The organism is Amycolatopsis sp. NPDC001319 (assembly GCF_042896185.1).
Classification (GTDB): Bacteria; Actinomycetota; Actinomycetes; order Mycobacteriales; family Pseudonocardiaceae; genus Amycolatopsis.
On the sequence record NZ_JBIAWY010000001.1, the window covers coordinates 777,045 to 833,563 of the forward strand.

Below are 56,519 nucleotides of genomic sequence, written 5' to 3' on the forward strand. Positions count from 1 at the left end.
CAGCCCAGCCCAGCCCAGCCCAGCCCAGCCCAGCCCAGCCCAGCCCAGCCCAGCCCAGCCCAGCCCAGCCCAGCCCAGCCCAGCCCAGCCCAGCCGTGCCTGCCGTGCCTGCCGTGCCCCAGCCGTGGCGAGTCCGACCGAAGGTCTGCCCGTGCGGCGAGCGCCGACTGCTATCTCCGCGAGCCGTCAAAGCGCCTCGCCGCGTTGCGTGCATCCCGGCAGCGTGTCACCCTGCGGGGCATCGAGGCGCCCCCACGCCACGCGCCACCGTTCACCGAAACCCCGGCGCTCACACCCCGTCGCGGCTGTTCACCCGCTGAGAGCGGCGGTTTGTCGGGTTTTCGCGGAGCGCGACTTTCCCCGCGTCAACAGCGACGCAGCGTGACTTTTCACCCCTTCGAGTGGCGGTGTAATCGCCCGACCGGGACTTTCTACTGAAGTCTGTCGTCACGCAGTGAGAAAATTGCAAAAACTTCTGCACGTGCATTTACCGCTGCATGAGCGCGTGCTAGCGTCCCAGTCACAGGTAGATGCACGTGCAGATTCCTGAGCTTTTCACCGTCCCGGAAGGTGGGGATCATGGCTGAGCGGTTCGAGAACGGCATTCCGGCCGACCGTCTGACCGGCGCCCAGTGGCGCAAGGCGAGCTACAGCGGCGCTGTGGGCAACTGTGTGGAGGTCGCTCCGCTGGCTTCCGGCGAGATCGCGATGCGCAACTCCCGCTTCCCGACCGGCCCGGCGCTCGTGTACACCCGCGCGGAGATGGCCGCGTTCCTCGCCGGCGCGAAGGACGGCGAATTCGACGATGTCCTCGGCTGACGCGCTGGAGACCGTCGAGATCGGTCTCCAGGAGCTCATCGGCCGCGGCTACCAGTTCGTGCACCAGACGGACGCGAACGGCGAGTTCGAAGCCGTCGTCGGCGTCCGGGTGCACGACAACGTGGTGGACGTCGTCCGGCTCAATGCCGAGGACGACGCGATCGCCACGCGCGTGCCGGGCACGGAGGACAACGTCTTCGAGCCCGAGAGGTGGCTGTGGCGCCGCCGCGGTGAGGTGGCCGAGGTGCTGACCGAGGTCCTCGCGCTCCCCGACGAGGAAACCAAGGCGCTCGCCCCCGCCAAGGGGTGCTGGGTGCCCGGGCGCGGCGGCACTTCGAAGTGGCTCGCGGCCCGCTGAAAAACCCTTGATCTTCAGGCCCCGTGCGAGGTGGACAGCCACGTCGTGCGGGGCCTGGTTCATGCTCAGGGCCGAGAACCAAGATCCACAACGCGAGCACCGCTCTCTCAAACGCCGTGGTGAAGTGGGGAGAACCACGTCGCGCACGGCGTGACCCGCCTTAACACCCCTTACACTTGGACTTGGCCCGCCCACGTCTTCCTGGGAGCACCTCGGTGGTTTCCGACCCCTCCGCCAGTCCTGACCAGCCCGACCCGGAACCCCGCGAGGAGTGTGGCGTCTTCGGCGTCTGGGCTCCCGGGGAAGAGGTCGCGAAGCTGACCTACTACGGCCTGTACGCGCTGCAGCACCGCGGGCAGGAGGCGGCCGGCATCTCGGTCTCCGACGGCTCGCAGATCGTGGTCTTCAAGGACCTCGGCCTGGTCAGCCAGGTGTTCGACGAGCAGGTGCTGCAGTCGCTGCAGGGCCACATCGCCGTCGGGCACTGCCGCTACTCCACGACCGGCGCCACGATCTGGGAGAACGCGCAGCCGATCTTCCGCACCACCGCCACCGGCAGCGGCCTGTCGTTCGCGCACAACGGCAACCTCGTCAACACCGCCGAGCTGCGCGACCGCACGAAGGCCGCCGGTCTCAAGCCGCACGCGGGCCTCACCGGCTCGTCCAGCGACTCCGACCTCGTCTGCGGCCTGCTCGCCGCCAACGCGGCCGACAAGGGCATCGAGGCCGCGGCCATGGAGCTGCTGCCGACGCTCAAGGGCGCGTTCTGCCTGGTCTTCGCCGACGAGAACACCCTCTACGCCGCCCGCGACCCCCACGGCGTGCACCCGCTGGTGCTCGGCCGCCTGGAGCGCGGCTGGGTCGTGGCGAGCGAGACGGCCGCGCTGGACATCTGCGGCGCGTCGTTCGTGCGCGAGGTCGAGCCGGGTGAGCTCATCGCCATCGACGCCGAAGGCCTGCGCTCGTCGCGCTTCGCGAACCCGGAGCCCAAGGGCTGCGTGTTCGAGTACGTCTACCTCGCCCGCCCCGACACCACGATCGCCGGCCGCAGCGTGCACGCCACGCGTGTGGAGATCGGCCGACGGCTCGCCGGCGAGCATCCGGCCGACGCCGACCTGGTCATGCCCGTACCGGAGTCCGGCACGCCGGCCGCGATCGGCTACGCGCAGGGCTCGGGCATCCCCTACGGCACCGGCCTGGTGAAAAACGCCTACGTCGGGCGCACGTTCATCCAGCCGTCGCAGACGATCCGCCAGCTGGGCATCCGGCTGAAGCTCAACCCGCTGCGCGACGTGATCCGCGGCAAGCGCCTGGTCGTGGTCGACGACTCGATCGTGCGCGGCAACACCCAGCGCGCGCTCGTGCGCATGCTGCGCGAGGCCGGCGCGCTCGAGGTCCACGTGCGGATCGCCTCGCCGCCCGTGCGCTGGCCGTGCTTCTACGGCATCGACTTCGCCTCGCGCGCCGAGCTCGTGGCCAACGGTGTCGACCTCGACGGCATCCGCCGCTCGATCGGAGCCGACTCGCTGGGCTACATCTCGCTCGACGGCCTGGTCGCGGCCTCGGAGCAGCCGAAGTCGCGCCTGTGCACCGCGTGCTTCTCCGGCGAATACCCCATCGACCTGCCGGACGACGCGTTGATCGGCAAGCACCTGCTGGAAAGCATGGATTCGGTCAATGGCAAAGCGACTCCGGTCAGCCCGGCCGGGTACGGTGCCGAAGACGCCGTCCGGCGTCCCTAGTCCGAATTGTCCAGTAGGGAGTCCGCTTCCGTGAGCGAGTCCACGAGCGCCACGTACGCAGCCGCCGGCGTCAGCATCGAAGCCGGTGACCAGGCCGTCGAGCTGCTCAAGCCCCACGCCGAGCGCGCCACCCGCCCGGAGGTGCGCGGCGGGGTCGGCGGGTTCGCGGGGCTGTTCTCGCTCAAGCTCGACAAGTGGAAAGAGCCGGTGCTCGCGTCGTCCACCGACGGCGTGGGCACCAAGATCGCGGTCGCGCAGGCGCTCGACAAGCACGACACCGTGGGCATCGACCTGGTGGCCATGGTCGTCGACGACCTGGTCGTGACGGGCGCCGAGCCGCTGTTCCTGCAGGACTACATCGCGGTCGGCAAGGTCGTCCCGGAGAAGATCGCGGCGCTCGTCGGCGGCATCGCCGAGGGCTGCGTGCAGGCCGGCTGCGCCCTGCTCGGCGGCGAGACGGCCGAGCACCCGGGCCTGATGGGCGAGCACGACTACGACATCTCGGCCACGGGCGTCGGCGTGGTCGAGGCGTCCGCGCTGCTCACGCCCGAGAAGGTGCGCCCGGGCGACGTCGTGCTGGCCATGGGCTCCTCCGGTCTGCACTCCAACGGCTACTCGCTGGCCCGCCACGTGCTGCTCGACATCGCGCGCATGCCGCTCGACGGCCACGTCGAGGAGTTCGGCCGCACGCTCGGCGAGGAGCTGCTGGAGCCGACGAAGATCTACGCCAAGGACTGCCTGGCGCTGGCCGCCGAGACCGAGGTGCGCACCTTCGCGCACATCACCGGCGGTGGCCTCGAGGCGAACCTCGCGCGTGTGATGCCGCGCGGGCTGGTTGCGCGGCTGGAGCGGGGCACGTGGACGCCGGCGTCGGTGTTCGCGCTGATCGGGCAGCGCGGCAAGGTCGAGCGCGCCGAGCTGGAGAAGACGTTCAACATGGGCATCGGCATGGTCGCGATCGTGTCGGCCGAGGACGTCGACCGGGCGCTGGCCGTGCTGACCGCGCGCCACGTGCCGGCGTGGATCCTCGGCGACGTGCAGCCGGCCGACGACCCCGACGGCCCGCGCGCCGTGCTCTCGGGCGACCACCCGCGGTTCTAGAAACGCGGTTGTCGCGGCTGGGAGACTGGACAGCGTGGCAGTGGCAGAGGACGTGGTGGTCGGCTCCCGGTTCGTGATCCCGGCGGCCGAGTTGAGCGAGCGCTTCTCCCGGTCGTCCGGACCGGGTGGGCAGGGCGTGAACACCACCGACTCGCGCGTGGAGCTTTCGTTCGACGTCGCGCGGTCGGCGGCGATCCCGGAGCCGTTGCGCGAGCGGATCGTGGCGCGGCTGGCGGGTCGCCTTGTCGACGGCGTGCTCACCATCGCCGCCAGCGAGCAGCGTTCGCAGCTGCAGAACCGCGACGCCGCGCGTGAACGCCTCGCCGACCTGCTGCTCAAGGCCTCCGCGCCGCCGCCGGCCAAGCGGCGTCCCACCAAACCCTCCCGGGGTTCGAAGGAACGCCGCCTGGCCGCGAAGAAACGCCGCAGCGACGTGAAACGCGGCCGCGGCGGCCGGTTCGACGACTAGCTCACCGAGAGGTGCACGCACTCGCCGGCCGGCTCGTAGCCGACGCGGCGGTACACCGTGGCGATGCCAAGGTCGCCGGGGGTGAGAAATGCTGTGGGGCCACCTCGCTCGTGGACCAGGCGGGTCAGGTACGCCGTGATCGCCGACGCGATGCCGCGGCCGCGGTAGGCCTCGGCGACGGCGATGCCGGCGATCTCGGCCGCACCGTCCACGATGTCCAGCGCGAACCCGCCGCCGATCACCGCACCGGTCGCGGTGTCCTCGGCGCGCACGGCGCGGTCGCCGAACGAGCGGGTGCTCGCCAGCTCCGCGTCGGACACCTCAGGCGACGCGCCGAAGGCGACGTTCTGCGCCGAACGCAGGCTGCGCACGTCGGCGTCCGTCTCCGGAACGCGGAGCAGGATCCCGGCGGGTGCCGGGCGGTCCACGAAGCCGTCCGGGGTGCAGGTCATGAGCGGCACGCGCCGCTCGAGCGAATACCCCTGCGCGACGAGGAGTTCCTCCAGGCCGGGCGCGGCTTCGGTGAAGAACTCCAGCCGGGGCTGCCGGCCGCGGCGCGCGTACGCCTCGGTCAGCGCGGTGATCTCTTCGGGTGACGGCGCGGCGCCGTCGTCGGGGATCGCGTAGTTGAGCATCGGGTTGTCGCCGGTGCGGGAGAAGGTCGCCAGGAACGGGCCGATCCGTTCGACGTCACGGCCTCGGGGTGCGGTGGCGCGGACATACGCCTGAAGGGCGGACATGCTGGGTGAACCCTTTCGGGGTCGAAGGAGACCCACGCGCGCTGCCGAAGCGGGCAGGGCATGGGAAGGACGGCTGACGGGCTCGCGTCAGGCCTGACCTCGGCCGTCGCGAGCAGCGGCGGCAAACATAGGCGTTCCTTCGTCCGAAGATCCGAGAGCTTTCAGTGTCCCAGCGGGCGCAAGCGATTTAGCACGGTTCGGCCGGCTCAGCGCCGTTCCGGGTGCCCGATCCCGGCGTAGCGCGTGTCCCACACCGACCGCGGCACGCGCAGGCGGACGGGCGCGTTGCAGACGGTCCGCCGCACCTGCTGCGGGATCGCGACCACGGGCACCACGTCGAAGTAGCGCCAGCCGCGGCGGGTCAGGGCGGCGCCCAGCGTGGCGCCGATGGTGTTGAGCAGCACGTCGTCGGTCGAGGTCACGCGGCCGCTCTGAATGAGGAACTGCGTGGCCTCCACCAGCACGGACGCGCTCAGGGCGGTGAGCGCGATCCGGCTGAGCGACCGCAGCCGGCGCAGGCGCAGCGGCACGAGCGCGCCCAGCGGGCTCAGGAGGAGCAGATTGCCGACGACCTGCCAGAGCGATCCGTCGTCGGACAGCGCGGCGGAGAGGTCGGCGCCGGGCACCAGGTCGAGGGTGCTCCCCGAAGCGGTGCCGACGGGCATGATGACCAGGCAGAGCACGAGCGCGCCGAGCGTCACCGCCGTCACGTCGACGGCCGCGGTCGCCGACGCGTGGCCGAGGCTGATGTCGCTGCTTCTTCGCCGCCTCCGCGCGGCGAGCAAGGGCCAGCAAAGCAGCGCGTATGGCAACGCGATGGCCGTGATCGGGATGATCCCCCAGAAAGCGCGCAGCAAGGCACCCATGCGCTTCCCTTCTCGAACCCCTATGAACTGCTTCTTCCCGCCCTCCCAAGATCAACCTTCGCATTGCCGGTTCGAGTCGGCATGCTCAGCGGGCCGCACTATTCGGTGATCTTTCCGGTGGCGCGAAACGGCTTCCCGTGGTTCGGTCGAGGCGCGGACCGTCCATAGTGGATGCTGTGGACAACCCTGTGGAAGGATTGCGCCGACTTGGCGGAAAGCCTTGGTTCACAACGGAAACCAAGGGTTTGAGCCTGTGTACTACCCGGCGAGCTCGCGCGCCTTCTCGATGAGCGCGGACAGGTGCAGGCCACGGTGGACGTCGCACGGGTGCGTGGTCGTGCCACTCGCGACCATGGCCGCGAAGTCGTCCAGCAGAGCCGTGTAGGCCTCCCCGGCGGTGCCTGGTTTGCGGCCGAGTGTCCGGTAGCCGTGCTCGCCGTAGACCGCGACCTCGACCACGGTCGGCTGAACCGGGAGCCGCAGCGACAGCGTCGCGGTGCTCGTCGCGCCGCCCTCGTGGGCGAACATCAGCTGCCACAGGTCGTCGGGGCCGCGGTGGGCCGCGAGCACGTCGGTGATGCGGCCGAGGGCGGCGTCGAGCAGGTCGAACGCGTGCGGGCCGATGTCGGCGAGCGCGCCGCCGGACGCGTCGAGCCGCCACGCCGACGTCGAGTACTGCCCGCCGAGCAGTGCGCCCGAAAGCCAGCGCGCGCCACCGCCGCGCCAGCCGCCCGAGGCAGCGAGGCCGTCGAGCCATTCGCGCGTCTGCTGGGAGAACCGCAGCGTGAGCATCACGAGCGACGCGACGCCGGCCTTGTCCACGGCGTCGGCCAGCCGCTGCGCGCTCGCCAGGTCGGCGGCGATGGGCTTCTCGAGGATCAGGTGCTTGCCGGCCTCGGCCGCGCGCGTCGCGATCTCCGCCTGCACGGCGGGCGGCACGGCGAAGGCTAGGGCGTCGACCAGGGAGAACAGCTCGTCGAGGTCGTCGGTGCCGACCGCGTCGTGGGCCTCGGCCAGCGGGCGGGCGCTGGTGACGCGGCGCGCCCACACGGCGGTGAGCTCGGTGCCGGGGTGTTCGGCCAGTCCCGGCGCGTGCACCGTGGTCGCCCAGGGACCGGTTCCGACGAGGCCGATGCGCAGCTGTCCGACGTCCACGCCCGGAAGTGTAGGTGTGTCCGGCGCCGCTTCCGGCGGGTACCTCCGGTGGGTTAACGTCGGTCAGCTGTACACCACGATCGGGGGAAGCCGGTGGGAATCCGGCGCTGACCCGCAACCGTGAGCGGCCGCCCGCGCGGCCGTGAGCCGGATCGCCCGCCGTGGTCCGACTCGATGCGAGGTTCATCAACGATGCGGTTGTTCCCTGCAGTCCGGCTCCTGGCCGTGGCCGCGCTCCTGGTCACCGCCGGCCTGTCCGGCGCGAGTCCCGCCACCGCGACCGTGCCCGGGAAGGGCACCGCGGGCTACTGTCCCGACGCCACCGGCGTGACGGTGGTGGTCGACTTCCAGGACCTCGGTGGCGACACCCTGATCCGCTGCGCGCCCGGGCCGCAGGCCGACGGGGTGGCGGCCATGCAGAACGCGGGCCTCGACATCGCGGGCGTCGGCAAGTACGGCCTGGCGCTGATCTGCAAGATCGAGGGCAAACCGGTCGACCAGTCGTGCTCGGGGATGCCGCCGGAGAGCGCGTCGTGGAGCTTCTGGACGGCGACCGACGGCGGCAAGTGGGCTTCGAGCCAGGTCGGGGTGCAGGGCTGGAAGCCGCCGGCGGGGAGCTTCGAGGGCTGGTCGTTCGCGCACAACAAGTCCTTCCAGGACTACCCGCCGCCGCGGGTGGCGCCGGTGCGGAAGGCCAACGCGGCGGTGCCCGCGGCCGCGTCGACGGAATCCGGCGGCAGCGGCTTCCCGTGGAGCCTGGTGATCGGGCTCGTCGTGATCGTGGTGCTGGTCGTCGCCGGAGTGGTCGTCGGGCTGCGGCGCAGGCGTGCTGCCCGGTAACGCGCGGGCTCTGCACCCGGGTGCGTGGTGGGTGTGGGCGCTCGCGCTCGCCGTCGCCGCGAGCCGCACCACCAACCCGTTGCTGCTCGCGCTGGTGATCGCCGTGGCCGGGTTCGTGGTGGTGAACCGCCGGGGCGACGCGCCGTGGGCGCTGGCTTTTCGCGTGTACGCGCTGGTCGCGGCCGTGATCGTGGTGTCGCGCGTGCTGTTCCGCATCCTCATCGGCGGCGAGGACGGCGGCCACGTGCTGTTCACGCTGCCGACGATCCCATTGCCCGCCGCGGCCGCCGGGATCGAGCTGCTGGGGCCCACTTCGGCCGAGGAGCTGCTCGGCGGCTTCTACGACGGCCTGCGGCTGGCCACGATCGTGCTCTGCGTGGGCGCCGCCAACGCGCTGGCCAACCCGAAACGCCTGCTCAAGGCCGTGCCCGGTGCGTTGGCCGAGGTGAGCACGGCGGTCACGGTGGCGCTTTCGGTGGCCCCGCAGCTGGTGGAGAGCGTGCAGCGGGTGCGGCGCGCGCGCCGGCTGCGCGCGGCGCGTGGACGGGGGCTGAGGTTCGTGAAGGGGGTTTTCGTGCCGGTGCTGGCGGACGCGCTGGACCGCTCGCTCCTGCTCGCGGCGGCCATGGACTCGCGCGGCTACGGCCGGCGCGGGTACCTCGCACCGCGCGTGCGGGTGCTGATCGCCGCTTGCGTGCTCGCCGGACTGGTCGGGGTCGCCGTCGGGGTGTACGGGGTGCTGGACGGGTCGTCGAGCTGGCTCGGCGTGCCGATGCTGGTGGCGGGGCTGGCCGTGGCGTCCGCCGGGTTCGTGCTGGGCGGGCGGCGCATCCAGCGGACGGCGTACCGGCCCGATCCGTGGCGGCTGCCGGAGACGTTGGTGGTGCTGTGCGGCGTCGCGTCGGCGGGGCTGCTGCTGGCTGCTTCGCCGGCTTCGTTGGCCACGTCGGTCAGCCCGCCGGCTTGGCCCACCTTGCCGTTGGTGCCGACGTTGGCCGTGCTGATCGGGGTGCTGCCGGCGTGGCTCGCGCCGCGGCCGCAGTCCGTTGTGGAGGTGGCGCGGTGATCGAGTTCTCGCAGGTCACGGTCACTTACGACGGCGCTTCCGCGCCCGTGCTGCACGGCGTCGACCTCGTGGTGGAGGAAGGCGAACTGTGCCTGGTGGCCGGGCGAACCGGGGTCGGCAAGTCGACTTTTCTCGGTGCCATCAACGGGCTCGTGCCCCACTTCACCGGCGGCACGTTGGCCGGACGGGTGCTCGTCGCCGGTCTGGACACCGCGACGCACCCACCGCGTGAGCTGGCGTCCGTCGTCGGCGTCGTGGGGCAGGACCCGCTCGCGGGGTTCGTCACGGACACTGTGGAGGAAGAGCTCGCGTACGCGATGGAGCAGCTGGCCGTGGCGCCCGACGTGATGCGCAAGCGCGTGGAGGAGACGCTCGACCTGCTGGGCATCGCCGAGCTGCGCGACCGTCCACTTCGGACGCTTTCCGGCGGGCAGCAGCAGCGCGTGGCGATCGGGTCGGTGCTCACCGCGCACCCGGGCGTGCTCGTGCTGGACGAACCGACGTCGGCGCTCGACCCGACCGCCGCCGAGGAGGTGCTGGCCGCGATCACGCGGCTGGTGCATGACCTCGGCACCACGGTCGTCGTCGCGGAGCACCGGATGGAGCGTGTGGCGCAGTACGCCGACCGGCTGCTCTACCTCCCGGGCGACGGTTCCGTGCGGTCCGGACCACCGGGGGAGGTGTTCGCGGACGCCGACGTCGCGCCGCCGATCGTGGAGCTCGGCCGGTTCGCGGGCTGGTCGCCGCTGCCGCTCTCGGTGCGGGACGCGCGGCGGCGGGCGGGACCGTTGCGAGAACGGCTCTCGACGGCGGCCCGCCCCGCCGCGGCCCGCGTGCCTACGGAGGCCGTGCTCACCGCGCGGGGGGTGCAGGTGCGCTACGGAGGCGTAGTGGCCGTGCGCGGGGTGGACCTGCGGCTGGGCCGAGGTGAGGTCGTCGCGTTGATGGGGCGCAACGGGTCCGGCAAGTCTTCGCTGCTCTGGGCGCTGCAGGGCAGCGGGCCGCGCTCGGGCGGGACCGTCGACGTGCTGGGTGTGGACCCGGCTGCGGCGCGGCCCCGGGCGGCCCGGTCGCGTGTCGGCTTGGTGCCGCAGACCCCGTCCGACCTGCTGTACCTCGACTCCGTGGCCGCAGAGTGCCGGCAGGCGGACACCGAGTCGGGCGCCGCCGCGGGCACGGCCCGGGCGTTGCTGGACCGGCTGGTTCCGGGCGTCTCGCCGGAGGCGAACCCCCGTGACCTGTCCGAAGGCCAGCGGCTCGCGCTCGTGCTGGCCGTGCAGCTGGCCGCCGCGCCGCCGGTTGTCCTGCTCGACGAGCCGACCCGCGGCCTGGACTACCCGGCGAAGCGCCACTTCGCGGCCGTGCTGGCTTCGCTGGCTTCTTCGGGCGTCGCGGTGCTGCTGGCCACGCACGACGTCGAGTTCGTCGCCGTGGCCGCCCACCGCGTGGCGGTCCTGGCCGACGGCGAGGTGGTGGCCGACGGCCCGACCGCCGACGTCGTGGTGTCGTCGCCGGCCTTCGCGCCGCAGGTGGCGAAGGTCCTGGCGCCGCAGGAGTGGCTGACGGTCGCCGAGGTCGAGCAGGCGCTGCGGTGACGGACTTCCTCGGCCCGGCCGTCCGGATCCGGCTGCGAACCGTTTTCGTGCTCGCGGTCGCCGTGGTCCTCGGCCTGGCGATGTTCTGCTGGCCGCTCTTCGTGTCGACGCCACCATCGGGTCGCACGGCCGACGCGCCGTTCGTCTTCATGGCGACGCTGCCGGTGCTGATCCTGATCGTGCTCGCCGAACTGTCGAGAGGTGGCCTCGACGCGAAGGCCCTGGCCCTGCTCGGCGTCCTGTCCGCCGTCGACGCCGCGCTGCGCCCCCTCGGCGCCGGCACGGGCGGCATCGAGCTGGTGTTCTTCCTGCTGGTGCTCGCCGGCCGCGTCTTCGGCCCCGGCTTCGGCTTCGTGCTCGGCGCGACCTCGCTCTTCGCGTCCGCCCTGCTCACGGGCGGCGTCGGGCCGTGGCTGCCGTTCCAGATGCTCGCGTCTTCCCTGGTCGGCCTGGGAGCGGGCCTGCTGCCACGCGCTGTGCGCGGCCGCTGGGAGATCGCGCTGCTCGCTGCGTACGGCGTGGTGGCCGCGTACTTCTACGGGCTCGCGATGAGCATGTTCACCTGGCCGTTCCTCGCGGGCGCCTCCTCCCTGGACTTCGTCCCGGGCGCACCCTTGGGCGCCAACCTGCACCGCTTCCTGGTCTTCACGGTCCTCACGTCCACCCTCGGCTGGGACACGGGCCGGGCACTCACGAACCTGGTCGCGATCCTGGTCCTAGGGCCCGCCATCCTGACCCTCCTCCGCCGCGCGGCTCGACGGGCTTCGTTCAGGCCTTGATCGGGTCGAAGGTCACGACGGCGTCGCAAATGGACGACTCGCTCCACGCCCGTGTGACCGGCGGGACCGTTCGCGGCGCACTGGTCGATCGACCGGACCGCTCGTGACGAACTCGTGGCCGAGGGGCCCGCTCACGTGGTGGGTTGCGGTCCGAACGGTCCACTCGCGCCTGCGCGCGGGGTGAAACGAGACCGCTCGTCGGCCCGCCCGACGGACCGCTCGCACTGCCGTGCAGCGGCCTAGCGGCGCGGTGAACCTGCCGGCAAACAGGCGATCAGCGATCAGTATATGTAAAAGCCCCGCCCGGACTTCTTCCCCATCAGCCCCGCGTCGACCATGCGCAGGAGGAGCGGAGGGGCCGCGTAGAGGGGTTCCTTGAACTCGTCGTACATCGAGTCCGCGATGGCCTTCACGGTGTCGAGGCCGATGAGGTCCGACAGGCGCAGCGGGCCCATCGGGTGGGCCGTCCCGAGTTCCATGCCGCGGTCGATGTCTTCGGCGGTGGCGAAGCCGGATTCGACCATGCGGATCGCGGAGAGCAGGTAGGGCACCAGCAGCGAGTTGACGATGAAGCCGGCGCGGTCCTGGGCGCGGATCACCGTCTTGCCCAGGGCTCCGGCGTGTTCCTCGGCGCGGCGGGCGGTGTCGTCGGCCGTGAGAAGCGACGGGACCAGCTCGACGAGCGGCAGCACGGGCACCGGGTTGAAGAAGTGGATGCCCACGACCTGCTGCGGGCGGCTCGTGGCCATGGCGATCTTGACGATCGGGATGGACGACGTGTTGGACGCGAAGATCGCGTCGGGGCGGGAGACGAGCTTGTCGAGCTGGGCGAAGACGTCGGTCTTGGCCTGTTCCTGCTCCAGGATGGCCTCGATGACCAGGTCGCGGTCCGCGAGGTCGGCCAGGTCCGTCGTGAAGCGAAGGCGCCCCAACGCCGCGGCGGCGTCGTCAGCCGAGAGCTTGCCGTTCTTCACGCCGCGCTGCAGCGACTTCTCGATGCGCGCCTTGCCGGCGTCGAGGGCAGCCTGGCTGACCTCGGTGATCACCACGTCGAAACCCGACTTGGCGTGCACCTCGGCGATGCCCGAGCCCATCTGCCCGGCACCCACCACGCCGACTCGCTGAATGTCTGTCACCGGCTAGCTCCTTCGTCACGCAGGCACAGAAAATGGGCAGCACGCGACGCGCGAGGGTGGTGCCGGGCAGTGCCCGGACTCCACCCTCGCGTATCGCGTCTGCTCAACGCCGGTATTCGTCGTACCCGTCGTCGTACGGGTCCTCGTACCGGTTGTCGTCCTCGTGCCCGTTGTTGGCCGAGGAATCACTCGACAGCTCGCGCTGCAAAGCATCGAAATCGGTGTCGTGGGAGCTGTACTTGAGCTCGCGCGCCACCTTCGTCTGCTTGGCCTTAGCCCGGCCGCGCCCCATGGCTCGACCCCCTCGCACAGGGGCGGGGCGGCCGGGGGAATCGGCGGCCCCGCATCGTCTCGACAGTTCTTTCCTGGTCACACCGTACCGTGTCCCGGGGGTTCGATGCGACGTGGCACGGTGTGCCGGTGGCGACAGTGTCCGCCGGACGCCGGTTACCGGCCTGTCGGTGGGGATCGGCGCAGGTGGGCGTGCCACGATGCTCAGGTGCTCCGTCCCTTCGTGGCGTATCTGAGGGTGTACGAACCCCTGCTCGCGCTCGGCGACCCGCCCGACGACCGGCTGCGTGAAGCCGTCGCCGCGGCGAAGCTGCGCCGGGCCGCGATCGGCGAACGCGAGCAGTCCGTGTGGCTCAAGTCACAGGCTGCCGCGCCCGCCCGGTTGCTGCCCGCGGAGCTCGCCGACGGGCGGCCCGCGCCGAGCCTGCTCACCGACGTCCTCGTGCTCGACCCGGCGGAGGTCCCGGCCGGTCACCCCGGCGAAGGCCCGTTCGTGTGCCCGCTCGAACTGCGCGCCCGCGCGGCCGCCGCGCTGGTGACCTTCCTCGGCGACGCGACCCCGGCGTTGAAGAACGCCGTGCTCGACGCCGGCGGCGTCTCGGCCGACCGCGCCCGCTCGCGCACCAAGGCGGCGATGGCCGACCTGACCACGGCCGCCGCCCACACCCTCACCACCACCTGGACCGTGCCGCTGCCGTGGTTCGTCCTCGTCGACCCCGACGAGCGCAAGCTCGTTCTCGGCTCCGGCCAGGACGATCCGGCGCGCGAGCTCTCCTGGCGCACGTCGATGTCCGACGCGCTGACCCGCGCGGCCGAGGCCGGCGAGCTGATCGAGGCCGCGTTCGGCGACTCCGGTCCGGGCCGCGTCCTGTCGCAGACGCAACAGTGGCTGGAGAGCTTCGACCCCGACTCCGTGGTGGAGCTGGACTACGGCGGCCTCGTGCAGCTGTTCGCCGACGCGATCCTCGAGTCCGACACCACGGCCGAGGAGGTCCACGACATCCTCGAAGCCCTGCGCACCGGCAACGTCGAGGAGCTGGCCGAGCTGTTCTCCGAGCTGCGCGAGTTCTGGGGCGACCTCGCGGCTAGGGAGCGCTCCAACTGACCCGCAGCCGGCCCACGGGCCGGCCACCACCGAGCACCGGCGGGTTCGCGAGGACTTCGAGGTCGGAGACGTCCACGCCCAGGTGCGCGAGCACCGCCACGGCCAGCGGCCCGCAGCCGCGCTTCGCGCCGTCGGACATCTTCAGCGCCACCGCCGTGCCGTCGGCCAGCGCGAAGGCCAGCACGCCCTCGGCGCCGATCTTCGACAGCAGCCCCGGCACCCCGCCCATCAGCGCGGTGTCCTCCCGGTCCGTGCCGGCGACCAGCCACGGGTGCGCGCGCATGGCGTCGGCCACGCGCCGCTCGTCCGAACCGGAAGGCGCCTGCACCAACCGGCCGAACGCACGGGCCAGGCCCGTGAGCGAGTAGGCGAACAGCGGCGCGCCGCAGCCGTCGACGCCGGTCGTGGCGATCGGTTCCCCGGTCAGCTCCACCACGGTGTCGGCCAGGGCCTTCTGCAACGGGTGACCGGGCTGCTCGTAACCGTCGGTCGGCCAGCCCGCGGCGACGCACGTGGCGAGCATCCCGGCGTGCTTGCCGGAGCAGTTCATCGTGACGCGCAACGGCTCGGTCGCCGCGTGCATCGTCGGCTCGTGCAGCGGGTACGCGGGCGGGCAGGCGAGCGCCGACTCGTCGAGACCGGCCGCCGCGAGCATCGCCGCGACGCGCTCGACGTGGCCGGATTCGCCGGAGTGGGAGCCGCAGGCCAGCGCGAGGTCGGCGCTGTCGTAGTCCAGGCCGGAGCGCAGCATGCCGACGCCCTGCAGGGGTTTGGTCGACGACCGCGGGAAGACGGGGCCAGTCACGTCGCCCACGGAGTGGATCACGCTGCCGTCCGGCGCCGTGATCACCAGCGAACCGCGGTGCACGCTTTCCACGAGGCCGGACCGCTCGACCTCGACGAGAACCGGTTCCGTCACTCTTCGGTGCGTCCCAGCTCGGAGTCGAGCAGCTCGTCGACGGTCGCGGAGCCGCGCTGGTAGCGGCCGGCGATCTCGGCGTTGAGCGTGTCCATCACGCCTTGCACCTGGCGCCGGAACGTGGACACCGAAGACTCCTCGGTGGCGTAGGTGTCGAGCGCGGCGGCGAGTTTGTCGTCGGAGAGCGTGCCGACGTCGGTGAGGTCCGTGTCGCCGATCAGCGCCTCGGCGTGGCGGCGGTGCTCGCCGGCGCGCGAGGGTTCGAGCTGCTGGTGGCGCCCGGAACCGGTGGCGGGGCCGAGCGCGTTGTCGGCGAGGATCGTGGCGAGCTGGTCGACGATGCTGTTGACGCCACCGGACGACCGGCGCTGCTGTTCCGCGCGCACGATGTCGATCCGCGCGTGCAGCAGCCGGCGCAGGTACGAGAGGTCGGTCTCCTCCTGCGCGGCCTCGTCACGGCGTTCGCGCAGCACCGGCAGCGGCAGGTCGCCGAGTCCGGTGAGGTATCCCGGGGCGAGGACGCGGTCGATCCGCCGTCGCCCACCGGGACGCACTTCGATCACGGGCACATCCTGCTCTAGATTCCCCGACAATGCTACCGCCGGGTTCAGTTCAGCCCCGCAACCGTTGCGCGGCCTCCCGACCAGGTGCGGCGTGCTCGCCCGGCACGGAGTCGGGGTCCACGATGGCCTGAACGGTGCGGTCAGTGGGGTTTTCAGAGTCGTCCTGTTTGTCGTCTTTCCCCAGGCCGGCGAGCAGTTCCGCGCCCGCCGGCACGGAGCGTTTGACCAAGGCCAGCGCGATCGGGCCGAGCTCGTGGTGCTGCACGACGGTGCCCACGCGGCCCACCACACGTTCGCCGAGGCGCACCGGGTCACCCGTTTCGGGCGTGATCTCGGGTGAACCGTCGAGGTGCAGCAGCGCCAGGTAGCGCGGCGGGCGCCCGACGTTGTGCACCTTCGCGACGGTTTCCTGGCCGCGGTAGCAGCCCTTCGCCACGTGGGCGGCGCTGCCGATCCAGCCGACCTCGTGCGGAATGGTGCGGTCGTCGGTGTCCACGGCGACGCGCGGGTGCCGCGACTCCACGCGCAGCGCGTCGAACGTCCAGCTGCCGGCCGGGCGCGCACCCGCGTCGGTGAGGCCCTGCCACCACGTCGCGAGCTCTTCGCGCGGCACCAGAAGGTCCACACTGGACCGAGACGGCCACGGCATGCGGCGGGCGAAACCACCGCCGGGCAACGCCGACACGGCATACGGCTCGGCGCCGACCGCCACCCCCACGGCCGTGAGCACGCGTTCGGCCTCCGGCCCGAGCACGGTGAGGACGGCGAGTTCCGTTGTGGCGTCGCGGATCTCGACCTTCGACCAGAACTTCATCGCCTCGAGGTATTCACGCAACGTCTGCTTGCCGCCCTTGGGCAGCGCGCTCGTGGCGACGGGGCCCGGGTCGCTGTCGAGCCAGACGGTGCCGTCGAGGTGCGCCAGCACGAAGTGCGTGTCGATGTGGCCCTGACTGTCGAGCACGAGGGCTTCGGTGCCTGATCCCTCGGGTAGCTCCGTCACGTGCTGGGAGATCACGAGGTGCAGCCAGCTCAAGCGTTCTTCGCCTGAAACAGCCAGGACTTCGCGGTGCGAGCGGTCGATCACGACCACACCGCGCGCGGCGGTGCGCTGCTCGGCGAACGGATCGCCCCAGTGCCACGGAACTCCCGCCTCGGGGTGTCCGTCGGGCGCGGCGATCGCGCGGGGGGCTTCGAGCAACGGCGAGCGGTAGGCCATAACCACAAGACTATGTGAGTACGGTGAGGGAATGCGCGTCCTCGCCTTCCTCGACGGAAACCTGGCCGACCCCGACGCCGCCCACCTTCGCGTGGACGACCTCGGTTTGCTGCGCGGAGACGGGGTGTTCGAGACCATCCTCGTGGCTGATAAAAAACCGCGAGAAATGCGTCCGCACCTCGACCGGCTCGCCCGTTCCGCGGCGATGCTGGAGCTGCCGGCGCCCGACCTCGCCGCGTTCGAGACGGCCGCCCGCGCCGTGATCGACAACTGGGCCGGTGGCCGGGAAATCGCGTTGAAACTCGTGTACACGCGGGGTGTCGACGGGGATCCGGCCGGCACGCCGACCGCGTTCGCGATCGGCATGGAGATCGACGAGAAGGTGCGCCGCGCCCGAGCCGAGGGCGTCGCCGCGGTGACGCTGGAGCGCGGCTTCGGACCCGACGTCGCCGAGCGCGCGCCGTGGCTGTTGCTGGGCGCGAAGACCGTCTCGTACGCCGTGAACATGGCCGCCCTGCGCGAGGCCGGGCGTCGCGGTGCTCAGGATGTGATCTTCACCGCTGCCGACGGTTCCGTGCTGGAAGGCCCCACGTCCACGGTCGTGCTGGCGCGCGAACGCACGCTCTACACGCCGCCGTCCACCGTCGGGATCCTGCCGGGCACCACGCAGGCGGCCCTGTTCCGCGGTGCGGAGAAGGCCGGCTGGACGGTGAAGGTGGAGCCGTTCTCGGCCGCCGACCTGGCGACGGCCGACGGGGTGTTCCTCGCGTCGTCGGTCCGGCTCGTCACCCGCGTCCACACGCTGGACGGCAATGCGCTGCCCGACTCGGCGGAGCTGCACCGCGAACTGGTGGCGGCCTACGAAGGCGAGTACTGAGCCGGCGCCGCACTGATCACCACGGCGGACGCGCGTACGCCTTCGGCCTCGTAGGCGGCGATCTTGTGGTGCCCGTCCAGGATCAATGGCCGGGCGCCGGACAGCACGACGGCCACGGGACGGTGGCCGGTCCGGATCGCCGTGCGGTAGTAGGCGACGCGCGCCTCGTCGTCGGGCGGCCAGGTCGCGGTGGGCACGAGCGGCTCGTCGGACTCGAGGCGGGCGGGGCCGTCGACCTGGTAACAGCCGTCGACGAGCAGGGCCAGCAGGTCACGCAGGGTCTCCGCCAGCGGACGCCGCAGCTGGCCCGTGGCCAGCGCGATGCGCAACGACTGCGGCAGCTCCACCCGAGCGCCACCGCTCGGTTCCAGGACCCTGTTCAGTTCCAGGACACCTGTCCCACCCGTGACCGTTACCCGTTCCACGCCCATCAAGACGAGCGGAACCGCACGGAGGTTCCAGGGCGTGCCCGCGCGAGTGCGCCGAGTGACCCGCGTCTCACCGCGGTGGCCACAACGGGCGATCGGGCCCGATCGCGACCCCTGCATCCAGTTCCGCGATCGGGCACGGGTCAGGGGCTGGCTCGGTGAGTTCGTCGCCGACGTGGCAGCCCGCCGAGGCGCCGGCGTCTCGCTGCTCCTCACGGTGAGCCGCTCGGCCTGACCGGGTCAAGACGAGCGGAACCGCACGGAGGTTCCCGGGCGTGCCTGCGCGAGTGCGCCGAGGGAACCGCGTCTCACGACGGCGGCCACCGGGTAGCCGCCGGTCGTGGGGTGGTCCGCGAGGAAGACGACGGGCCGGCCGCTCGGCGGGACCTGGATCGCGCCCGTCAGGAGGCCTTCGCTGGGCAGTTCGGCGGTGTTCGCGCGGTGCAGCGGTGGGCCGTCGAGACGCAGGCCGACACGGTTGGACTCGGGCGTCACGGTCCACCAGGCGCCGAGGCCCTCGGCGAGGTCGGTGAACCAGTCGTCGCGCGGGCCGAGGACCACGGGCACCACGAGCCGTTCGGGGGTCGCCGGAGCGACCACGACGTCGGCTCCCGCCGGCACTCCGGTGACCGGGCCGAGCGGCAGCGAGACGTCGTCTTCCAGCGGTTCCGGCCCGATGCCCGAGAGGACGTCGCGCGAACGGCTGCCCAGTATCGGCTCGACGGCGATCCCGCCCGAAACCGCCAGGTAGCTGCGCAAACCGGCCGTCGGGCGGCCGAGCGCAAGCGTTTGCCCCTCCCGTAGCGAGACGGCCGAGTGGGAACCGACGGGCCGGTCGTCCACCTGAACCGGCACGAGGGGTCCCGTCACGGCGACGGTGCACGGCGCCGTCGCCCGCACGGTCAGCCCACCCAGCAACGCCTCGATCCCGGCGGCGTCCTCGGGGTTGCCGACCAGGCGGTTGCCCAGGCGCAGGGCGTCGGCGTCGAGCGCGCCGGACGGCGGCACGCCGAGGTGCGCGTAACCGGGCCGGCCGAGGTCCTGCACCAGCGCGAGCGGTCCCGTGTGGACGATCTCCAGCGCGCGCATCACACGCTCCGGAAGCGCACGCGGTCGCCGGGCGCGAACAGCGCCGGCCGCGCGGCGGTGGGGTCGAACAGAGTCGCGTCGGTGTGCCCGAGCAGCCGCCAGCCGCCGGGGGACTCGCGCGGGTAGACGCCGGTGAACTCCCCGCCGATGCCCACGGACCCGGCGGGGACCTTCGTGCGCGGGGACTCGAGCCGGGGCTGCTGCAACGCGTCCGGCAGTCCGGTCAGGTAGCCGAACCCGGGCGCGAAGCCGGTGAACGCCACGGTGTACTCGGCGTCGGTGTGCAGCTTGACGACGTCGGCCTCCGACACCCCGGCCTCGCGCGCCACGAGTGCCAGGTCTTCGCCGTCGTAGTGAACGTCCAGCGTGACCTCGCGCGGCGACCCGGCGGGTGGATGCGTGAGATCGGCGCCGTCGAGCAGGTCCCGCACTGCCTTGAGGACGGACGACCCGGGCTCGGCCACCACGAGCAGGCTGCGCGCCCCGGGCACGAGCTCCGCGATCCCGTCGATCCCGGCGGCCTCGACCGTGGCGCGGGCGGCCGTCATCTGCGCGAGCGAGTCGCAGTCGAGCAGGGCGGCGTGCTCGCCGCAGGGCCGCCAGAGCATGGACAGAGCCTACTGTCCCGATCGTTGCCAATCCGACCACAGACACGGCCGAATGGCTTCGTAGCAACGGTTACGTGCCGCGTGGGCGTCGGCCTGCTGTTGGCCGGATTGGTAAGGGCCCTGCTCAGCCGACGACGCGGTGCAGCAGCGCCGACGCATGCGGCTGCATCTCCTGGCCCATCATGGCGCGCTCCTCGACGTAGCCGAGGCTGCCTTCGATGAGGCCGTAGAGCCGCTGCGCCGCGGTGACGTCCTTGGCCGTGGCCGTGCGGATCACCGCGTCGGTGCCGAGCTCCCACGACGTCTGGTTGCGCGGCTTGCCGTAGTAGAGCTCCACGATGCCGGAGCTGTGCGTGAGCAGCAGCTCGATCGTGTCGTCCTCCTGCGGCCGCCAGAACCCGCTCTCGCGGGCGGCGGGGTGGATGACGTTGCCCTCGTCGTCGAGCAGCCACGCGCGCGCCTCGTGCGTGAGGAACGGGCGGCCGTCGTGCGCGATGGTGAGCTGCTGCGCGAACTTGACCGGGCCGTCGATGGTCGGGTAGTCGACCTCGCCCTCACCGCGCCAGACACCGACCATCGGCAGCAGCGCGAGGCACGCGTCGTTCAGGTTCGGGCCCTCGCGCAGGTTGGCCGTGTCGTTGGGGATCGGCAGGTCGTCCCACAACGGCAGGTTGCGCGTGCGCGTGCTCGCCGCACGCTCCTCCGCGGCCGCGATGGCTTCGTCGCCACTGGCGGTCATGGCGCTCAGCGCTGGTCGGCGTACAGCCGGTAGACGACGTAACAGGCGAACCACACGACGGCGACTGCCGCCAGGGCCAGCAGGATCGTAAACAGGGTCTCCACAGCGAGGAGAATAGTCGGCCCGGCGCCTTCAGTCTCCGTGCAGGGTCGTCGCGGTGAGCACAGTCACGAAGAGCGGCAGGTTGACGAAGAAAATCACCGGCCGGCCGAACCCGGCGCGTCCTGACTGAAGACATGCGAAAGGCCCCCGGGGCAAACCCCAGGGGCCCTTCACAAAGCGCGCGTCAGCCGACCGAGATCGCCAGCTGGTGCAGGCCCGGGCCTTCCGCGGTGACGGAGGCCTCGCCGTTGCCCGTGCGGTGCAGGGCGCGCACCGTCCACGAGCCCGGGGCCGCGTAGAAGCGGAAGTCGCCCTCCGGGGAGGCGACCACCTCACCGGTGAAGTCGCCGCCGCCGTCGAGGAGGCGGACGAAGGCGCCACCCAGGGGTCCGTCGGCACCGATCACCTTGCCGGCCAGGACGACCTGGCCATTGGTGTCGAAGTCAGCGGGCGTGGCCACCTGGACCGGGGCGCCGCAACCGTCGTCAGCCATTCACTTCGCTCCCAACTCGACGGGCACGCCGACCAGCGAGCCGTATTCCGTCCACGAACCGTCGTAGTTCTTCACGTCCGAGTAGCCGAGCAGCTCGTGCAGCGCGAACCACGCGATGGACGAACGCTCACCGATGCGGCAGTACGCGATGGTCGCCTTGGACTCGTCGATGCCGGCCTCGGAGTAGAGGTCCTTGATCTCGTCCTCGGTCTTGAAGGTGCCGTCCTCGTTGGCGACCTTGGCCCACGGCACGTTCAGCGCGCCCGGGATGTGGCCCGGCACCTGCGACTGCTCCTGCGGCAGGTGCGCCGGGGCGAGCAGCTTGCCGGAGAACTCGTCCGGCGACCGCACGTCGACGAAGTTCTTCTCGCCGATGGCCTGCACGACCTCGTCGCGGAACGCGCGCAGCGACAGGTCCTGCTCCTTGGCCTTGTACGTGGTCGGCTCGCGCTTCACGTCGTCGGCGTTGAGCTCACGGCCGTCGAGCTCCCACTTCTTGCGGCCGCCGTCGAGCAGCTGCAGGTTCTCGTGGCCGTAGAGCTTGAAGTACCAGTACGCGTAGGCGGCGAACCAGTTGTTGTTGCCGCCGTAGAGGACCACGCGGTCGTCGTTCGAGATGCCCTTCTCCGACAGCAGCTTCTCGAAATCGGCCTTGTTCACGAAGTCACGGCGCACGCCGTCCTGCAGGTCGTTGCGCCAGTCGAGCTTCACCGCACCGCGGATGTGCCCGGCGTCGTAGGCGGTCGTGTCCTCGTCGACCTCGACGAACACCACACCGGGCGTGTCCAGGTTGTCCTCGGCCCACTGGGTGGTGACCAGGGCGTCTTCACGGCTCATGGAAGCGAACATCTCCTTCTGGGGTTTGGCAGTGCTAGGAAGCCCGCGCGGGGCTGAAGCGCTTGAGCAGCAGGTACATCTCGCAGCCGAGGCAGAAGTTGAACGCGCCGTTGAGGAACGCGGCGAACAGCGCGAACGCCGTCGCGACGATGCCGAGCGGGGTCACGCCGGCGACGAAGCCGATCGTGCCCACGAGCGCGAACACGAAGCCCACGGCCTGCGCGAACCGCAGCGGCGCCGCGTCCTCGCGCTCGGTCGGCGGGCCGAGCCGCGGCGCGACGAGCGCGCGGTACAGCACCGAGTACGGCGCCGGCTTCAGACCGATGAACGCGCCGATCGCGAACACCACGGTCTGCAGGGCCAGCAGCGGCCACCACTGCGTCACGAGCACCACGGCGAGCACGATCGTGGTGATGATCGCGGCGAACCGCGGGCCACGCGGGTCGACAGCCGGTCCGGCGGGCATGGTTCCTCCTGCTGAGGGCGAGGCGAGGGGCGTGCGAAAGGCACACGGCGACGGGTGGAGCGAACCGGCGCGAGACGTCGTTCAGCGTCGGCGCGAGGCGCGCGGACACAAGCTGCTGCGCACGCGGCACAGGTCCACCGCGCGGCGCTGCGTCAGGAGGGTGATGGGCAGCTCGTCCACGCCGCCGAGGGTACCCAGTGCTCCAACACACTGGGAACCGCGTTCATACCTTGGGACGAGTCCCGGAGTCTGGGAAACAGCCGGTGACGGCTTCAGCTGACGTCCGCTTCGGCCAGGTGCGGACGCAGGGCTTCCAGCAGCTCCGGGCCCTTCGGCACGCCGCCCACGCGCAGCAGCTCGCGGCCGTCGGCAGTCAGGGCGAGCGTGGTGGGGGTGCGCAGCACGGACAAGGCGTGGGCGACCTCGGGCTGCTCGGTCACGTCGAGGTCGACGTGGTGCAGCCCCTCGGTCTTGTCGGCCAGCGACGACAGGATGGCGCGCGTGTGCCGGCACGGCGCGCAGAACGTCGTCGAGATCTGCACGAGCGTGACGGCCGCGGCCGGGTCGAGCGCTTCGGCGACCGGAGCGGGCAGCTGGGCGAGGTCGCGGGCCGCGGCGGCCGGTTTGGCCGCGCGCACCCGGCCGTTGCGCGCCTTGAGCAGCACGCCGGCCACGACCGCGACCACCAGCGTGGCCAGCAGGACCCAGACTCCGGTCACCGGGCACTCACCCCTTCGACGTCGACAGATCCGAGAAGTTCACGTTGGTCGCCTCGCCCTTGATCGTCACGGAACCGCTGTCCACGCGCACCGCGGTCGGGGTGACCGAAAGCGGCAGCGTGCTCGTGTCGATCGTGGCGCGGAAGTTCGGCAGGAGAGCCTTCTGCACTGAGTCGGGAACGACGGTGGTCTCGTGGTCATTCCCGAACTGCAGCCGGTGGGGGGTGATCGTGATCGTCTTGCCCTTGAGCTCGATCAGCGCGAAGCAGAAGATCTCCACCTTCTGACCGGCCACCTGCACGTCGCCCGACAGGCGTATGCCGGCGGTGTTGCCGTCCTGCGGCTCGCCCGCCGCGTTGGTGGGCGTCGGGTCCGGCTCCTGGCCCTGGTCCGTGTCGCCGTACTTGACGTAGGCCTCGGTGCTCTGGTCGATGCGCAGGTTCTGGATCTTGTCCAGCGGCGAGATGCGCGCGATGTCCGAAGCCTTGATCGTCACGGCGCCGGTGAGCTTGCCGATCTTCACGTTCTTCGTGTTGCCCGCGGTGAGGTCGGACAACGGCGCTGTTACGTCTTCGAGTTCCGCGCTCACGCCCAGATCACGGAGTTCACCGCCGACGGGCACGCCGTCGGCCGACACGGTGATGTGACTGTAGTCACCCGAGAGCGCCTGCGTGAGGAACGGGAAACCGTGGATGTCGACCGACGGGTCGTCGGTCAGGCCGAGCTGGTCGCGGGCCTTCTGGGAGATCGTGTGCTCGGCGAACGCGGCGGCCCCGAAATCGGCTCCGACCAGCAGGATCACGATGACCCCGAGCACGATCACCCAGCGGCGGACGCGCCGTCCGCGACGCCGGTTGTCCGGCCGAGGAGCCGGTCGGTCGTCCCGCGTCACGGGCCTGCTCACCATCGCTTCGGTTCTCCTGTTCGTCGGGGGCCGGGGCGTCTTCCGGGGTCGCGCCGGGTGTGATCGATCCAGCACGAGCTAGGTGACGTGTTGTTCACCCGGTATTCTCACTCAGCACCGACCAAGGCCCACGTTCGAGGCCGTGCGCCAGGCCCTGACTTTGTGAAGGCGGTGTGGCTCCATGAGCCTGGACCTTCTGGTACTTACCGCGGAAGCCGACCCCACCTCTGTGCTTCCCGCGCTCGATCTGCTGCCCCACACCGTACGCGTCCGCGAGCCCGAGGTGACGGCCCTGCTCGACGCCGGGCACCGCGACGTCATCCTGCTCGACGCGCGCAGCGACCTCGCCTCCGCGAAGAGCCTGTGCCGCCTGCTCAAGGGCGCCGGCGACGACGAGGCGAGCACGCCCGTGATCGCCGTGGTCGGCGAGGGCGGCCTGGTGGCCGTGAGCTCCGAGTGGCGCACCGACGACATCCTGCTGCCGACTGCCGGCCCGGCCGAGGTCGACGCGCGCCTGCGGCTCGTGACGACCCGCGACGGCGTCTCCGGCCAGGTCGAGGCCGAACTGCGCGTGGGCGACCTCGTGATCGACGAGGCCACCTACACCGCGCGCCTGCGCAAGCGCACGCTCGAGCTCACGTACAAGGAGTTCGAGCTCCTGAAGTACCTCGCGCAGCACGCCGGGCGCGTCTTCACCCGCGCACAGCTGCTGCAGGAGGTCTGGGGCTACGACTTCTTCGGCGGCACGCGCACGGTCGACGTCCACGTGCGGCGCCTGCGCGCCAAGCTGGGCCCGGAGCACGAGCAGATGATCGGCACGGTCCGCAACGTCGGCTACAAGTTCGAGCGCCCGGCGAAGTCCGGTGCCAAGCAGTCGGCGCCGGCCATCGACTCCGCGCCCGAGTACACCAGCCACTGACGCGGGTCCGATTCCCCCAACGAGCCCCTTCACGCGACGCCGCGCGTGGGTAATGTCGGCTTCGTGGCGGAAACAGAGCTGACGGGCTGGACGGCCGAACTCGAGGCGGGCGCGGCGGAAGCCGTGCGTGAGGTGCTGCTCGCGGCGAAGGCCGCCGACGGGCGGCCCGAGGTCGACGCGACCGGTCCGTTGCCGCGGGAGTTCGGGGGCGGGCTGCACCTGCTCGCGCGCCTAGACGGCAAGCCCGCCGGCTACGCGCACCTCGACACCGAGGGCGACTCGTACGGCCGCCAAGTTGCGGAGGTCGTGGTGCATCCCGGCTACCGCCGCCGCGGTGTCGGCACCGCGCTGGCCCGCGAGCTCGACGCGAAGGCGGCCGAGGGCGCCCGCGTCTGGGCCCACGGGGACAGCGCCGCGGCCGCCGCTCTGGCGAAGGACTTCGGCCTGGGCCGGCAGCGCGAGCTGCTGATCCTGCACGTCGAGGTCGAAGGCGCCGATTGGCCGGAACCTGTGCTGCGCGAAGGACTGCGGCTGCGCACCTTCGTGCCGGGGCAGGACGAGGAGGCCATGATCGCCGTCAACGCGCGCGCGTTCGACTGGCACCCGGAGCAGGGCGCGTTCAGCGTCGACGAGCTGCGCGCCGAGGAACGGCAGTCGTGGTTCGACCCGGCCGGCTTCTTCCTGGCGGAGAACGAGAAGGGGGAAGTCGTCGGCTTCCACTGGACCAAGGTGCACGAGCCCGTGCCCGGCCGGTTCGGCGGTGAGCCGGTCGGGGAGGTCTACGTCGTGGGTGTCGATCCGGGCACGCAGGGTGGCGGCCTCGGCAAGGCATTGACGCTCGCGGGCCTTAGGTACTTGCGCGAGAAGGGACTACGGCAAGTAATCCTTTACGTGGAAGGCGACAACGCACCGGCACTGGCGGTCTATTCGAAACTGGGGTTCACGCGTTTCGAAACCGACGTCCAGTACGGTCGGTAGTCACCATCGACCGCGTGCGCGGCCCGTGTCACTTTCTGCGTACATGCAGGTCACGGCAGGGACACGACACCCTTTCGGCGTAGTCACCCTGCTCACATACGGTGCCTTGTTCACTTTGCGTTCATGTGAGCAAGGGGGACCGTCCACCGGGGCTGCCTAATGTCCGGATCCGGCGCGCTGAGATGCGTGCCGATCCGGCGAAGACTCCGAGTGGAGGAAATGCAGTGAAGATCATGCGGCCCCTTGGTGCCGTGGGCATCGTGGCGAGCGCCGCCCTGGTGCTCGCCGCCTGTGGTAGCGACCCTGCGGCGAGCAACAGCAGCAACTCCAGCTCGGCCGCCGCCCCCGCCGCCACCGGCACCGCGCAGGTCGACTGCGGTGGCAAGAGCCCGCTGTCCGGTGAGGGCTCGACGGCGCAGAACAACGCCATCGACGTTTTCAAGCTCGCCTACGGCAAGCAGTGCAGTGGCCAGCAGGTCAACTACACCGCCAGCGGTTCGGGCGCGGGTGTCAAGCAGTTCAACGGCAACCAGGTCGACTTCGGCGGCACGGACTCCCCGGCCACCAAGACCGACCTCGACGCCGCCAACAAGCGCTGCGGTGCCCCGGCGTGGAACATCCCGCTGGTCGTCGGCCCGGTAGCCGTCGGTTACCACCTGCAGGGCGTCGACAAGCTGACCCTCACGCCGTCCGTGATCGCGAAGATCTTCACCGGCGCGATCAAGAACTGGAACGACCCGGCCATCAAGGCCGTCAAGGGCAACGAGAGCGTCACGTTCCCGGACAAGCCGATCCAGGTCGTCTCCCGCTCGGACGAGTCGGGCACCACCGACAACTTCCAGAAGTACCTCGGTGCCGCGGCCCCGGCCGACTGGACCAAGGGCGCGGGCAAGAAGTTCAACGGCGGCGTCGGCAACGGTGCCTCCGGCTCGAACGGTGTCGCCACCACGGTCAAGGGTGCCGACGGCTCGATCACGTACGTGGAGGGCGCGTTCGCCAAGGACGGCGTCACCCCGGCCCTGATCGACAGCGGCTCCGGCGGCGTCGAGCTGTCCGCCCAGAACGTCGCGAAGTCGCTCGACGCCGCGACCTTCCTGACCCCGGGCTCCAACGACCTCGCGCTCGACCTGAACAAGATCTACGCGAGCAACACCCCGGGTGCCTACCCGCTGCTGCTCACGACCTACGAGCTCGTGTGCTCGAAGTACTCGAACCCGGACGTCTCGAAGGCCCTCAAGGCGTTCCTGACCGTTTCGGCCACGACCGGCCAGCAGCAGCTGTCGGCCAAGGGCTACGTGCCGATCCCGCAGAGCCTGCAGGACAAGGTGCTGACGGCCATCAAGGCGATTTCCTGACCTATCCTCGACAGGTCTGAGTAGTAAGAAAACGCAGGACAGAACCAGTCGATGAGCGAGTCATCCTCGACGCGAACGCCCACCGGCATCCCCGGTGGGCGTTCGTCGTCCGCCCGAGCGTTCCCGGAGGATCCGATTTCGGACACAACATCCGCGCCGGCGCCCGAAAGGCCACCCGCGCAGGAGAAGCCGAAGAAGGTGCGGGCCGGTGACCGCATCTTCCAGAACCTGACCACCGGGGCCGGCATCTTCATCGTCGCGCTGATCGGCCTGATCGGGATCTTCCTGATCATCCAGGCCATCCCGGCGCTGAAGGTCGACAAGGTCAACTTCCTGTTCAACCACGGGTGGTCGACCAACGACCCGACGAACATGGCGTTCGGCATCGCCGACCTCGCCGAGGTCACCGTGGCGACCTCGCTGGTGGCGCTGATCATCGCCATGCCGGTTTCGCTCGGCATCGCCCTGTTCCTCACGCAGTACGCGCCGAAGCGGCTCGCGCGCGGGTTCGCCTACGTCATCGACCTGCTGGCCGCCGTGCCGTCGATCATCTTCGGCCTCTGGGGCATCATCGTGTTCGCCCCGGCGATCGAGCCGTTCTCGCTGTGGGTGAACTCCACGTTCTCGTGGTTCCCGCTCTTCGCGCCGGGCAACGTGCAGCCGAACGTGCGCGGCACGATTTTCACCGCCGGCATCGTGCTGGCGGTGATGATCCTGCCGATCATCACGTCGCTCTCGCGCGAGGTCTTCGAGCGCACGCCGACCCCGCACATCGAAGGCGCGCTGGCGCTGGGGGCCACCCGCTGGGAAGTCATCCGCACCACGGTGCTGCCGTTCGGCAAGGCCGGCTACGTCGGCGCGTCCATGCTGGGCCTCGGCCGCGCGCTCGGTGAGACGATCGCGCTCGCGGTCATCCTGCTCATCCCGCAGGGCCGCAACTTCGACTGGAGCCTCTTCGACGGCGGCGCGACGTTCGCGTCGAAGATCGCCGCGAACTACAGCGAGTTCAACAACGCCACCTCCGCCGGCGCGTACATCGCGGCCGGTCTGGTGCTGTTCGTGCTGACGTTCCTGGTGAACTTCGCCGCCCGGTCCGTCATCAGCAGGAAGGCGGACTGAGCATGTCCACAACGCTCGAACGTCCCGCTGTGACACCTGCGTTCCAGCAGGTGAGCCTGGCCCGCAAGGCCAAGAACGGCTTCGCCACCGTGCTCGTGTGGCTGGCGTTCCTGGTCGCCGTGGTGCCGCTGGTGTGGGTGCTCTACACCGTGATCGTCAACGGCATCAAGCGGATCCCGTTCTCGAACTGGTGGACCGAGGACTTCGGCTCCGTGCTCAGCGACGAGGTCGGCGGTGGTGTCCTGCACGCCATCATCGGCACGTTGGAGCAGGGCCTGATCTGCGCGATCATCGCGGTGCCGATCGGCCTGCTGGTCTCGATCTACCTGGTGGAGTACGGCCGCGGCAAGCTCGCGAAGGCCACCACGTTCATGGTCGACATCCTCTCCGGTGTCCCGTCGATCGTGGCCGCGCTGTTCATCTACGCGCTGTGGATCACCACGCTCGGCCTGCCGCGCAGCGGTTTCGCCGTGTCGCTGGCGCTGGTGCTGCTCATGATCCCGGTGGTCGTCCGCTCGTCGGAGGAGATGCTGCGGATCGTGCCGGACGACCTGCGCGAGGCGTCCTACGCGCTGGGCGTGCCGAAGTGGAAGACGATCATGAAGATCGTGCTGCCGACGGCGCTGTCCGGCATCATCGGCGGCATCATGATGGCGCTCGCCCGCGTGATGGGCGAGACAGCGCCGCTGCTGGTCCTCGTGGGCTACTCGGCCTACGTGAACTGGAACCCCTTCGACGGCGAGCAGGCGGCACTGCCGCTGGTGATGAACAACGAGCGCGTGACGAACTCGCTCGACCCCGGGAGCGTCGGCTTCGACCGCATCTGGGGCGCGGCGTTGACGCTGGTCATCATCATCGCGATCCTGAACTTGCTCGCCACCCTGCTCTCCCGGCTCCTCGCCCCGAAGAAGAAGTGAGTCATGGCCAAGCGAATCGACGTCAAGGACGTAGACATCTACTACGGCAAGTTCCACGCCGTGGACAGCGTCACGCTGAACGTGCCGCCGCGCAACGTCACCGCGTTCATCGGGCCGTCGGGCTGCGGTAAGTCGACCGTGCTGCGCACGCTCAACCGGATGCACGAGGTGATCCCGGGTGCGCGGGTCGAGGGCGAGGTGCTGCTCGACGGCGAGGACATCTACGCCTCCGCCGTGGACCCGGTGCAGGTGCGCCGCACGATCGGCATGGTGTTCCAGCGTCCCAACCCGTTCCCCACGATGTCCATCAAGGACAACGTGGTGGCCGGCCTTCGCCTGGGCGGCACCAAGAACCGCAAGCAGCTCGACGAGATCGCCGAGCGCGCGCTGCGCGGTGCCAACCTGTGGAACGAGGTCAAGGACCGGCTCAACAAGCCGGGCGGTGGCCTCTCCGGTGGTCAGCAGCAGCGGCTCTGCATCGCGCGGGCCATCGCGGTGCAGCCGGACGTGCTCCTGATGGACGAGCCGTGCTCCGCGCTCGACCCGATCTCGACCCTCGCCATCGAGGACCTGATCGGTGAGCTCAAGAAGGAGTACACGATCGTCATCGTCACGCACAACATGCAGCAGGCGGCGCGGGTTTCCGACCAGACGGCGTTCTTCAACCTCGCCGGAGTCGGCCAGCCCGGCCGGCTGATCGAGCTGAACGACACGGAGAAGATCTTCTCCAACCCGGACGAGAAGGCGACCGAGGACTACATCTCGGGCCGGTTCGGCTGATCGTTCTCTTTGGTCCGCGGTAAAACCGGCCCCTCCGTCCGATGTGGACGGAGGGGCCGGTTCGTTGTTCGCTCAGCAGTCGCGCGAGACGGCTTGGCGAGCCGCGGTGACGGCGGCGTTGTCGGCGGCGATGACCGCCGCGTTGGCACCGACGGCCTTGGCCGCGTCGAGTGCCTTCTGCGCGTTGACGAGCCGCGCCTTGTCCAGTGCGCACGTCGAGCTCGCCGAGGCGGGGGCCGGCAGAGCGGCTGCCGCCTCGGCGGCCGGGACGGCGAAGAAACCGGCCGCGACCAGTCCGAGGGTGGCCGCGACCAAACGCTTGGTGATCATTGTTCTCCTTCGCAGTTCCGCGTAACCCGCGGAATCCGGTGTCAGCGAGGAGAAACTAACGTCGGCTCAAGATCGAAGTGGACGGTCGAGCCGCGTTCTGATCGAAGAGCCTTTGTGGACTGACCGCGTGGTCAGACGTTGAGGTCCTCGTCGGAGTCGTAGCCCGGCATGCGGCCGGTGACCACGAAGATCATGCGCTTGGCAACCGAGACCGCGTGGTCGGCGTAGCGCTCGTAGAAGCGGCCGAGCAGCGTGACGTCGACGGCCGCGGCGACGCCGTAGGGCCAGTCGCGGTCCATCAGCACGGTGAACAGGTGACGGTGGATGTCGTCGACCTGGTCGTCCTCGGTCTCGAGGTCCTTGGCGGCGTTGACGTCCTTGGACTTGATGACCTGCTCGGCCTGGCGGGCGAGCTTCACCGCGGCGCGGCCCATCTCGGTGAAGTACGGCTTGACCGACTCCGGCAGCACCGCCTCGGGGTGGCGACGCCGCGCGGCCTTGGCGACGTGCAGGGCGAGGTCGCCCATGCGCTCGAGGCTCTCGGCGGCGTGGATCGCGGCGAGCACGGTGCGCAGGTCCGTGGCGACGGGTGCCTGGAGGGCGAGCAGCGCGTAGGCCTGCTCCTCGCACTCGGCGCGCGCGTCGTCGACCTTCGCGTCGTCGCTGATCACCTGCTCCGCGAGGCCCAGGTCGACCTCCAGCAGTGCCTTGGTGGCCAGCTCCATGGCTTCGGCAACCTGAGCCGACATGGCGGCCAGGTTCTCGGCGAGCTGTTCGAGTTCGACATGGTAAGCCTCACGCATGGAGACACCCTACGACGCGCGTTGTCCGAATACCGCATCGCCGGGTGAACCGCACGTGAATCCGGCCTAACGAATCCCGTGGGTCAGCCTTCGGTGCCCTTGCTGTCGATCTTGGCCGAGTTGCCCGCGTTGGCCACGGTGGTGGTCTTTTCGCCGGGCAGCGGGGTGTTGTCGCGCAGGGCGTCGAACAGTGAGTCCGTTCTGGACTGCACGAGGACCTCGTTGCCGCGCTTGTTGGCGGTGCCGGTGGTGGGCACGGTCATGAAGTTGATCTTGGACGGGTCCACGCCGCGCATCGACTGGGCGAGCGTCATCATCTGCTGCACACCGAGGTTGTCGCCGAAGGTGGCCTTCGCGAACGCCGTGATGAAGCCGGACAGCTTGGCCGGGTCGAGGACGACGTCGGACGACATGACCTTCTTCAGCAACGCCCCGATGAACGCCTGCTGCCGCTTGATGCGGCCGTAGTCGGACGTCGGATCGCCCTTCACGTGGCGGGCGCGCACGTAGTTGAGGGCCTGGTCGCCGGAGATCGTGACGTCGCCGGTTTCGAGGAGGACCTTGCCGAGCACCTCGTCGTCGATGGGCTTCTCGTTGTTGATGGTGACGCCGTGGACCGCGTCGACCATGTCCTTGAAGCCGTTGAAGTCGATGCCCACGAAGTGGTTGATGCGCAGGCCGGTGATCTTCTGGATCACCTTGGTGACGCACTGCGGGCCACCCACGGCGTACGCGGTGTTGAGCTTCGCGATGCTCTGGCCCGACACGACCTCGTCGGTGGTCGCGGACTTCGAGGGGTCCCAGCGGTTGCAGTCGGGCCGGTTGATCTCGAGGTCGCGCGGGAACGAGACCACGACCACGCGCTTCCGGTCGGCCGGCACGTGGGCGACCATCACGGTGTCCGAGCGGGCGCCGGGGTTGCTCTCGGCGGTGCCGACGCCTTCTTCCGCGGAGGCGCCGTCGCGGCTGTCGGAGCCGACCATGAGGAAGTTCTCGTCGTTGGCCTGGGCGTCGGCGTTGCGGATGTCGGAGGAGTTCTCGTCGAGCGCGGAGACCTGGGTGAATTTGGCGTCGAACCAGTTCACCGCGCCCCAGGCCACACCGGTGCCCAGGAAGACCAGCACCGCCAGCACGATGAGCACGATCCGCCCGATCCGGACGGTCCGCTCGCTGTGGCGCTGCTTCTTCTCCTGCAGCCGGGTCTGCGGGGCGCGCTCTTCGGGGTTCTCGTCGTCGGCGTCGGCCGGGACCGCCTTCTGGATCCCCGTGGGCGCCACCACGCGCTGCAGGGCCGTGCGCGTCTGCTCGAACAACGCGACGGGCCGCGCGGTCAGCCGCGCCATCCGCTCGCGCCGCTTGTCCTCCTCCGCCAGCATCTCGTCGTGGGCGGCCGAGAAGCGCGCGAGGGTGTGGTCGATCTTCCGGCGGTACTGCGTCGCCTCGTCGATCGCCTCCATCTCGTCCGTCATGGTCAACGGATCGAGCTCCGACCGCGCGGGCACCCCGGCGGGCCGCGCCGGCGTCCGACGCTGGCGCGGCGGCCGTTTGCCGTCGACGGGCGGGGTGAGCTGGGTGCGCTCCCCCACGGGGGAGGTGAGCTGGGTGCGCTCCCCCACGGGGGAGGTGAGCTGGGTGCGCTCGGCTCCCGGGGCGGCTTCGTTGTTGTGGTCGGCTTCCGCGCCGGGGTCGTTCTCGTCGAAGCCGTCGGCCGCGAGGCTTTGGTCTGCGCCGGGCACGCCGGACTTGCCAGGCATGCCGGTCTTGCCATTGACGGCGCCGTTCGGCCCGGGCCGGCCATTCGCGCCGGCCTGGGGCCGTCGCTTGCCATTCGTCCCGGCAGCACCGTCGGCTCCCGGCACGCCGTGCGGCCCGGAGGTGCCATTCGGTCCCGGCTTGCCATTCAGCCCGGCAGCACCGTTGGCTCCCGGCACGCCGTGCGGCCCGGAAGTGCCATTCGGCCCCGGCTTGCCATTCGCTCCGGCAAGACCATCAGGTCCCGGCATCCCGCCCGGGCCTGGCACGCCGTTCGGTCCCGGCTTGCCGTTGGAGCCAGTCTTGCCATGGGGGCCGGCACCGCCATTGAGCCTGGACGCGCCGTTGGTCCCCGGCATGCCATTGCCGGCGGGGTTGCCATTCGGCCCGGCCTTGCCATCGGGCCCGGCAACGCCGTTCGCGCCCGGCATGCCGCTGCCATTCGGCCCCGGCTTGCCATTCGCACGGGCAGGACCGCCGGGGCCTGGCATGCCGTTGGCGGGAGGCATGCCATTCGGGCCTGCCTTGCCACTGGGCCCGGCAGCTGCCGGCAAGCCATGGGGGCCGGACGTGCCATTCGGCGCGGACTTGCCACGGGGTCCGGCAGGCCCAACTGCGCCTGGCACGCCGTTTGCGCCGGTCATGCCATTCGCGTCGCCTCGCGGCGCCGGCTTGCCGTTGGGACCCGGCTTGCCGTTCGGGCCGGCAGGGCCGCCGGGGCGTGGCATGCCGGTGGTGGGAGGCATGCCGTTCGGGCCCGGGGTGCCGTTCGGGGCGGCAACGCTGCCGGTGCCGGGCATGCCGTTCGGGGCGGGGCGTTGGCCGTTGGGGCGGGCGGGGCGTTCGGCCGGGGGTAGTGGGGCGGCGCCGGTCGGGCCGGGGGTGCGGCCGCGGGGGCGGCCGGTGGGGGGTTCGGGCGGCGCGGATGTGCCGTGGCGGCCGGGGGGTTCGGTGGCCGGGAGGTCGGAGAAGTCGGGGCCGTTGTCGGGCACGGCGTGGCTGCCGCCGGCGGCCGGTGGCTCGGGGGCGCGGCGGCGGCCGGTGGGGAGGGGCTGCGAGGTCGTCGGCCGGCGCGGCGACGGCGGTTCCGGGGCGGCCCGGCGGGGTCCGCGCGCGACGGGCGACTCGGGCGTATTCGCGGCGTGCGAGGCCCGGCTTGGGGAATCCGCGCGTGGCACGGGGCCGCCCGCCGAAGGTGCGGCGGGCGGGTCGTCGTCGGGGCGGGCGCGGCGGCCGCGCGGTGGCGGCTGCTCGGCGCGGCGCGAGCGGGAAGAGGTCGAGTCAGCGAGGTGTGAAGTGCCGGGGCCGCCCAGGCGGGAGCTGCCGTTCGACTCCGCCAGGTGTGAGCTGCCATCGAACCCGGAATCGTCGGCGTGGCGCGAACCGGGCGCTGCTGAGCTGCCGCGGCCGTTGAGCCGGGAGCTGCCGTTGGGCTGCGCGAGGTGTGAGCTGCCGTTGGACTCGGCCAGGTGTGAGCTGCCGCCTGGCTCGGGGTCATCGGCGCGGCGCGAGCCCGAGCGGGAGCCGGGCGCGGGAGAGTAGCCGCCCAAGCGGGAGCTGCCGTTCGACTCCGCCAGGTGTGAGCTGCCGTTCGCGCGCCCGCCGGGTTCGGCGCGGCGGGAGCCCGGGTCGGAGTCTTCGGTGTCGAAGGTCGGGCGTTCGCCGGTGTGGCGGGCCACGACGTCGGAGACGCTGATGCCGCCCTGGGTTTCCATGGAGCGGCGGCGGCCGGCGCGCGTGCGGGGGGTGCCGTTGTCCGAGTGGCGACCGGTGCCGGGGAGGGGGCGATCGTCGGGCACTCGGACTCCTTTCGCACTTCGGGCGCTTACGAACCGGCGGCGGGGCCTTTCGTTCCGGCTCTCCCAGGGCACGTCGTTCCTCGGGAGGTTTTCGTTATCGTACGGATACCCGCCGTTCGTGACGACACCCTCCCGCGAATTTCTTCACCATGAGTCGACCCAAGACGGCCCGAAGCGGACGAACAGGTGAAGATTGGAGTAGGCAAAAGGGAGTAGGCCCGCGTTTACGTTACTCAGAGTGGGTAATGACGCGTATCGTTTCGCGGTCGTGATAGGCGACTTTGTTGCGCCCCGCGCGTTTCGCCGCATAGAGGAGGTTGTCCGCGCGCAGGAGCTGCCGCTGGGCGGACACCGGGCCGGCGGAAGCGTGCGCCAAGCCCGCGCTGATGGTGACATTCAAGCCGGGCTGAAGTTCTGACCAGGGGTGACGGGCGACGCGCGTGCGGGCGGCCTCGACGATCCGCACGGCCTTCGGCGCGTCGACGCCCGGCAGCACGAGCGCGAACTCCTCACCGCCGTAGCGGGCGCAGAACCCGTCGGGCGGCAGCTCTTCCTGCAGCAGGTCGGCGACGCGGCACAGCACACGATCGCCGAGGAGGTGACCGTACGTGTCGTTCACGCGCTTGAACCGGTCGAGGTCGATCAGCGCGACGGCCAGCCCGCGCGCGGCCGGCAGCCCGGGCAGCCGCTGGTCGAGGTAACGGCGGTTGTAGCTCGACGTCAGCGGGTCCCGGAGGCTGCCGGCCCGCGCGATGTCCAGCGCGGACCGCAGGTGCTCGTAGGCCCGGCGCCAGTCGCCCTGCTTGGCGAACATGCCGGCGATGGACTCGTGCAGGCTCAGCAGATCGGGAGCGGGTGTACCCGCCGTGCGCTCGTCCTCGGCCGCCACACCCACCTCCGCCACCTCATGGTTGTCGTCTTAAAGGAGCGGGGTCTTGAGGCATCGGTACGCGCGAAAGCGAATATCGCTCAAGTGGACGACGAGGGCCCGGCTTTGTCACGTACCGAAGTTCTACCCACCCAGCGACGAAAACGGCGTCTTGCCCTTGAGCTGCGCGTACTGGTCTTTGGCCCAGTAACTCACGTTTACCTCAGTTCCTTCGAGCAACTGTGCGTAATCAGGCCATGAGACCCACCGCCAGCCACCGACTTCGTCGGGGTTGGGCTCGGGGTCACCATCGACCCACGCGACGAACACCGGGCAGAACTCGTTCTCCACGATCCCCTGGAACGGCGGCGTCCGGTACCGGTACTTCGGCAGCACGCACTCCAGGTCCTGCAGCTCCGGCAGCCCGATCTCGTACGCCGCGCGCCGGCGCACGGCGTCGGGGAGCGACTCGCCCGGCGCGGGGTGCCCGCAGACGCTGTTGGTCCACACCCCCGGCCACACCTTCTTGTCCAGCGCTCGTTGCGTGATCAGCAACGCCTGGTCGCTGCGGCGCAGCACGTAACACGAGAACGCGAGGTGCAGCCGCGTCTCGCCGTGGTGGCTCGCGAGCTTCGGTCCGGTCTCTCCCGTCGGCACGCCGTCCTCCGTGACGAAGACGACGTGCTCGGACTCGGATTCGGTGATGGTGTCCACGTGACCACTGAACACCAGAGCTCCACGGACGAGGTACCGCAAGGCGGGTGGCCGTGTGGTTCATCCCGGTTCGGGTGGCGGGGCGGCACGGTGCGTGACGGCCGCGCCCCCGCGTGACCGGCTCGGGTGAACGGTTGAGTCCGAAGTGGACAAAACGCCAAGCGGCCCGGTCGGCCGACACGATCCGTCACCACCGAGACCCGAGCCCCGCCGTCCGGCCCGGCTCGGGTGAACCATCGAGCCGGTCCTTGACGCCCGGTTGCCAACCGCCCGGAAACCCGGCGACGACGGGAAATCCCCACCCCGGAGCGAAAACCGGCTCCCCGAACCGCCCGCGGCGAACCACACCGGACAGCACGGTCCGTGACACCCGCCGGCCCACAGGTCGCCGCGTGCCCGCCTCGGGTGAACGATCTTGTCCACCGGTCCGAATTGGACGGATGTCAGTAATAATTCCAGTGTGCCAACGAAACCCGGGCCGGCTCCTTCGTCAGTGGCTGCCGAGGTGCGCCACGATGAGGGAGGTGAGGGCCTCGGGGGCTTCTTCGGCGACCCAGTGGGACACGTCCTCGAGCATCTCGAACCGGTACGGCCCGGTGACCCAGTTGCCGGTGTCGAACGCCGCCGTGGAGCCGAAAGCGACGTCCTCGGTCGACCACACGTAGAGCGTCGGCACCTCGATCTTGCCGATCTTCCCGCCCGGCCGGCCGCCGCGGTACCAGTTCAGCGCGGCCGTGAGCGCGCCCGGTTCCTCGAGGCGCCGCACGTACTCGTCGATCCGGCTCGGCGGGATGCGGCGCTCGAAGATGTCGCGCAACGCGCGGGCGCCCTCGGCGAGCATCTTCCGCTCCGTGGCCGGGGTCGAGCGCCACTCCGTCATGTACGCCGAGCGCAGGTGCTGGTCCTCGTCGGTCTTCATCGCCGCCGCGAGAGCTGCCGGGTGCGGAGTGGACACCACCGCGAGGCTGCGCAGCCGGCCGGGGTGAGCGTCCGCGGTCCACCACGCGACGGCCCCGCCCCAGTCGTGCCCCACGAGGTCGAACTTCGGCCACCCCAGCGCATCCGCCATTGCCACGGCGTCGTCCACCAGGGTAGAAATACCGTACTCCGCCGGTTGTTCCGGTCGAACGTCCGGCGAGTACCCCCGCTGGTCGGGTGCCACGGCGCGGTGGCCGAGCACGCCGAGGGTCGCCACCTGGTGTTCCCACTCCACGGCGGCCTCGGGGAAACCGTGGAGCAGCAGCACGGGGCGGCCGTCCTCCGGTCCGGAGGCGATCGCGTCGAAAGAGCCTGCTTCGGTCGGGATGGTGAGCTGGTCGATCACGGCTCGCACTCTACGGGGGCACACCGACACTTTCCGGCGATGGCCTCTCATGCAGACCTGGGCGGAAAAAGGGGCAAGGAGCGGACCGATCAGGTCAGCCGCACCCGGGCCTTGCTGGGCCATGTCCTGTTTGTCCAGTCGTGAACGCCGTTGCCCCCGCGTCCGCGACGTGGTGTCCATAAGGGAACAACAGAGCGCGTGGCACCGCGCACTCACTTACCGTTACCTCGCCGGCTCCGGTCAGCCTTCTCGAACCTCGGAAGTGTGAAGCGGCGTCACGGCATTTGCGATGAACCGTCCTCACGACGACGTCGTGTTGGCGGAGAGCAGCTTCGACTACATGTCGACAAACTAAGAACAACCCAACCAGAGGAGAAGAGCATGGCTTCGCAGGACGGCGCCAAGGTCGATACCGGGATCATGCGTCAGGGTGCGAGCACGATCACCAGCACCGGTGACGGGATCACGAGCGTCGGGGGCCAGGTGGACTCGACCATGCAGGAACTGCTCGGCACCTGGCGGGCGGACTCCGCCACGATCTTCCACCAGGCCATGGGCGAGTTCGACAACACGGTGAAGAAGATCGTGCAGCGCCTCACCACCCTTTCCGAGCACGTCACCCAGGGTGCGGCGGACTACGACCGCGGCGACGAGGACAACACCGCCACGGCCCGCGCGCAGGCGGCTGCCATCGGCGGCGGCGGCCTCAACGGCTTCTGATCTGCTCGAAACCAACCCCCAGCTTTCTCCTGAGAGGACAGATCCATGGCTCTGGGCAACTTCCAGATCAACTTCGCCGTCATGGGCGACACCGTCAACACGGCCAAGCAGCAGGCGCAGCAGATCACCTCGCTGCTGGAAGAGATGCACAGCAAGATCCAGGCGCAGCGCGAGCACTGGACCGGTGCCGCGGCCGACGAGTTCCAGTCGACCTACGAGTGGTGCCACCAGCAGGCCCAGGTCCTGCCGCAGGCCCTCGACGCCGCTTCGCAGACCCTGTCGCACATCAACGAGGGCACCTCGACCACCGAGAGCGGCAACGCGCAGCGGTTCGCGCAGCGCTGATGCCGGCGTCGCGGGTCCCCGGGGCGCGGTGGGTCACCCGCCGCGCCCCCGGTGTCCCCACCGGGTCCGCAGACCTGAAAGGACAGTGAGCAGCCATGGCATTCGACCCAGTCGTCTTCGAATCCGCGAAGACTGTGACGGACTCCGAGCCGAACGGCACGGGAACACCCCCGCCGTCGACCAGCGGCCCCTTCAACAGCCCTGGTGACCAGACCCCGCCCGACGTCAACAACCAGTGGATCCCGCAGGGCAACGTCACCACGCCGCCCCCGGTCCCCGGTGGCGCCGACCACCCCGGCAAGGGCGTGACCGCGGTCAACACCGAGGCGATGCGCACGTTCGCCACGAACATGCAGACCCTCGCCGACGGCCCGCTGAAGGACCTGCCCGGCCAGCTCGACGGCATCACCGTCAAGCCCGGTATCTTCGCGACCGCCAACAGCAAGATCACTCAGCCGATCGTCGGGCCGGGCGGGGTGCGCGACACCACGCGCGCCACGATCCAGGACCTCATCACGTCACTGCACGACCTTTCCGAAGCCGTGAACACGGCGTCGAAGGCCTACGACGACGCCGATGAGGCCAACAACATGACGATGGACAAGTACAACCAGTACTTCGGCAACGTCAGCAACGAAATCAACAACGCGGGCAACAAGCACAGCTGACCGGTCCCACGGGGGCGGCGGTCCCAGGTTCGAGGCGAACGAGGGAAGATGGCAGACAACCCGAATAACAGCAACGGGTTCCAGCAGGACGACGACGGCATCTGGCCCGATTCCAGCAGCAACGGGAAATCGAACACCACCGGTGACCCCGGCAAGGACTTCGACGGGCTGACCTGGAAGCAGATCGAGGCCGCCATCCTCGGCGGCGGTTCGATGACCGGTGGTCAGGACAACCTGGACCGGGCCTACGGCAACGTCAACTGGCAGTCGCTGCAGGCAGCCGCGGGCGTGTTCCAGACGACGCAGCTGAACCTCGCCGCCATCTCCCAGGCCATCAAGGACCAGACCGCCGCCCTCGCCGGCGACGACGGGCCGTGGAAGGGCACCGCCGCCGACAACTTCAAGGTGCTCGCAGCGAACCTGAGCGGGAAGTTCGACGCCCTCGTGCACATGATCACCGACGGCGGTGGCGGTGCGCGCGACATCCCGACCCAGCTCGTGAACTCCGCCGCCTACCTGCAGTGGGCGCAGAACACCCTTCGCTACATCGACAGCTACTACGCCGAGCAGGTCATCGCCCGCGGCAAGGTCCTCGGTGACGGGCGGGCGTTCATCTCGCAGTTCCCCGACGCGGTCGAGATGATGACCAACGACATGCGTCAGGTCGGCAACCAGCTGGCCGGGAAGTACAACACCGTCGCGACCGCGAGCTACACGCCGCCGCCGCCCGGCCAGGCCCCACCGCCGCCGCCCCCCGCGCCGCCGCCCGGTGGCGGTGGCGGCGACCTCCCGCCGCCCCCGAACATCCCGCCGCCCACCGACGTCCCGCCGCCCGGCGGTGGCGCCGGTGGTGGCGACGGCGGCGGTGGCGGCAACGTCCCGCCGCCCAACATCCCGCCGCCCCCGGGTGACACCGGTGGTGGCGACGGGACCGGTGGCGCCGGCAATCCGCCACCCCTCAACGCCGCGGCCATCCCGCCGCCGCCCGGTGACCTCGGTGGCGGCGACGGCGGTACCGGCGGTGGCGTCGGCGATCCGCCGCCGTTCAACAACCTCAGCGTGGCCCCGCCGAACCTCGACACGACCGGTGGAGGTCCCGGTGGCGGCCCCGGCCTGAGCAACTTCGACACCACGCCGCCCCCGCTCACGTCGCCGAACCTGCCGCCGCCTCCGGGCTCGATCGGTGGCGACGACGGCGGGCAGAACGGCGGCCAGAACGGTGGTCTCGGCAACCTGCCTCCGCTCACCTCGCCCAACCTGCCGCCGCCGCCCGGTTCGACGGACAGCAACAACGGCAACTCGAACGGCGGGGGCGGGCTCGGCAACATCAAGCCGCCCGCGCTCACGCCGCCTCCCGGTGACGTCAAGGGCGGCGGTGGCCTCGGCAACCTCGGCCTCGGGGACACCGGTGGTTCCGGGAGCTCGGGTGGCGGTGGTGGCCTCGGCAACATCAAGCCGCCGGCGCTCACTCCGCCGCCGGACACCTCCGGCCTCGGCAACAACCTGTCGAGCAACGCGCTGAACCCGTCGGACCTGCCGCCGGGCCTGCAGAACGGCGGCAACAACGGCAACCAGGGCGCGATCCCGCCGCCGCCGATGATGCCGCCGCCCACCGGCGCCGGTGGCGCGGGCGGCCTGGGCAACCAGGGGAGCGAACGGCCGGACTCGGCGGGCCTGCTCGGTGGCGTGGACAAGCCGTGGCTCACGGACATCCCGAAGGGCATCGGCGACCCGACCTCGCTCGGCGAAACCCCGCCGTTGAGCCACGCTTCGTGGGCGCCGCCGCCCGGTGACGCCGGGGGGACCGGTGGCGCCGGTGGTGCGAACCTCGACGGCGTCGGCGGTCTCGGTGGCGCGGGCACGGACGGTCCCGGCGGGATCAAGGGGCTCGACTCGAGCAACCTGGTGCCGCCGCCGGATCTGCCGCAGTCGTTGACGGACCCGAACGCGTCGAACGGTCCTGGCCAGGTCGGTGCCGGTGGCGCGGGCTCGGGCATGCCGATGATGCCGCCGGGCGGCGCGGGTGGTGGCGCGGGCGGCCTGGGCAACCAGGGCAGCGAACGGCCGGACTCCGCGGGGCTGCTCGGTGGCATCGACAAGCCGTGGCTCACCGACGTCCCGCAGGGCATCGGCGACCCGACCTCGTTCGGGGAGACGCCGCCGCTCAAGTCGGCTTCGTGGGCTCCGCCGCCCGGAGCGGACGCGGGCCTCGGCGGTGCCGGTGACCTCGGTGGGGCCGGTGACAGCGGGCTCGACGGCGTGAAGGGGCTCGACTCGAGCAACCTCGTGCCGCCGCCGGATCTGCCGCAGTCGCCGGCGGACCCGAACGCGTCGAACGGTCCCGGCCAGGTCGGTGCCGGTGGCGCCGGCTCGGGCATGCCGATGATGCCGCCGGGCGGCGCGGGAGGCGCGTCGGGTGCGAACGCGCCGGCCGCCGACCGGCCCGACTCGGCCGGCCTGCTCGGTGGCGTGGACAACGCGTGGCTGGCGAGCTCGCCGACCGGTGTCGGTGACCCGAACTCGTTCGGGGACACCCCGCCGTCGAAGTCGGCCGACTGGGCGCCGCCGGCACTGTCCTCCGTGGACGGTCTCGACACGCCCGTCGTGCACGAAGGCGACAACACCGGCACGCCGGGCATGGCCGTCCCGCCGCAGAACGGTTCGGGCAGCCCCGCGCCGACGGGCACCGCGACCGAGCGGCCCGACTCCGCGAGCCTGCTCGACGGCACCACGCAGCCGTGGACGAACGGCCAGGTCCCGGCCGGCGACCCGGCCGTGGTCAGCGACACCCCGGCGGCGCCCGCGACGTCGTGGTCGACGCAGCCCGACGCGGTGCCCGCCGCGCCGGCACCGGTCGACACCACGCAAGTCACCGCGGTGCCCGTCACCCCGGTGCCGGTGGACGCCACTCCGGTCCACCCGACCCCGGTGCACCCGGCGTCCGTCGAAACCACGCCGGCCGAGCCGGTGGCCACCCCCGACGACCTGGCCCCCGTCACGGGCTGGGGCACCGGCGACCAGCCGGCCGCCGGTTCGGGTGGCTGGGCGACGAGCGCGGTCCCGGCCGTTCCGGTCGTGGTGCCGCCGGTGCAAGCGGGCTGGGGCGTGGCCGGTTCGGCCGCGACCCCGGCGAGCCCCGCAGCCCCGGCAACGCAATCGGCACAGAACACGCAGAACGCCGAGCAGCACCACGACAAGCACGACACGCACGACGACCGCGAAGGCGCGATCGCGGGCGGCGTCGGCGGTGGCGAGCCCGACGAGGTGCGCATCGCCGTGGTCCAGGCCGCGGAGGTCGTGGACACCTCGGCGTGGGATGCCGGCACGGCCGACTTCCTGCCGGGCCTGCTGCCCACCTCGGTGTTCTCGCAGCGCGAGGAGCGGGAGGAGGACTTCGTCACCGACCTGGTGGAGCGCTCGGACAAGCCGTGGCGCCCCGCGGGCGGCACGGAGGACACGCCGCACCTGTCGACCTACCGGCGCGTGCGGACCGGTCAGGGCGAGTTCTACGCCGACGAGCTGCCCACGAACGGCGGACCCGACCCCTACGAGCTCGAGTCCGAAGAGGACACTGCGGAAGCCGAGGACGGCGAGGAAGAGGAAGAGACCGAGCGCACGATGGCGGACCTGCTGAGCCAGGACGAGTCCGCGTGGGGTCGCCCGGCGAGCCGGCCTTCGGGCGTGCTCGAGTGACGGGGAAGGTTCGGAAGGAGGTGCACCGGTGAGTACGGAGACGGTCAAGCGCGGCCCGCGGGTCGCGGGTCCGGAGCTGCCCGAGGGACAGGAAGACCTGCAGGAGCCGCCGGTGCTCGCCGAGCCGGCGGCCCGGGATTTCAACTCGCTGTTGATGATGCTGCCGATGGGCATCGGGTCGATGGTGATGATCCTGGCGTTCTCGGGTGTGGGCGGCAGCTCCCCGATGACGTATGTGCTCGGCGGCGGCATGGGCGTGTCGATGATGGCCATGAGCCTGGGCCAGCTGACGCGCAGCGCGGGTGAGCGCAAGCGGAAGATGAAGGCCGAGCGCCGCGACTACCTGCGCTACATCGCGCAGGTCCGGGAGCGCGCGCGGTCGACGGCGGAGCACCAGCGGCGGGCGGTGGCGTGGAACAACCCGTCGCCGGACTCGTTGTGGTCGCTGGCGATGGGGCCGCGGCTGTGGGAGCGGCGCGTGAGCCACGACGACTTCGGCCGCGTGCGGATCGGGCTGGGGTCGCAGCAGTCGGCGCTGGAGCTGATGCCGCCGGTGACGAAGCCGATCGAGGACCTGGATCCGCTGTCGGCGATTTCGTTGCGGCGCTTCACGGAGACGTACCGGACGTTGTCGGGCATTCCGACGGCGGTCGGGCTGCGCAGCTTCACGAGTGTGGAGTTCGACGGCGACCCCGAGGCCGCTGTGGGGCTGGTGCGGGCGATGCTGGCGCAGCTGATCACGTTCCACTCGCCGGACGAGCTGCGCGTGGCGGTGCTGACGACGGAGGCGGCCCAGTCGCAGTGGGACTGGGTGAAGTGGATGCCGCACAACAACCACCCGACGTTCCGCGACCCGGCGGGCCCGTTGCGGTTGCTGGCGACCGACCACGACGAGCTGATGGACATCCTGGGCCCGGACGTCGCCGACCGCGACGACCACGACAAGTCGGTGGGTCCGAGCACGACCGAGCCGCTGGTGGTGATCGTGGCGCACCTGGCGCCGATCCCGGAGTCGTCGCGGCTGGTGGGCGCGGGTCTGCGCAACGTGGTGCTCCTGGACGTCACGGGTGCGCTGCCCGGTGGTCCGAAGGTGCTCCGGCTGACCACAAAGGACGATCTGGTCGAGTTCCCGGCCGGCACGGGCGCGGGTTCGGCGTTGCGTGACGAGCTGTCGGTGACGCAGGCCGAGGGCCTGGCGCGGTTGCTGGCGCCGAAGCGCACGAGCGGCACGCTGGAGATCGCGGAGCAGCCGCTGGAGAGCGACTTCGGGTTGACGGCGTTGCTGAACATCAAGGACGTGCACACGTTCGACATCGCGGCGCAGTGGCGGCCACGGGCGGTGCAGCGGGCGCGGATGTCGGTCCCGATCGGCGTGACCGAAGAGGGCGAGATCGTCGAGCTGGACCTGAAGGAGTCGGCGCAGGGCGGCATGGGCCCGCACGGCATGTTGATCGGTGCGACGGGTTCGGGCAAGTCGGAGCTGCTGCGCACGCTGGTGCTGGGGCTCGCGGCGACGCACTCGTCGGAGATCCTGAACTTCGTGCTGGTGGACTTCAAGGGTGGTGCGACGTTCCTGGGGATGGACCGGTTGCCGCACACCTCGGCGATGATCACCAACCTGGCCGACGAGCTGCCGCTGGTCGACCGCATGCAGGACTCGCTCAACGGTGAGATGGTGCGCCGGCAGGAACAGTTGCGCGCCAGCGGTTATCCGTCGTTGTACGAGTACGAGAAGGCGCGCGCGGCCGGTGAGCAGCTGGCGCCGATGCCGACGTTGTTCCTCGTGGTGGACGAGTTCTCCGAGCTGTTGAGCGCGAAGCCGGAGTTCATGGAGCTGTTCGTCTCGGTCGGGCGGCTGGGCCGAAGCCTCGGTGTGCACCTGCTGCTCGCGTCGCAGCGGCTGGACGAGGGCCGCATCCACCGGGTGGAGGGTCACCTGTCGTACCGGATCGCGTTGCGCACGTTCTCCTCGATGGAGTCGCGCAGTGTGATCGGCGTCGGCAGCGCGTATGAGCTGCCTTCGGAACCGGGCAACGGGTTCCTCAAGATCGACACGACGAACCTGGTGCGGTTCAAGGCCGCGTACGTGTCCGGTCCCGTCCCCGCCGGCAACGGCGAGGGCCACGCGGACGCGGCGCGCGTGAGCCGCGAGGTGGTGCCGTTCTTCACCCAGGCGCGCCCGAGCCGGTTCATCATCCGCGACGACGAACCGGACCCCGCCGAGAAGAAGATGTCCGATGTGGACGCTCTCGACGCGGCGCCGACCGGTCCGACGCTGGCCGACGTGTTCGTCGACCGCCTCACGGGCGCGGGCCCGGCGGCGCGGCAGGTGTGGCTGCCGCCGCTGGCGGAGTCGCCGAGCCTCGACTCGCTGCTGCCCAGCGTGCTGCCGGACCCGGTGCGCGGCATGAGCGTGCAGGACCCGGCGCACCACGGCCGCCTGCGCGTGCCGATGGGCATGATCGACCGGCCGTTCGAGCAGGTGCGCGAGCTGCTGATGGCCGACCTGTCCAGCGCGGCGGGTCACGTGGCCGTGGTCGGTGGTCCGAAGACGGGCAAGTCGACCATCGTCCGCACGCTCGTGCTGGCGCTGGCGATGACGCACACGCCGCAGGAGGTGCAGTTCTACGGGCTGGACTTCGGCGGTGGCGGCATCATGTCGATCAGCGGCCTGCCGCACGTCGGCTCGGTCGCCACGCGCCTCGAACGCGACCGCGTGGTGCGGACCATCGAAGAGATCTCGCAGATCATGGAGTACCGCGAGAACGTGTTCTCCGACCGCGGCGTCGAGTCGATGGAGGTCTACCGGCAGCTGCGCCGGCGCGGCCAGGTCGACGACCCGTTCGGCGACGTCTTCCTGGTCATCGACGGCTGGTACAGCCTCAAAAACGACTACTCGGAGCTGGAGCAGAAGATCGGCGAGCTGGCCTCGCGCGGTCTGTCGTTCGGCATCCACGTGGTGATCGCGTCCACGCGCTGGTCGGAGATCCGCCCGTACCTGCGTGACCTGCTGCAGACGCGGTTCGAGCTGCGCCTGGGCGACCCGATGGAGTCGGAGATCGGTTCGCGCAAGGCCAAGACGGTGCCGAACCAGCCCGGCCGCGGCATGACGCCGGACGGGCTGCACTTCCTGGCGGCGTTGCCGCGCATGGACGGCAGCTCGGCGACCGACGACCTGGCGGCGGCGACCAAGGCCGTGGCCGAAGAGGTGCACACGTTCTGGCCGGGCCGCAAGGCCCCGGCGGTGCGGATGCTGCCGAACACGCTGCCGATCAGCGAGCTCCCGCGCCCGGACGGCGACCTGCGGATCGCGCTGGGCCAGGACGAACAGCGGCTGCTGCCGGTGTGGCACAACTTCGAGGCCACGCCGCACCTGCTCACCTTCGGCGACAACGAGACCGGCAAGACCAACCTGCTGCGGCTGGTCATCCGCTCGGTGCTCGCGCGCTACCAGCCGAGCGAGGCGAAGATCGTGCTCGCCGACCCGAGCCGCATGCTCGACACGGAGGTCCCCGAGGCCTACCGCGTCGGCTACGCCACCACCACGGAGGCGTTGCAGGAGCTGGCCGGGCAGGCGAGCGTGTCGCTCACCCCGCGCGTGCCGGACCAGTCGATCACCGCCGACCGGCTCAAGCGCCGCGACTGGTGGACGGGCCCCCGGTTGTTCTTCGTGGTCGACGACTACCAGCTGCTCACCGGCGGCATGGGCTCGCCGCTGGAACCGCTGCTTTCGCTGCTGTCGCAGGGTTCCTACATCGGCTTCCACCTCATCGTCGCGCGCAGCACCTCCGGCGCGATGCGGGCCCTGAGCGACGCGGTCATCCGCCGCGCCTGGGAGCTCGGCAGCCCCGGCGTGGTCTTCTCCTACCCGAAGGAAGAGGGCAAGTTCCTCGGCGAGGCGACCCCGCGCAACCTGCCCGCGGGCCGCGCGCAGCTGGTCACCCGCCGCGGCGTGAAGCTCGTGCAGACCGGCTACGTGCCGCTGGGCGCGGAAGCCGAACAGCAGCAGCTGGTGGGCGGCCTGCGATGAGCACTTCCCGACACAACGCGCGCGCTGGAAGGAGCGGACGTTGACAGCCATGCAGGGCGAGCTCTGCCGGATCACGGTGTATGGGCCGCAGGGGCGGGCCGACCTGGCCGTGCCGATGTCGGTGCCGCTCACGAGCCTGCTGCCGGTGTTGCTGCGCCACACCGGCGGCCGCGAGGACCTGGCCGACACGTGGGTGCTGCAGCGGCTCGGTGAGGCCCCGCTCGACGCGGCCGGCACGCCGGAGTCGCTGGACTGGAAGGAGGGCGAGGAGTTTCACCTCCGCCCCCGCCAGGACCCGCTGCCGGAGCTCGACTTCGACGACATCGCCGACGGCATGGCCACCGCCGTCAGCCGCCAGCCCGGCCGCTGGAAGCCGGAGTTCAACCGCTGGCTGTTCCTCGGCTTCGCGATCTTCGCGCAGGTCGTGCTCGCGTGGATCCTGCTCATGCCGGGCCCGCTGGGCCTGTCCGCGATCGGGACCGCCGTCGTGGCGCTCGGCCTGGTCGTGGCCGCGGTCTCGTGCGGCGTGCGGTCCGAGGACGAGGCGCTGCTCCTGCTGCTCGGCCTCGGCGGCTGCGGGTTCGCGGCCATCGCCGGTGCCGTCGGCGTGGCCGGGGTCGGCGCCGCGTTCGACCTGCAGGGCGCGCCGATCCTCGTCGGCTCGCTGACGTTCGCGCTGGCCGGCGGGCTGCTCATCGGCGGGCGCGCGGCGTGGTCGCCGGGGCTGCCGTTCGTGCCGTTCGGCACGGTGGTGGCGACGGGCGTCGCCGGTGCTCTCTCGATGTGGCTGCACCTCGGCGTCGGGCTGACCACGACGCAGACGGCGGGCCTCGTGTCGGCCGTGCTGATCGCGGTGCTCGTGTTCGCGCCCCGCATCGGCATCCGGTTTGCGCGCATCCGCGGCCCGCAGCTGCCGCGCACCGCGTCGGAGCTGCAGTACGACATCGAGCCCGCGCCCGCGGAGCAGATGGTGAGGCAGACGGCCTACGCCGACGGTTACCTCACGATCTTCTGCATCGCGTCGGCGGTCGTGTTCACGTGTGCCTTCCCGTTCCTCGCGGAGCAGGACCTGTTCCCGAAGCTGCTGGCGTTCCTGGTGGCCGCGGCGGTGCTGATGCGCTCGCGGGCGCTGCTCGGCGCGTGGCAGCGGGTGCCGCTGTCGATGGCCGGCTCGGTGGGGCTGGTGCTGCTCGCGCTGTCGCTGATCGAGCCGCTCGAGGCGAACTGGCGCGGGGCGTCGGCCGCCGGGCTGGCGCTGGTGTTCTTCCTGCTGGTGCTGGCGATGCTGCGGCCGCCGCCGCGGCGCCTGCTGCCGATCTGGGGCCACCTGGCCAACTGGACCGAGACGTTGAGCGCGGTGGCGGTGATCCCGATCCTGCTGCAGCTGTTCGGGGTCTACGGCTGGGCCGTCGGGCTCACGGCGTGAACGGGGTGAGCTGAGATGGTGCAGACGCAGAAGGACCACGTCGAGGCGTACTCGTTCCTCATCGGACGGATGACCTCGGCCCTGGTGCTGGGCGACGCGAGCCACCTCGACGTGCCCGCCAAGCGGACCTGGAACGGCCTGCTCGGCGGTGCGCTGCTCGCCCTGCTGATCGTGGTCGGGTTTTTCGTCTACGGCCTGATCGCGCATCACACCGGCGGCAGTGCGCCGTCTGCACCAGTGGGGGGCACCGGCGGGCCGTCGCACACGGTGCGCATCCCGACGTGAACCGATAGACCACGCCGCACGTGACAGCTGTGCCGGGAGCTCGGGCCGGCGCCGGTAGGAAGGACGAAGGTGAACATGGACCTCTCGCTGGTGCGCCGCGGGACCGGTGCCTCCGGTACCACCCTCGACAAGCAGACGGTCGGGAACGCTCTTGTCGTCCACCCCTCGACCGGGATGACCGACGAGGCCCAGGCGCTCGCGCTGGGCGTCGCGGCCGACACCGAGCACGACCTGGTCGTCGTCGACCTGCCGGTGGACTCGCCGATCTCGCTGTGGGAGTCGGTGGCGAAGGTCCTGCCGCGGCGGCGTCGTGGCGTGCGGCTGGTGATCGGCGGGCGTTCGCGGGAGACGTCGGCGCTGGCCGGGCAGTGGCTGTCGGAGCGGATCAACCGCACGGTGCTGGCGCCTGACGGTTCGGTGATCCCGAGCGCCGGCGGTGCCCTGTTCGTCCACTCCGGACGCGGCAGCGGCTGGGTGAAGTTCCAGCCGGGGCGGGCGCCGAAGTGGGAGGCCAAGCGGTTCCCGCGGCCGTCGTGGGACTCCGGGCTCACGGCGGAGCTGACGTCCACGAGCTCGCGCGGCGTCGCGGAGCCGTTGCCGGGCGGGTTGTGGGTGCGGCCGGTCGGCTTCGACCAGGGGCAGCGGGCGCACCGCGCGGCGCTGGTCAAGGGCCTGCCCGCGCAGCACGACACGATGACGATCGTGCTGGGCTGCCCCGGCTGCCCGCCGCTGACGCTCGACGACGCGGCCCGGCTGTGGGTGCGCCTGCCGGAGAACGTGCGGACCAACGCCCGGTTCGTCCAGTACGGGCCGATGTCGGTGCCGGCCGGGACGACGCTGGGCCAGGCGCTGGCCGACCTGCTGGGCAAGGAGGTCGCGTTCTACACCGGCCTGCCCGTCGGGTCACCGCAGCTGGTCGACGTGCGCACGGTGCTGTTCGACGGACGGCTGGGCTGGACCACGTTCGTGCGCGAGATCGGCTACCAGCCGCGCGTGCAGGGCGGGCCGATGCAGGCGCCGCGGCTGATCAGCCACCGCGCGCCGATCCACGGCCTCAACGAGGTCGCCCCGGCCGTGTACTGGTACTCGCCCGACGCCGTGATCGAGGTCGTGCAGTCCGGCCTCCTGGTGCGCTCGCCCCACGACGGCCGCGACACCCCGGCCGTGCGCGCGCTGACGCTCGACAACTCGATCAACAACCTGACTTTCGACGCCGCGAGCGAAGACGCCGCGGACCGCATGCGGATGCTGGCGCAGGACGTGCTCGCGCGGCTCGACGAGAACACGCGGCGGATGAGCCGCGTCCTGCCCGCCCACGCGCTGCTGGCCGAACGCGGCCGCGTGCAGGTGACGACCAAGGCACTGGCGGAGATCGAGCAGGGTGACGCGGCCCCGGCTCCGGCGCTGCTGGAGGCCAGCCCGACGGAGGTCGTGGTGCCCGGCGAGTACAAGCCGGCCGCGCCCGTGGACCTCGAGGTGGACGTCACGCCGGAGCCCGCGCTGCTGCGCTCCGAGCCGACGATCACCCAGCGCCTCGACCCGGGCGTCGGGGTGCCGCGCTCGCTGGCCGGGGTCGGCAGCCCGATCACGATCACGTCGGCTCGGCCGCCGATGGTGCCGCTGGCGGATTCCTCCGGCGGCCCGTTCGGGGACGGGCGGGACGACAAGCCGGAGGGCCGGCAGACCGAGAAGCTCGGTGGTGCCGGGTTCGCGGGTCCGGTGGGTCCCACTGTGTCCCAGGGTGGTGAGGTTCCGGCCGCACTTGCGGGTCCGTCGGCGCCGTCGAAGTTCGGCGTGCCTGAGGGTGGGGCCGAGGTTCCGGCCGCGTTCGGGGGTCCGTCCGCGTCGCCGAAGTTCGGCGTGCCCGAGGGCGGGAACGGGGGTCCGGCTGCGCTTGCCGGCCCGTCGGGTCCGTCGACGTTCGCGGCTCCAGGGGGCGGCGCCGAAGCCCCGACTGCGTTCGCGGGTCCGTCGAAGTTCGCGGCTCCGGAGGGCGGGGCCGAGGCTCCTGCCGGGCAGCCGGTGCCGTCGAAGTTCGGCGTTCCCGAGGCTTCCGCCGGCCCGTCTGCGCCGTCGAAGTTCGTGGCGCCCGGCGGGTTCGCGGGTCCGGGCGGGCCGGTTCCTGGTGCGCCGACGGGGTTCTCGGGGCCGGCCGCGCCGCCCGCGCCGATTCCGCCGGCCGCGCCGCCCGTCGGGATGCCGTCGCCGCCGGTGGCTCCGCCCAGCCTGACCGCCGGGCCTGTGTCGATGCCGCCGGCCGCGACGCCGCCCGTGGGGATGCCGCCCGCTGCCACGCCGCCGGCCGGGATGCCGCCGGCCGCCACCCCGCCTGCCGGGATGCCGCCGGCCGCGGGCGTGCCGCCGGTGGCGCCGCCGTCGGTCGAGGCGCCGACGGTGCAGGGACCGGTCGAGAGCCCCGCCGAGAACGCCGAGAACGCCGAGACCAGCGAGAACGCCCAGGCTGCCGAAGCCACCGAGCCCGTCGCCCCGGCCGAGAAGGCCGAAAAGGGCGAAGCCCGCCTCCAGCCCACTCCCGGCGCCGAGGCCACCGCGTTGCTGCCCAAGCGTGGTGCCGAGAAGGAACGCGAGTGGCTGCGCAAGTCGCTCGGCGCGGAGTACGGCCTGATGTCCAACGCCGTGGCCCGCATCCTGTCCGAGCACCCCGGGTTCCAGGGGGCGCTGTCGACGTCGTCGGCCGAGGTGCTCACCGACGCGGTCGCCGTGCAGCTGTACCTCTCGGCCAAGGGCGCGGCCATCGACGGCGCGCTGCGCACCGGCGCCAACGGCCCGCACGTGCCCATCGCGCGCTGTGTGGTCGCGGGCCTGAGCCGGCTGCCCTCGCACCGCGGGCCGGCGACGTTCGCGACGTCCGTGTCGAAGTCCGAGTGGGACCTGTTCCGCTCGCAGAAGGTGCTCACCGAGTGGGGTTTCCTCAACACGCTCACGCAGCCGTCATCCACTTTGGACGGCGACACCGACGTGCTGGTCTGGTCGATCACGGCCCGCCGCACGAAGCTGCTGGAACCCACCGCCGGTGGCGTGGAGAACCGGGTGCTGTTCGTGCCCGGCACGAGTTTCAAGGTGCTGGACCTGCGCGAGCCCGCCGAGGGCGTGCGCGGGCTGGTGCTGCTGCGGGAACTGACGTCGAGCGAGGTGGACGAGACCGGCAAGGTCGCGTCCGACCGGATCTCGCTCGACGAGCTGGCGCTGGTGTCGCTGCGCCGGGAGCTCGAGGTGTGGGCCGAGGCCGAGGGCCGCGACCCGATCGCCGAGGTGTCCGCGCCGCGGTTCGGGGCGCTCCCGGGGCTGGTGTGAGCGTGGTGTCGAGGCGGGAGAGGCGGATTCGATGAACCGACAGTTGCTCGTGGTCGGCGGTGATCGGCCGGGGGCGTTCCCGACCATCGGCGCCGCGCTGGCGCAGGCGCAGCCGGGGGCCACGATCAGCGTGAACCCGGGCCGCTACGAGGAGAACCTCGTGGTGGACCGGATGGTTTCGCTGGTCGCCGAGCAGGGTGCGGGCACCGTCGAGGTCGTGGCGAGCGAAGGCAGCGTCCTCGTCGCCAACGCCGAAGCGGTGCAGCTGCGCGGGTTCACGCTCACCAGCACCGACAGCAACCTCGTGGCCGTCGACGTCGTGCGCGGCGAGGCGGCGCTGGACGGCTGCCGGATCTCCGGCTCCTCCTGGGCGACACTGCTCGCGCGCCTGCAGGGCCAGCTCGCGCTGCGCGGCTGCACGGTGACGAGCTCGGCGGGCGCCGGCGTGGTCGTCGCTTCGCCCGCCCAGAGCACGATCGAGGACACGGAGATCGCCGACGCGGCGTCGTCCGGGATCGTGGTGGCCGAGGTCGGATCCGTGGTGCTGCGCCGGTGCGCGGTGCGCCGCCCGCAGGGCAACGGCATCTGCGTCAACGGCGAAGCGGTGGCAGTAATCGAACACTGCGAGATCACCGGCGCACAGAAACCCGCGATGGTGGTGGAACAACAGGGCCGCGCAACAATCACGGGCCTGGTTGTGCGCGAAAGCGCAAATGTTGATCTTTATCTCACAAGCCAGGGCCGGATCTCGGTGGCGAGCTCGCAGTTCGTCGCCGCGCCGATGCAAGCCGCCCACGTGGCCGGTTCGTCGGCGCCGCTGCTGCGCGAGTGCGTGTTCTCCGGTGCCGAGCGCAACGCGGTGCAGGCGACGGCGAACGCGGCGCCGCAGTTCGTGGACTGCACGTTCGAGGGTTCACCGGTCGCGATCCTCGTCGACGGTGAGGCGACGCCGAAGTTCGAGCGCGCGACCGTGCGCGGTTCGACGCAGACGGCGGTGCTGGTGAACGCCGAGGCGGCCGTGAAGATCACCGGCCTGCGGCTGAACACCGACGCCGGGCCGGGCATCGTCCTCTCCGGACAGTCGCGAATGGAGCTCGCCGACGCGTCGATCGAGACCGGCCGCGAGGCGGGCCTGGAGGCGACCGAGTCGGCGCGGGTGACCGTGGCCGACATCAGGGTGGGCTCGACCGCCGAACACGCCGTGACGCTGGGGGCGAGCACGCCCTCGTCGCTGACCTCGGTGCTGGTGCGCGGTGGTGGGCTTCGGGTGTCGGGCCCGGGCGAGAGTTCGTTGCAGGACTGCGAGATCGCCGAGGCGAAGGCCGACGGGATCACCGTCGCCGGCGGCTCCGCACTGAGTGCCTCGCGGTGCCGCGTGCGCGGCGCCAAGCGCAACGGTGTTGTCCTGGAAGAGGGTTCGCGCGGGTCGCTGGTCGAGTGCGAGGTGCTCGGCGCGGGCGGCGACGGGTTCCTCGTCGAGACGCGCGAACCGGTGACGATCCGCGACTGCGTGGTCAACGACGCGGGCGGCGAAGCCGTGCACCGGCTCGAGGACGACCAGGCGACGGTGGAGAACGTGAGCACCGACCAGGTGCGGCCGGAATCGTCGAGCGGGCTGTCCTCGGAGTTCCCGTCGGCGCCCGACCAGCCGGCCGGCCCGCAGAGCGTGAGCGACGCCGCGGGTGAGGTGCTGGACGGGCCGCTGGGTGAGCTCGAGTCGCTGGTGGGTCTGGCCGGGGTGAAGAAGGAGGTCACCGGCCTGATCAACCTGATCAAGATGTCCCAGATGCGCGAGCGCATGGGGCTGCCGATGCCGCCGATGAGCCGCCACCTCGTGTTCGCGGGCCCTCCCGGTACCGGTAAGACCACGGTCGCGCGCCTGTACGGCACGGTGCTGGCGGAGCTGGGGATCCTGTCCAAGGGCCACATGATCGAGGTCGCGCGCCAGGACCTGGTGGGCCAGTACATCGGTTCGACGGCGATCAAGACCACCGAGGTGGTCGAGAAGGCCATCGGTGGTGTGCTGTTCATCGACGAGGCGTACACGCTGGCCGCGGGTTCGGGTGGGTCCGGTCCGGACTTCGGGCAGGAAGCCATCGACGCGTTGATGAAGATCATGGAAGACCAGCGTGACTCGCTGGTGGTGATCGTCGCGGGCTATTCGGAGCAGATGGACCTGTTCCTGCAGTCGAACCCCGGTCTGGCGTCGCGGTTCACGCGCACGATCGAGTTCCCGAACTACAGCGTCGACGAACTGGTCACCATCACCACCGGGTTGACGCGCAAGCACTACTACGAGCTGACCGACGACGCGCTGCAGGCGCTGCGCGAGTACTTCGAGCGGGTGCCGAAGGACGCGACGTTCGGTAACGGTCGTGTGGCGCGCAAGCTGTTCGAGGCCATGGTGAACAACCAGGCTTCCCGGCTGGCGTTGCAGCCGCCGTCGAAGGATTCGGAGCTCAACCGGCTGACGGCGGAGGACCTGCGGGCGGAGCTGGTGCAGCTGCCGGCCGCGGCCGCGGCGGCGGTTTCGGTGGGTTCGGACCCGGCGGCGGCCGTCGGCGCGAGCACGGGCTGGAACCGGCTGCGCACGCTCGTCGGCCAGGCCGGCGTGCGGGAGAACGCGCAGCGCCAGCTGGTGCGCCTGGGCGGGCTCAAGCAGGAGCGGCAGCCGTTGGGGCACCTGGCGAACCTGGTGATCAGCGGTGAACGCGGGTCCGGGCGCGCGGAGTTCGCGAAGCTGTACGCGTTGAGCCTGGCGGAGCTGGGGCTGGTGAACGTCGGGCAGCTCGTGCGCTGTTCGGTGGCCGCGGACCTGTACCCGCGGTGGCCTGGGCAGGCCGAGCACCTCGTGCGCACGGCCATGAACGACGCCAGCGGTGGCGTGCTCGTGCTCGATGTGGACGGTGACTGGGAGATCGCGACACACAGCTCGGGCGCGGAGGTCGTCGAGGCCGTCGCGGAAGCGGTGACGCGCCGTCCGGCCGACCCGGTCGTGGTGCTGACCGGGCAGACGCAGCGGGTGGCCGCGTTGCTGGGTGTGGTGCCTTCGTTGCGGAGCTCGTTCACCGTCGGGTGGGAGCTCGGTGAGTACACAGTGGACGAACTGGCGGAGATCGCCGTGCGGCTGCTGGTCCGGCGTGGCCACGACGTTCCCGACGACGTCCGGGACGCGCTGGCTCACGAGCTGGCGTCGGCTTCGGAGCGCACCGTGCACGCGGCGCACGAGCTGGCGCGGACGCTGTCGGTGGCGGCCGCGTCGCGCACGCTCGCGGCCGCGGACCTGCGGGGCATCCGTCCACCTGAGACCGGAGCGCTGGCGCTGGGCCCGGGCCTGGCGTCGGTCGGCTGAGGAGGTAACGCATGAGTTCGCCGTACCAGAAGATGCTGGACGAGGCCATGGGCGCCTACCAGCAGCAGCGCGAGCGGTTCGAGGAGAACCGCAAGCAGGTGGATTCGCTCACCAGCAGCGCCACGTCGGCGCGGCGCGAGGTGACCGCGACGGTGTCGCGCACCGGTGAGCTGACCGAACTTTCCTTCCCCACCAGTGTGTACAAGCGGATGGCGCCGGCGGAGCTGGCGGCGGTGATCGTGAAGACGGTCGAGGAGGCGCGGCAGAAGTCGATCAGCGCCTCGGCGGAGGCGATGGCACCCATGCTGCCGCCCGGGCTCTCGGCGCAGGACCTGATGAACGGCCGCGTGGACGTGCGGGCGTTGTTCTCGGGACGTGTTCCCGGCATGGAGGAAGGGACCCAGGCATGACTGACGACTTCTTCGTCGACGCGGACGGACTCACCAACAGCGCCAACGGGTTCGCCCAGAAGGCGGGCGAGCTGCGCAGCCTCGCGCAGCGCGTGCAGGCACTGACCAACCCGAGCACCGTGCTGGCGGCGACCGGCAACGACAAGAACGGCACGAACTTCGCCAACGTGCACCTCGCGGCGGCCGGCAAGATCTACAACGGACTCGACGCGTGGGCCAAGGCCGTCGACGGCACGACCACGGCGGTGCGGGACATGGCCGACTCGTTCCGCGACGTCGACGAGGGCGCGACCGAGCTCGCCAGTTCGTTGCGGACGGACTTCACGCAGCTGAATTCGGACGTCAACAGCGGTGGCGACGGTGGTCCGGCCGAGCCGTTGCGGGCGCGTGAGGGGACCGCGTTGAAGCCGACGACTCCGTCCAAGCCGGCCCACTGAGTCCTTTGTAGACTATTTTGTTGAGGGGGTGAACCCGCGGTGAGCCTGATGGTGGATCCGAGCCTGAACTGGATCTTCTACATCATCGCGGGTGACGCCTGGCCGCAGGGCGACGAGGACGCCATGCGCGCGCTGGCCGACGAGTGGGACGACGTCGC

At 71.0% G+C, this 56,519-nt stretch carries 53 protein-coding genes and 1 riboswitch (1 of these 54 only partly in view); of the genes, 29 read left to right on the forward strand and 24 right to left on the reverse strand.

Going from position 1 to position 56,519, the window contains the following annotated elements; all coding sequences use genetic code 11:
- The first annotated feature begins 579 nt into the window (after positions 1-579).
- From ACFY1H_RS03710 to arfB, 5 genes are all read left to right on the forward strand, one after another.
- A complete protein-coding gene (locus ACFY1H_RS03710; protein ID WP_220245081.1) occupies positions 580-819 on the forward strand; it encodes a DUF397 domain-containing protein in 240 nt (79 codons plus the stop codon).
- Positions 806-1,177 carry a hypothetical protein gene (locus ACFY1H_RS03715; protein ID WP_366580462.1) on the forward strand — a complete coding sequence of 124 codons (372 nt, stop codon included), beginning with the start codon at positions 806-808 and terminating at the stop codon, positions 1,175-1,177. Before ACFY1H_RS03710 ends, ACFY1H_RS03715 begins: the two co-directional genes overlap by 14 nt.
- 215 nt (positions 1,178-1,392) lie before the next feature.
- Positions 1,393-2,919 (forward strand): amidophosphoribosyltransferase, encoded by a 1,527-nt coding sequence (gene purF / locus ACFY1H_RS03720; protein ID WP_366580463.1) that lies wholly within the window; start codon positions 1,393-1,395, stop codon positions 2,917-2,919.
- 30 nt (positions 2,920-2,949) lie between these two features.
- Positions 2,950-4,020, forward strand: a complete 1,071-nt coding sequence (gene purM / locus ACFY1H_RS03725; RefSeq protein WP_366580464.1) for a phosphoribosylformylglycinamidine cyclo-ligase — start codon at positions 2,950-2,952, stop codon at positions 4,018-4,020.
- A gap of 40 nt (positions 4,021-4,060) precedes the next feature.
- Positions 4,061-4,489, forward strand: a complete 429-nt coding sequence (arfB, locus tag ACFY1H_RS03730; RefSeq protein ID WP_366580561.1) for an alternative ribosome rescue aminoacyl-tRNA hydrolase ArfB — start codon at positions 4,061-4,063, stop codon at positions 4,487-4,489.
- On the opposite strand, the gene ACFY1H_RS03735 is transcribed toward arfB, so the two are convergent.
- The 3 genes from ACFY1H_RS03735 to ACFY1H_RS03745 form a co-directional block, all read right to left on the reverse strand.
- Complete coding sequence (locus tag ACFY1H_RS03735; RefSeq protein WP_386944359.1) at positions 4,486-5,229, reverse strand: GNAT family N-acetyltransferase; 744 nt, start codon at positions 5,227-5,229, stop codon at positions 4,486-4,488. The two genes, arfB and ACFY1H_RS03735, sit on opposite strands and share 4 nt — an antisense overlap.
- A 206-nt stretch (positions 5,230-5,435) precedes the next feature.
- Entirely contained in the window at positions 5,436-6,095 is a 660-nt protein-coding gene (locus ACFY1H_RS03740) for a VanZ family protein (RefSeq protein ID WP_386944361.1), read from the reverse strand.
- 258 nt (positions 6,096-6,353) lie between these two features.
- Complete coding sequence (locus ACFY1H_RS03745; protein ID WP_366580469.1) at positions 6,354-7,250, reverse strand: Gfo/Idh/MocA family oxidoreductase; 897 nt, start codon at positions 7,248-7,250, stop codon at positions 6,354-6,356.
- 43 nt (positions 7,251-7,293) lie between these two features.
- Positions 7,294-7,429, forward strand: a riboswitch (cobalamin riboswitch).
- A 13-nt stretch (positions 7,430-7,442) separates the two neighbouring features.
- Between ACFY1H_RS03745 and ACFY1H_RS03750 the strand changes: the two genes are divergently transcribed.
- From ACFY1H_RS03750 to ACFY1H_RS03765, 4 genes are read left to right on the forward strand one after another with little or no spacing between them, the layout of a single operon-like run.
- Positions 7,443-8,090 (forward strand): hypothetical protein, encoded by a 648-nt coding sequence (locus ACFY1H_RS03750; RefSeq protein ID WP_386944363.1) that lies wholly within the window; start codon positions 7,443-7,445, stop codon positions 8,088-8,090.
- Positions 8,080-9,156 carry a CbiQ family ECF transporter T component gene (locus tag ACFY1H_RS03755; protein ID WP_366580563.1) on the forward strand — a complete coding sequence of 359 codons (1,077 nt, stop codon included), beginning with the start codon at positions 8,080-8,082 and terminating at the stop codon, positions 9,154-9,156. The genes ACFY1H_RS03750 and ACFY1H_RS03755 overlap by 11 nt, the downstream gene beginning before the upstream one ends.
- Entirely contained in the window at positions 9,153-10,751 is a 1,599-nt protein-coding gene (locus ACFY1H_RS03760) for an ABC transporter ATP-binding protein (RefSeq protein WP_386944365.1), read from the forward strand. The genes ACFY1H_RS03755 and ACFY1H_RS03760 overlap by 4 nt, the downstream gene beginning before the upstream one ends.
- On the forward strand, positions 10,748-11,530 hold the full coding sequence (locus tag ACFY1H_RS03765) for an ECF transporter S component (protein ID WP_386944367.1): 783 nt from the start codon (positions 10,748-10,750) through the stop codon (positions 11,528-11,530). The genes ACFY1H_RS03760 and ACFY1H_RS03765 overlap by 4 nt, the downstream gene beginning before the upstream one ends.
- 281 nt (positions 11,531-11,811) lie before the next feature.
- Here the strand turns inward: ACFY1H_RS03765 and ACFY1H_RS03770 are convergent, their stop codons facing one another.
- Positions 11,812-12,666, reverse strand: a complete 855-nt coding sequence (locus ACFY1H_RS03770; protein WP_386944369.1) for a 3-hydroxybutyryl-CoA dehydrogenase — start codon at positions 12,664-12,666, stop codon at positions 11,812-11,814.
- A 103-nt stretch (positions 12,667-12,769) separates the two neighbouring features.
- The gene (locus ACFY1H_RS03775; RefSeq protein ID WP_360597910.1) at positions 12,770-12,958 is read right to left on the reverse strand and encodes a DUF3073 domain-containing protein; all 189 of its coding nucleotides are present in this window, start codon (positions 12,956-12,958) and stop codon (positions 12,770-12,772) included.
- Between the two features lie 207 nt (positions 12,959-13,165).
- Here ACFY1H_RS03775 and ACFY1H_RS03780 point away from each other — a divergent pair, with 207 nt between their 5' ends.
- A complete protein-coding gene (locus ACFY1H_RS03780) occupies positions 13,166-14,062 on the forward strand; it encodes a hypothetical protein (RefSeq protein WP_386944371.1) in 897 nt (298 codons plus the stop codon).
- Here ACFY1H_RS03780 and ACFY1H_RS03785 read toward each other — a convergent pair.
- From ACFY1H_RS03785 to ACFY1H_RS03795, 3 genes are read right to left on the reverse strand one after another with little or no spacing between them, the layout of a single operon-like run.
- Positions 14,043-14,981, reverse strand: coding sequence for an asparaginase (locus ACFY1H_RS03785; protein WP_386944373.1), 939 nt, complete (start codon positions 14,979-14,981; stop codon positions 14,043-14,045). The genes ACFY1H_RS03780 and ACFY1H_RS03785 overlap by 20 nt on opposite strands.
- The gene (locus ACFY1H_RS03790; RefSeq protein ID WP_366580484.1) at positions 14,978-15,544 is read right to left on the reverse strand and encodes an aerial mycelium formation protein; all 567 of its coding nucleotides are present in this window, start codon (positions 15,542-15,544) and stop codon (positions 14,978-14,980) included. Before ACFY1H_RS03790 ends, ACFY1H_RS03785 begins: the two co-directional genes overlap by 4 nt.
- Before the next feature lie 49 nt (positions 15,545-15,593).
- A complete protein-coding gene (locus ACFY1H_RS03795) occupies positions 15,594-16,760 on the reverse strand; it encodes a YgfZ/GcvT domain-containing protein (RefSeq protein ID WP_386944375.1) in 1,167 nt (388 codons plus the stop codon).
- Between the two features lie 31 nt (positions 16,761-16,791).
- Between ACFY1H_RS03795 and ACFY1H_RS03800 the strand changes: the two genes are divergently transcribed.
- The gene (locus tag ACFY1H_RS03800; RefSeq protein ID WP_366580487.1) at positions 16,792-17,637 is read left to right on the forward strand and encodes an aminodeoxychorismate lyase; all 846 of its coding nucleotides are present in this window, start codon (positions 16,792-16,794) and stop codon (positions 17,635-17,637) included.
- On the opposite strand, the gene ACFY1H_RS03805 is transcribed toward ACFY1H_RS03800, so the two are convergent.
- From ACFY1H_RS03805 to ACFY1H_RS03850, 10 genes are all read right to left on the reverse strand, one after another.
- A complete protein-coding gene (locus ACFY1H_RS03805; RefSeq protein WP_366580565.1) occupies positions 17,619-18,062 on the reverse strand; it encodes a hypothetical protein in 444 nt (147 codons plus the stop codon). The genes ACFY1H_RS03800 and ACFY1H_RS03805 overlap by 19 nt on opposite strands.
- 243 nt (positions 18,063-18,305) lie before the next feature.
- Positions 18,306-19,154 carry a biotin-dependent carboxyltransferase family protein gene (locus ACFY1H_RS03810; RefSeq protein WP_386944377.1) on the reverse strand — a complete coding sequence of 283 codons (849 nt, stop codon included), beginning with the start codon at positions 19,152-19,154 and terminating at the stop codon, positions 18,306-18,308.
- Positions 19,154-19,762 (reverse strand): 5-oxoprolinase subunit PxpB, encoded by a 609-nt coding sequence (pxpB, locus tag ACFY1H_RS03815; protein WP_386944379.1) that lies wholly within the window; start codon positions 19,760-19,762, stop codon positions 19,154-19,156. Before pxpB ends, ACFY1H_RS03810 begins: the two co-directional genes overlap by 1 nt.
- 124 nt (positions 19,763-19,886) lie before the next feature.
- On the reverse strand, positions 19,887-20,501 hold the full coding sequence (locus ACFY1H_RS03820) for an FABP family protein (protein WP_386944381.1): 615 nt from the start codon (positions 20,499-20,501) through the stop codon (positions 19,887-19,889).
- Positions 20,502-20,787: 286 nt separating this feature from the next.
- On the reverse strand, positions 20,788-21,096 hold the full coding sequence (locus tag ACFY1H_RS03825; RefSeq protein ID WP_386944383.1) for a DUF1416 domain-containing protein: 309 nt from the start codon (positions 21,094-21,096) through the stop codon (positions 20,788-20,790).
- Positions 21,097-21,933 (reverse strand): sulfurtransferase, encoded by an 837-nt coding sequence (locus tag ACFY1H_RS03830; RefSeq protein WP_366580496.1) that lies wholly within the window; start codon positions 21,931-21,933, stop codon positions 21,097-21,099.
- Between the two features lie 34 nt (positions 21,934-21,967).
- Positions 21,968-22,399 carry a DUF4395 domain-containing protein gene (locus ACFY1H_RS03835; RefSeq protein WP_360597889.1) on the reverse strand — a complete coding sequence of 144 codons (432 nt, stop codon included), beginning with the start codon at positions 22,397-22,399 and terminating at the stop codon, positions 21,968-21,970.
- 81 nt (positions 22,400-22,480) lie between these two features.
- Complete coding sequence (locus ACFY1H_RS03840) at positions 22,481-22,579, reverse strand: putative leader peptide (protein WP_366580498.1); 99 nt, start codon at positions 22,577-22,579, stop codon at positions 22,481-22,483.
- A 92-nt stretch (positions 22,580-22,671) separates the two neighbouring features.
- Entirely contained in the window at positions 22,672-23,118 is a 447-nt protein-coding gene (locus ACFY1H_RS03845; protein WP_366580500.1) for a thioredoxin family protein, read from the reverse strand.
- Positions 23,119-23,125: 7 nt separating this feature from the next.
- Entirely contained in the window at positions 23,126-24,025 is a 900-nt protein-coding gene (locus ACFY1H_RS03850; protein WP_386944386.1) for a DUF2993 domain-containing protein, read from the reverse strand.
- 178 nt (positions 24,026-24,203) lie between these two features.
- On the opposite strand from ACFY1H_RS03850, the gene ACFY1H_RS03855 reads away from it, so the two are divergent.
- The 6 genes from ACFY1H_RS03855 (at position 24,204) to pstB (ending at position 30,090) form a co-directional block, all read left to right on the forward strand.
- Positions 24,204-24,941 carry a winged-helix domain-containing protein gene (locus ACFY1H_RS03855; RefSeq protein ID WP_386944388.1) on the forward strand — a complete coding sequence of 246 codons (738 nt, stop codon included), beginning with the start codon at positions 24,204-24,206 and terminating at the stop codon, positions 24,939-24,941.
- Between the two features lie 63 nt (positions 24,942-25,004).
- Entirely contained in the window at positions 25,005-25,919 is a 915-nt protein-coding gene (gene mshD, locus ACFY1H_RS03860) for a mycothiol synthase (protein ID WP_386944390.1), read from the forward strand.
- Positions 25,920-26,143: 224 nt separating this feature from the next.
- Positions 26,144-27,274 (forward strand): phosphate ABC transporter substrate-binding protein PstS, encoded by a 1,131-nt coding sequence (pstS, locus tag ACFY1H_RS03865; RefSeq protein ID WP_386944392.1) that lies wholly within the window; start codon positions 26,144-26,146, stop codon positions 27,272-27,274.
- 198 nt (positions 27,275-27,472) lie between these two features.
- Positions 27,473-28,393, forward strand: coding sequence for a phosphate ABC transporter permease subunit PstC (gene pstC, locus ACFY1H_RS03870; protein ID WP_366580569.1), 921 nt, complete (start codon positions 27,473-27,475; stop codon positions 28,391-28,393).
- 2 nt (positions 28,394-28,395) lie between these two features.
- Positions 28,396-29,310 (forward strand): phosphate ABC transporter permease PstA, encoded by a 915-nt coding sequence (pstA, locus tag ACFY1H_RS03875; protein WP_386944394.1) that lies wholly within the window; start codon positions 28,396-28,398, stop codon positions 29,308-29,310.
- Positions 29,311-29,313: 3 nt separating this feature from the next.
- Positions 29,314-30,090: a phosphate ABC transporter ATP-binding protein PstB gene (pstB, locus tag ACFY1H_RS03880; RefSeq protein WP_364051854.1), complete on the forward strand. Its 777-nt coding sequence runs from the start codon at positions 29,314-29,316 to the stop codon at positions 30,088-30,090.
- Positions 30,091-30,162: 72 nt separating this feature from the next.
- Here pstB and ACFY1H_RS03885 read toward each other — a convergent pair whose 3' ends face one another.
- The 6 genes from ACFY1H_RS03885 to ACFY1H_RS03910 all read right to left on the reverse strand — a co-directional run bounded on the left by ACFY1H_RS03885 (position 30,163) and on the right by ACFY1H_RS03910 (position 37,680).
- Positions 30,163-30,420 carry a hypothetical protein gene (locus ACFY1H_RS03885; RefSeq protein ID WP_386944396.1) on the reverse strand — a complete coding sequence of 86 codons (258 nt, stop codon included), beginning with the start codon at positions 30,418-30,420 and terminating at the stop codon, positions 30,163-30,165.
- A gap of 131 nt (positions 30,421-30,551) precedes the next feature.
- The gene (gene phoU, locus ACFY1H_RS03890) at positions 30,552-31,223 is read right to left on the reverse strand and encodes a phosphate signaling complex protein PhoU (protein WP_366580510.1); all 672 of its coding nucleotides are present in this window, start codon (positions 31,221-31,223) and stop codon (positions 30,552-30,554) included.
- Between the two features lie 83 nt (positions 31,224-31,306).
- The gene (locus ACFY1H_RS03895) at positions 31,307-32,977 is read right to left on the reverse strand and encodes an LCP family protein (RefSeq protein WP_386944398.1); all 1,671 of its coding nucleotides are present in this window, start codon (positions 32,975-32,977) and stop codon (positions 31,307-31,309) included.
- A 2,026-nt stretch (positions 32,978-35,003) separates the two neighbouring features.
- On the reverse strand, positions 35,004-35,678 hold the full coding sequence (locus ACFY1H_RS03900; RefSeq protein WP_386944400.1) for a GGDEF domain-containing protein: 675 nt from the start codon (positions 35,676-35,678) through the stop codon (positions 35,004-35,006).
- A gap of 108 nt (positions 35,679-35,786) precedes the next feature.
- Positions 35,787-36,356, reverse strand: a complete 570-nt coding sequence (gene idi, locus ACFY1H_RS03905; RefSeq protein ID WP_366580514.1) for an isopentenyl-diphosphate Delta-isomerase — start codon at positions 36,354-36,356, stop codon at positions 35,787-35,789.
- A 490-nt stretch (positions 36,357-36,846) separates the two neighbouring features.
- On the reverse strand, positions 36,847-37,680 hold the full coding sequence (locus tag ACFY1H_RS03910) for an alpha/beta fold hydrolase (protein ID WP_386944402.1): 834 nt from the start codon (positions 37,678-37,680) through the stop codon (positions 36,847-36,849).
- 381 nt (positions 37,681-38,061) lie between these two features.
- Between ACFY1H_RS03910 and ACFY1H_RS03915 the strand changes: the two genes are divergently transcribed.
- The 12 genes from ACFY1H_RS03915 to ACFY1H_RS03970 all read left to right on the forward strand — a co-directional run.
- Positions 38,062-38,400, forward strand: a complete 339-nt coding sequence (locus ACFY1H_RS03915) for a WXG100 family type VII secretion target (protein ID WP_386944404.1) — start codon at positions 38,062-38,064, stop codon at positions 38,398-38,400.
- A gap of 45 nt (positions 38,401-38,445) precedes the next feature.
- On the forward strand, positions 38,446-38,745 hold the full coding sequence (locus tag ACFY1H_RS03920; protein WP_364051833.1) for a WXG100 family type VII secretion target: 300 nt from the start codon (positions 38,446-38,448) through the stop codon (positions 38,743-38,745).
- 95 nt (positions 38,746-38,840) lie between these two features.
- The gene (locus ACFY1H_RS03925; protein WP_386944406.1) at positions 38,841-39,413 is read left to right on the forward strand and encodes a hypothetical protein; all 573 of its coding nucleotides are present in this window, start codon (positions 38,841-38,843) and stop codon (positions 39,411-39,413) included.
- 48 nt (positions 39,414-39,461) lie between these two features.
- On the forward strand, positions 39,462-43,106 hold the full coding sequence (locus ACFY1H_RS03930; protein WP_386944408.1) for a hypothetical protein: 3,645 nt from the start codon (positions 39,462-39,464) through the stop codon (positions 43,104-43,106).
- A gap of 28 nt (positions 43,107-43,134) precedes the next feature.
- Positions 43,135-47,136: a type VII secretion protein EccCa gene (gene eccCa, locus ACFY1H_RS03935; protein WP_386944410.1), complete on the forward strand. Its 4,002-nt coding sequence runs from the start codon at positions 43,135-43,137 to the stop codon at positions 47,134-47,136.
- Positions 47,137-47,185: 49 nt separating this feature from the next.
- Positions 47,186-48,562 (forward strand): type VII secretion integral membrane protein EccD, encoded by a 1,377-nt coding sequence (gene eccD, locus ACFY1H_RS03940; protein WP_386944851.1) that lies wholly within the window; start codon positions 47,186-47,188, stop codon positions 48,560-48,562.
- A 15-nt stretch (positions 48,563-48,577) separates the two neighbouring features.
- Positions 48,578-48,847, forward strand: a complete 270-nt coding sequence (locus ACFY1H_RS03945) for a type VII secretion protein EccB (protein WP_220245042.1) — start codon at positions 48,578-48,580, stop codon at positions 48,845-48,847.
- Positions 48,848-48,922: 75 nt separating this feature from the next.
- Complete coding sequence (locus tag ACFY1H_RS03950) at positions 48,923-52,162, forward strand: hypothetical protein (RefSeq protein ID WP_386944412.1); 3,240 nt, start codon at positions 48,923-48,925, stop codon at positions 52,160-52,162.
- Between the two features lie 31 nt (positions 52,163-52,193).
- Positions 52,194-55,514 (forward strand): right-handed parallel beta-helix repeat-containing protein, encoded by a 3,321-nt coding sequence (locus ACFY1H_RS03955; RefSeq protein WP_386944414.1) that lies wholly within the window; start codon positions 52,194-52,196, stop codon positions 55,512-55,514.
- A gap of 11 nt (positions 55,515-55,525) precedes the next feature.
- A complete protein-coding gene (locus ACFY1H_RS03960) occupies positions 55,526-55,924 on the forward strand; it encodes a YbaB/EbfC family nucleoid-associated protein (protein WP_366580517.1) in 399 nt (132 codons plus the stop codon).
- Positions 55,921-56,361: a hypothetical protein gene (locus ACFY1H_RS03965; protein ID WP_366580518.1), complete on the forward strand. Its 441-nt coding sequence runs from the start codon at positions 55,921-55,923 to the stop codon at positions 56,359-56,361. The genes ACFY1H_RS03960 and ACFY1H_RS03965 overlap by 4 nt, the downstream gene beginning before the upstream one ends.
- Before the next feature lie 39 nt (positions 56,362-56,400).
- Positions 56,401-56,519: part of a beta strand repeat-containing protein coding region (locus tag ACFY1H_RS03970; protein ID WP_386944417.1), annotated on the forward strand (this coding region is incomplete at its 3' end). 3,280 nt of the annotated region lie beyond the right edge of the window; the window shows 119 of its 3,399 annotated nt.

What these genes read in the sequence shown, in the direction of transcription:
- ACFY1H_RS03915 (WP_386944404.1), top strand. Translation starts at nt 38,062, where the DNA reads ATGGCTTCGCAGGACGGCGCCAAGGTCGATACCGGGATCATGCGTCAG.
- ACFY1H_RS03715 (WP_366580462.1), top strand. Translation starts at nt 806, where the DNA reads ATGTCCTCGGCTGACGCGCTGGAGACCGTCGAGATCGGTCTCCAGGAG.
- pstB (WP_364051854.1), top strand. Translation starts at nt 29,314, where the DNA reads ATGGCCAAGCGAATCGACGTCAAGGACGTAGACATCTACTACGGCAAG.
- ACFY1H_RS03950 (WP_386944412.1), top strand. Translation starts at nt 48,923, where the DNA reads ATGGACCTCTCGCTGGTGCGCCGCGGGACCGGTGCCTCCGGTACCACC.
- ACFY1H_RS03820 (WP_386944381.1), bottom strand. Translation starts at nt 20,501, where the DNA reads ATGACCGCCAGTGGCGACGAAGCCATCGCGGCCGCGGAGGAGCGTGCG.
- ACFY1H_RS03885 (WP_386944396.1), bottom strand. Translation starts at nt 30,420, where the DNA reads ATGATCACCAAGCGTTTGGTCGCGGCCACCCTCGGACTGGTCGCGGCC.
- ACFY1H_RS03795 (WP_386944375.1), bottom strand. Translation starts at nt 16,760, where the DNA reads ATGGCCTACCGCTCGCCGTTGCTCGAAGCCCCCCGCGCGATCGCCGCG.
- ACFY1H_RS03740 (WP_386944361.1), bottom strand. Translation starts at nt 6,095, where the DNA reads ATGGGTGCCTTGCTGCGCGCTTTCTGGGGGATCATCCCGATCACGGCC.
- ACFY1H_RS03930 (WP_386944408.1), top strand. Translation starts at nt 39,462, where the DNA reads ATGGCAGACAACCCGAATAACAGCAACGGGTTCCAGCAGGACGACGAC.
- ACFY1H_RS03945 (WP_220245042.1), top strand. Translation starts at nt 48,578, where the DNA reads ATGGTGCAGACGCAGAAGGACCACGTCGAGGCGTACTCGTTCCTCATC.
- ACFY1H_RS03835 (WP_360597889.1), bottom strand. Translation starts at nt 22,399, where the DNA reads ATGCCCGCCGGACCGGCTGTCGACCCGCGTGGCCCGCGGTTCGCCGCG.
- ACFY1H_RS03750 (WP_386944363.1), top strand. Translation starts at nt 7,443, where the DNA reads ATGCGGTTGTTCCCTGCAGTCCGGCTCCTGGCCGTGGCCGCGCTCCTG.
- eccD (WP_386944851.1), top strand. Translation starts at nt 47,186, where the DNA reads ATGCAGGGCGAGCTCTGCCGGATCACGGTGTATGGGCCGCAGGGGCGG.
- ACFY1H_RS03965 (WP_366580518.1), top strand. Translation starts at nt 55,921, where the DNA reads ATGACTGACGACTTCTTCGTCGACGCGGACGGACTCACCAACAGCGCC.
- ACFY1H_RS03850 (WP_386944386.1), bottom strand. Translation starts at nt 24,025, where the DNA reads ATGGTGAGCAGGCCCGTGACGCGGGACGACCGACCGGCTCCTCGGCCG.
- ACFY1H_RS03920 (WP_364051833.1), top strand. Translation starts at nt 38,446, where the DNA reads ATGGCTCTGGGCAACTTCCAGATCAACTTCGCCGTCATGGGCGACACC.
- ACFY1H_RS03855 (WP_386944388.1), top strand. Translation starts at nt 24,204, where the DNA reads ATGAGCCTGGACCTTCTGGTACTTACCGCGGAAGCCGACCCCACCTCT.
- ACFY1H_RS03955 (WP_386944414.1), top strand. Translation starts at nt 52,194, where the DNA reads ATGAACCGACAGTTGCTCGTGGTCGGCGGTGATCGGCCGGGGGCGTTC.
- ACFY1H_RS03830 (WP_366580496.1), bottom strand. Translation starts at nt 21,933, where the DNA reads ATGAGCCGTGAAGACGCCCTGGTCACCACCCAGTGGGCCGAGGACAAC.
- ACFY1H_RS03895 (WP_386944398.1), bottom strand. Translation starts at nt 32,977, where the DNA reads ATGCCTGGCAAGTCCGGCGTGCCCGGCGCAGACCAAAGCCTCGCGGCC.
- ACFY1H_RS03710 (WP_220245081.1), top strand. Translation starts at nt 580, where the DNA reads ATGGCTGAGCGGTTCGAGAACGGCATTCCGGCCGACCGTCTGACCGGC.
- ACFY1H_RS03960 (WP_366580517.1), top strand. Translation starts at nt 55,526, where the DNA reads ATGAGTTCGCCGTACCAGAAGATGCTGGACGAGGCCATGGGCGCCTAC.
- pstA (WP_386944394.1), top strand. Translation starts at nt 28,396, where the DNA reads ATGTCCACAACGCTCGAACGTCCCGCTGTGACACCTGCGTTCCAGCAG.
- ACFY1H_RS03825 (WP_386944383.1), bottom strand. Translation starts at nt 21,096, where the DNA reads ATGGCTGACGACGGTTGCGGCGCCCCGGTCCAGGTGGCCACGCCCGCT.
- pxpB (WP_386944379.1), bottom strand. Translation starts at nt 19,762, where the DNA reads ATGCTCTGGCGGCCCTGCGGCGAGCACGCCGCCCTGCTCGACTGCGAC.
- ACFY1H_RS03775 (WP_360597910.1), bottom strand. Translation starts at nt 12,958, where the DNA reads ATGGGGCGCGGCCGGGCTAAGGCCAAGCAGACGAAGGTGGCGCGCGAG.
- ACFY1H_RS03925 (WP_386944406.1), top strand. Translation starts at nt 38,841, where the DNA reads ATGGCATTCGACCCAGTCGTCTTCGAATCCGCGAAGACTGTGACGGAC.
- ACFY1H_RS03735 (WP_386944359.1), bottom strand. Translation starts at nt 5,229, where the DNA reads ATGTCCGCCCTTCAGGCGTATGTCCGCGCCACCGCACCCCGAGGCCGT.
- ACFY1H_RS03810 (WP_386944377.1), bottom strand. Translation starts at nt 19,154, where the DNA reads ATGCGCGCGCTGGAGATCGTCCACACGGGACCGCTCGCGCTGGTGCAG.
- ACFY1H_RS03800 (WP_366580487.1), top strand. Translation starts at nt 16,792, where the DNA reads ATGCGCGTCCTCGCCTTCCTCGACGGAAACCTGGCCGACCCCGACGCC.
- phoU (WP_366580510.1), bottom strand. Translation starts at nt 31,223, where the DNA reads ATGCGTGAGGCTTACCATGTCGAACTCGAACAGCTCGCCGAGAACCTG.